This window comes from Rhizobium ruizarguesonis, assembly GCF_012349115.1.
Lineage (GTDB): Bacteria > Pseudomonadota > Alphaproteobacteria > Rhizobiales > Rhizobiaceae > Rhizobium > Rhizobium ruizarguesonis.
Genome location: NZ_PQIG01000077.1, coordinates 55619 through 99139 on the forward strand (window position 1 = coordinate 55619; position 43521 = coordinate 99139).

The 43521-nt window shown below is 61.4% G+C and carries 44 protein-coding genes (1 of these 44 running past the window's edge); 7 read left to right on the plus strand and 37 right to left on the minus strand.

What is annotated here, in order from left to right:
• A protein-coding gene (locus C3Y91_RS15920) for a two-component system sensor histidine kinase NtrB (RefSeq protein WP_168575564.1) crosses the window boundary here: on the minus strand, nucleotides 1-328 show its 5' end (the start). 827 nt of this gene lie to the left of the window's left edge; only the first 328 of its 1155 coding nucleotides appear in the window; the start codon lies at nucleotides 326-328; the stop codon falls past the left edge of the window.
• On the minus strand, nucleotides 325-1341 hold the full coding sequence (gene dusB, locus C3Y91_RS15925; protein WP_018073486.1) for a tRNA dihydrouridine synthase DusB: 1017 nt from the start codon (nucleotides 1339-1341) through the stop codon (nucleotides 325-327). Before dusB ends, C3Y91_RS15920 begins: the two co-directional genes overlap by 4 nt.
• 145 nt (nucleotides 1342-1486) lie before the next feature.
• On the opposite strand from dusB, the gene C3Y91_RS15930 reads away from it, so the two are divergent.
• Nucleotides 1487-2704, plus strand: a complete 1218-nt coding sequence (locus C3Y91_RS15930) for a bifunctional 2-C-methyl-D-erythritol 4-phosphate cytidylyltransferase/2-C-methyl-D-erythritol 2,4-cyclodiphosphate synthase (protein ID WP_130691683.1) — start codon at nucleotides 1487-1489, stop codon at nucleotides 2702-2704.
• On the plus strand, nucleotides 2701-3204 hold the full coding sequence (locus tag C3Y91_RS15935) for a CinA family protein (RefSeq protein WP_174827043.1): 504 nt from the start codon (nucleotides 2701-2703) through the stop codon (nucleotides 3202-3204). The genes C3Y91_RS15930 and C3Y91_RS15935 overlap by 4 nt, the downstream gene beginning before the upstream one ends.
• 14 nt (nucleotides 3205-3218) lie before the next feature.
• On the opposite strand, the gene C3Y91_RS15940 is transcribed toward C3Y91_RS15935, so the two are convergent.
• The 16 genes from C3Y91_RS15940 to C3Y91_RS16015 all read right to left on the minus strand — a co-directional run bounded on the left by C3Y91_RS15940 (nucleotide 3219) and on the right by C3Y91_RS16015 (nucleotide 17112).
• The gene (locus tag C3Y91_RS15940; protein ID WP_018484720.1) at nucleotides 3219-3671 is read right to left on the minus strand and encodes a type II toxin-antitoxin system RatA family toxin; all 453 of its coding nucleotides are present in this window, start codon (nucleotides 3669-3671) and stop codon (nucleotides 3219-3221) included.
• A gap of 9 nt (nucleotides 3672-3680) precedes the next feature.
• A complete protein-coding gene (locus tag C3Y91_RS15945) occupies nucleotides 3681-4277 on the minus strand; it encodes a P-loop NTPase family protein (protein WP_164597969.1) in 597 nt (198 codons plus the stop codon).
• A 40-nt stretch (nucleotides 4278-4317) separates the two neighbouring features.
• Nucleotides 4318-4857, minus strand: a complete 540-nt coding sequence (locus C3Y91_RS15950) for a P-loop NTPase family protein (protein ID WP_168575565.1) — start codon at nucleotides 4855-4857, stop codon at nucleotides 4318-4320.
• A gap of 228 nt (nucleotides 4858-5085) precedes the next feature.
• Nucleotides 5086-6057 (minus strand): lipoyl synthase, encoded by a 972-nt coding sequence (lipA, locus tag C3Y91_RS15955; RefSeq protein WP_164597972.1) that lies wholly within the window; start codon nucleotides 6055-6057, stop codon nucleotides 5086-5088.
• A 143-nt stretch (nucleotides 6058-6200) separates the two neighbouring features.
• Nucleotides 6201-6449: a GlsB/YeaQ/YmgE family stress response membrane protein gene (locus tag C3Y91_RS15960; RefSeq protein WP_012757333.1), complete on the minus strand. Its 249-nt coding sequence runs from the start codon at nucleotides 6447-6449 to the stop codon at nucleotides 6201-6203.
• A 25-nt stretch (nucleotides 6450-6474) separates the two neighbouring features.
• On the minus strand, nucleotides 6475-6729 hold the full coding sequence (locus tag C3Y91_RS15965; protein WP_003539329.1) for a GlsB/YeaQ/YmgE family stress response membrane protein: 255 nt from the start codon (nucleotides 6727-6729) through the stop codon (nucleotides 6475-6477).
• A gap of 78 nt (nucleotides 6730-6807) precedes the next feature.
• Nucleotides 6808-8274, minus strand: coding sequence for a dihydrolipoyl dehydrogenase (gene lpdA / locus C3Y91_RS15970; protein ID WP_168575566.1), 1467 nt, complete (start codon nucleotides 8272-8274; stop codon nucleotides 6808-6810).
• Nucleotides 8275-8290: 16 nt separating this feature from the next.
• The gene (locus C3Y91_RS15975; protein ID WP_168575567.1) at nucleotides 8291-8872 is read right to left on the minus strand and encodes a GNAT family N-acetyltransferase; all 582 of its coding nucleotides are present in this window, start codon (nucleotides 8870-8872) and stop codon (nucleotides 8291-8293) included.
• Between the two features lie 2 nt (nucleotides 8873-8874).
• A complete protein-coding gene (locus tag C3Y91_RS15980; RefSeq protein ID WP_012757330.1) occupies nucleotides 8875-9516 on the minus strand; it encodes an SGNH/GDSL hydrolase family protein in 642 nt (213 codons plus the stop codon).
• Nucleotides 9517-9535: 19 nt separating this feature from the next.
• Complete coding sequence (locus C3Y91_RS15985; RefSeq protein ID WP_168575568.1) at nucleotides 9536-10885, minus strand: pyruvate dehydrogenase complex dihydrolipoamide acetyltransferase; 1350 nt, start codon at nucleotides 10883-10885, stop codon at nucleotides 9536-9538.
• A gap of 15 nt (nucleotides 10886-10900) precedes the next feature.
• Nucleotides 10901-12292 (minus strand): pyruvate dehydrogenase complex E1 component subunit beta, encoded by a 1392-nt coding sequence (locus tag C3Y91_RS15990; RefSeq protein ID WP_130664531.1) that lies wholly within the window; start codon nucleotides 12290-12292, stop codon nucleotides 10901-10903.
• Between the two features lie 15 nt (nucleotides 12293-12307).
• Nucleotides 12308-13354 (minus strand): pyruvate dehydrogenase (acetyl-transferring) E1 component subunit alpha, encoded by a 1047-nt coding sequence (pdhA, locus tag C3Y91_RS15995; RefSeq protein ID WP_062943634.1) that lies wholly within the window; start codon nucleotides 13352-13354, stop codon nucleotides 12308-12310.
• 145 nt (nucleotides 13355-13499) lie between these two features.
• On the minus strand, nucleotides 13500-13820 hold the full coding sequence (locus tag C3Y91_RS16000) for an FtsB family cell division protein (RefSeq protein WP_018073475.1): 321 nt from the start codon (nucleotides 13818-13820) through the stop codon (nucleotides 13500-13502).
• Between the two features lie 137 nt (nucleotides 13821-13957).
• Nucleotides 13958-15232, minus strand: coding sequence for a phosphopyruvate hydratase (gene eno / locus C3Y91_RS16005; protein WP_003559096.1), 1275 nt, complete (start codon nucleotides 15230-15232; stop codon nucleotides 13958-13960).
• Between the two features lie 141 nt (nucleotides 15233-15373).
• A complete protein-coding gene (gene kdsA / locus C3Y91_RS16010) occupies nucleotides 15374-16219 on the minus strand; it encodes a 3-deoxy-8-phosphooctulonate synthase (RefSeq protein ID WP_024320710.1) in 846 nt (281 codons plus the stop codon).
• On the minus strand, nucleotides 16216-17112 hold the full coding sequence (locus tag C3Y91_RS16015; protein WP_024320709.1) for a VOC family protein: 897 nt from the start codon (nucleotides 17110-17112) through the stop codon (nucleotides 16216-16218). The genes kdsA and C3Y91_RS16015 overlap by 4 nt, the downstream gene beginning before the upstream one ends.
• A 199-nt stretch (nucleotides 17113-17311) precedes the next feature.
• Between C3Y91_RS16015 and lexA the strand changes: the two genes are divergently transcribed.
• On the plus strand, nucleotides 17312-18031 hold the full coding sequence (gene lexA, locus C3Y91_RS16020) for a transcriptional repressor LexA (protein WP_018484707.1): 720 nt from the start codon (nucleotides 17312-17314) through the stop codon (nucleotides 18029-18031).
• Here lexA and C3Y91_RS16025 read toward each other — a convergent pair.
• Nucleotides 18012-20444, minus strand: coding sequence for a ComEC/Rec2 family competence protein (locus tag C3Y91_RS16025; RefSeq protein ID WP_168575570.1), 2433 nt, complete (start codon nucleotides 20442-20444; stop codon nucleotides 18012-18014). The two genes, lexA and C3Y91_RS16025, sit on opposite strands and share 20 nt — an antisense overlap.
• Before the next feature lie 289 nt (nucleotides 20445-20733).
• On the opposite strand from C3Y91_RS16025, the gene gltA reads away from it, so the two are divergent.
• Nucleotides 20734-22023, plus strand: a complete 1290-nt coding sequence (gene gltA / locus C3Y91_RS16030) for a citrate synthase (RefSeq protein ID WP_018073470.1) — start codon at nucleotides 20734-20736, stop codon at nucleotides 22021-22023.
• A 31-nt stretch (nucleotides 22024-22054) separates the two neighbouring features.
• Here gltA and lpxB read toward each other — a convergent pair whose 3' ends face one another.
• The 18 genes from lpxB to C3Y91_RS16120 form a co-directional block, all read right to left on the minus strand.
• On the minus strand, nucleotides 22055-23233 hold the full coding sequence (lpxB, locus tag C3Y91_RS16035; RefSeq protein WP_024320707.1) for a lipid-A-disaccharide synthase: 1179 nt from the start codon (nucleotides 23231-23233) through the stop codon (nucleotides 22055-22057).
• A complete protein-coding gene (locus C3Y91_RS16040; protein ID WP_164021954.1) occupies nucleotides 23230-24111 on the minus strand; it encodes an LpxI family protein in 882 nt (293 codons plus the stop codon). The genes lpxB and C3Y91_RS16040 overlap by 4 nt, the downstream gene beginning before the upstream one ends.
• Before the next feature lie 3 nt (nucleotides 24112-24114).
• Nucleotides 24115-24933: an acyl-ACP--UDP-N-acetylglucosamine O-acyltransferase gene (gene lpxA, locus C3Y91_RS16045; RefSeq protein WP_018073467.1), complete on the minus strand. Its 819-nt coding sequence runs from the start codon at nucleotides 24931-24933 to the stop codon at nucleotides 24115-24117.
• On the minus strand, nucleotides 24930-25397 hold the full coding sequence (gene fabZ / locus C3Y91_RS16050) for a 3-hydroxyacyl-ACP dehydratase FabZ (RefSeq protein ID WP_018484702.1): 468 nt from the start codon (nucleotides 25395-25397) through the stop codon (nucleotides 24930-24932). The genes lpxA and fabZ overlap by 4 nt, the downstream gene beginning before the upstream one ends.
• Nucleotides 25390-26454 (minus strand): UDP-3-O-(3-hydroxymyristoyl)glucosamine N-acyltransferase, encoded by a 1065-nt coding sequence (gene lpxD / locus C3Y91_RS16055; protein WP_024320705.1) that lies wholly within the window; start codon nucleotides 26452-26454, stop codon nucleotides 25390-25392. The genes fabZ and lpxD overlap by 8 nt, the downstream gene beginning before the upstream one ends.
• A gap of 50 nt (nucleotides 26455-26504) precedes the next feature.
• Nucleotides 26505-28838: an outer membrane protein assembly factor BamA gene (gene bamA, locus C3Y91_RS16060; RefSeq protein ID WP_027689778.1), complete on the minus strand. Its 2334-nt coding sequence runs from the start codon at nucleotides 28836-28838 to the stop codon at nucleotides 26505-26507.
• Between the two features lie 198 nt (nucleotides 28839-29036).
• On the minus strand, nucleotides 29037-30170 hold the full coding sequence (gene rseP, locus C3Y91_RS16065) for an RIP metalloprotease RseP (RefSeq protein WP_018073463.1): 1134 nt from the start codon (nucleotides 30168-30170) through the stop codon (nucleotides 29037-29039).
• Between the two features lie 28 nt (nucleotides 30171-30198).
• Nucleotides 30199-31029, minus strand: a complete 831-nt coding sequence (locus C3Y91_RS16070; protein ID WP_018073462.1) for a phosphatidate cytidylyltransferase — start codon at nucleotides 31027-31029, stop codon at nucleotides 30199-30201.
• Nucleotides 31029-31772 (minus strand): isoprenyl transferase, encoded by a 744-nt coding sequence (locus C3Y91_RS16075; protein ID WP_018484698.1) that lies wholly within the window; start codon nucleotides 31770-31772, stop codon nucleotides 31029-31031. The genes C3Y91_RS16070 and C3Y91_RS16075 overlap by 1 nt, the downstream gene beginning before the upstream one ends.
• Nucleotides 31773-31809: 37 nt before the next feature.
• The gene (gene frr, locus C3Y91_RS16080; RefSeq protein WP_017964143.1) at nucleotides 31810-32370 is read right to left on the minus strand and encodes a ribosome recycling factor; all 561 of its coding nucleotides are present in this window, start codon (nucleotides 32368-32370) and stop codon (nucleotides 31810-31812) included.
• A 52-nt stretch (nucleotides 32371-32422) separates the two neighbouring features.
• On the minus strand, nucleotides 32423-33145 hold the full coding sequence (gene pyrH / locus C3Y91_RS16085) for a UMP kinase (RefSeq protein WP_003539289.1): 723 nt from the start codon (nucleotides 33143-33145) through the stop codon (nucleotides 32423-32425).
• A gap of 96 nt (nucleotides 33146-33241) precedes the next feature.
• Nucleotides 33242-34168: a translation elongation factor Ts gene (tsf, locus tag C3Y91_RS16090; protein WP_018073460.1), complete on the minus strand. Its 927-nt coding sequence runs from the start codon at nucleotides 34166-34168 to the stop codon at nucleotides 33242-33244.
• 255 nt (nucleotides 34169-34423) lie between these two features.
• Nucleotides 34424-35191, minus strand: coding sequence for a 30S ribosomal protein S2 (gene rpsB, locus C3Y91_RS16095; RefSeq protein ID WP_018073459.1), 768 nt, complete (start codon nucleotides 35189-35191; stop codon nucleotides 34424-34426).
• 181 nt (nucleotides 35192-35372) lie between these two features.
• Complete coding sequence (locus C3Y91_RS16100; protein WP_018073458.1) at nucleotides 35373-36479, minus strand: type 2 periplasmic-binding domain-containing protein; 1107 nt, start codon at nucleotides 36477-36479, stop codon at nucleotides 35373-35375.
• Complete coding sequence (locus tag C3Y91_RS16105; protein ID WP_018073457.1) at nucleotides 36479-37096, minus strand: 5-bromo-4-chloroindolyl phosphate hydrolysis family protein; 618 nt, start codon at nucleotides 37094-37096, stop codon at nucleotides 36479-36481. Before C3Y91_RS16105 ends, C3Y91_RS16100 begins: the two co-directional genes overlap by 1 nt.
• A gap of 7 nt (nucleotides 37097-37103) precedes the next feature.
• A complete protein-coding gene (locus tag C3Y91_RS16110; protein ID WP_168575571.1) occupies nucleotides 37104-38672 on the minus strand; it encodes a substrate-binding domain-containing protein in 1569 nt (522 codons plus the stop codon).
• 14 nt (nucleotides 38673-38686) lie between these two features.
• On the minus strand, nucleotides 38687-39763 hold the full coding sequence (locus C3Y91_RS16115) for a toxic anion resistance protein (protein WP_024320703.1): 1077 nt from the start codon (nucleotides 39761-39763) through the stop codon (nucleotides 38687-38689).
• Nucleotides 39764-39954: 191 nt separating this feature from the next.
• Entirely contained in the window at nucleotides 39955-40791 is an 837-nt protein-coding gene (locus C3Y91_RS16120) for a cell envelope integrity EipB family protein (protein WP_018073454.1), read from the minus strand.
• 136 nt (nucleotides 40792-40927) lie between these two features.
• On the opposite strand from C3Y91_RS16120, the gene C3Y91_RS16125 reads away from it, so the two are divergent.
• From C3Y91_RS16125 to C3Y91_RS16135, 3 genes are all read left to right on the plus strand, one after another.
• Nucleotides 40928-41398: a RidA family protein gene (locus tag C3Y91_RS16125; RefSeq protein ID WP_024320702.1), complete on the plus strand. Its 471-nt coding sequence runs from the start codon at nucleotides 40928-40930 to the stop codon at nucleotides 41396-41398.
• A complete protein-coding gene (locus C3Y91_RS16130; protein WP_024320701.1) occupies nucleotides 41395-42114 on the plus strand; it encodes a glycerophosphodiester phosphodiesterase in 720 nt (239 codons plus the stop codon). The genes C3Y91_RS16125 and C3Y91_RS16130 overlap by 4 nt, the downstream gene beginning before the upstream one ends.
• A gap of 78 nt (nucleotides 42115-42192) precedes the next feature.
• The gene (locus C3Y91_RS16135) at nucleotides 42193-43383 is read left to right on the plus strand and encodes a GNAT family N-acetyltransferase (protein WP_024320700.1); all 1191 of its coding nucleotides are present in this window, start codon (nucleotides 42193-42195) and stop codon (nucleotides 43381-43383) included.
• Nucleotides 43384-43521 lie beyond the last annotated feature (138 nt).

Below are 43521 nucleotides of genomic sequence, written 5' to 3' on the forward strand. Positions count from 1 at the left end.
GCACCGGGGCGACGTAGAGATCGACGAGCTTATCCTGGCCGAGGCGGGGTGAACTCAGGTCGACGCGATATTCGTTGACCGGCGCCTTGCGCTCGCGCACCTGGTCGATCAGGGCGAGCAGCGGGCTGCCGAAAGGAATGAAGGTCGAGATGCGGTAACGCGCCAGATGCGAGGCGCTGGCGCCGAAGAAGGCCTCCGCCTCCCAATTGGCGAAAACGACGAAGCCGGATTCGTCGACCATGATGACGGGGTTCTGGATGGCGTTCAGCACGGCCATGGCGACGGTCCCGCCGCCGTGATCGGACGGAGATGTCATATCCTTCATCATGCCGCCTCCCGGCTGTCGACAACACTGGCCGCAAGCGCATCGTAAAGGCGCGCGGCCACCTCGTGCGGATCGCGCGAGGTCATGATCGCAGCCTTTTCGCCACCGGCGAGATCAGGAGAAAAACGCTGGAGATACCAGCCAAGGTGCTTGCGGGCATGGCGGATCGCCACCGCTTCGCCATAGAAATCCAGCATCATCCGATAGTGCTCGACGGCGATATCGGCGATCTCCAGGGATTGCGGTGCGGGCGTACCTGATATGACGCCGGCATGCCACGGCCTGCCCTGGCAGCCCCTGCCGATCATGACGGCATCGGCGCCGGAGCGGCGCAATATTTCCTGTGCGTCGCCTGCAGTTTCGACATCGCCATTGGCGATCAGCGGAATGGAGATCACCTCGCGGACGGCACGGATCGCGTCCCAATCGGCGCGGCCTTCATAGAATTGCATACGGGTGCGCCCATGAATGGTCACAAGCTGGATGCCGGCGGCTTCGGCGCGGCGCGCGATGTCAGGCGCATTCATCGAATTCTCGTCCCAGCCGAGGCGCATCTTCAGCGTCACCGGAATGTCGACAGCCTTGACCGTCGCCTCAATGAGGCCGAGCGCGTGATCGGGATCGCGCATCAGCGCCGAGCCGGAGTAACCGCCGATTACCTTCTTTGCCGGGCAGCCCATGTTGATGTCGATGATATCGGCGCCATGATCGGCGGCGATCTTGGCCGCCTCGGCCATCCAGTGCGCCTCGCGGCCGGCAAGCTGCACCATATGCGGCCGGAAGCCCGCAGCGCTGAGCCGCGACCAGGATTCGGCCGTGTCGTTGACCAGTTCGCGGCTCGCCACCATTTCGGTGACGACGAGGCCGGCACCGAAGCGCCACGCCAACTCGCGGAAGGGCATATCGGTGACGCCGGACATCGGCGCCAGCACAACGCGGTTCCGCACGGACACGGGTCCGATTCGGAAAGGCGCTGCGAGGTCCTTGGAAATCAAATGATTATCTTTCGGGCACACAATAGAACTGCATTATTTTTAGCCATTATTCCCGGCCTTGCCAAGGGGGCTGGGATCGGAATTGATATTTTTCGGGCAGATGCTGGAAAAGGCCCAAGCAAGACGTTAGAGCACTCCGGTCAATTCCGCATATTTTAGGGGATTTATGCTGCAAATGCCTTCTAAGCAACCGATATCGGCTGGAATTGTCATCGTTGCCGCCGGCCGCGGCGAGCGCGCAGGATCCTCCAAGGAGGGGCCCAAGCAGTATCGCATGATCGGCGGCAAGCCGGTTATCGTGCATACGCTTGAAAACTTCATGACATGGGAAGCGGCAACTGAGATCGTTGTCGTCATTCATCCCGATGACGAGGCGCTGTTTGCGAGAGCCTTCCGCCACATCATCTCGGCAACGCCGATCGAAACGGTGCATGGCGGCGCCAGCCGGCAACAATCCGTGCTTGCGGGCCTCAGATACCTCAAGGACAAGCAAATCAGCCATGTGCTGATCCACGATGCCGTGCGGCCGTTCTTCGATCATGATCTTCTTGATCGCATTGCCGAGAGCCTTGACGCCGGCGCGCAGGCGGTTCTGCCGGCGATCCCGGTCACCGATACGCTGAAACGCGCCGACAGCGCCGGCACCGTGCTGGCGACGGTTTCACGCGAGCATCTCTACGCCGCGCAGACGCCGCAATCCTTCGCCTTCGAAACGATCCTCGAGGCGCATGAGAAGGCGGCGGCGAGCGGACGAAGTGATTTCACCGACGACGCCTCGATCGCCGAATGGCTGGGCATTCCGGTGACGATCGTCGAGGGCACGGCCGACAACGTCAAGCTGACAGTCAAGAACGATATCGCCATGGCCGACGACAAGCTGTCGACGTCGCTGCTTCCAGACGTGCGCACCGGCAACGGCTACGACGTGCACCAACTCGTAGCCGGCGATGGTGTGACACTCTGCGGCGTGTTCATTCCACATGACCAGAAGCTGAAAGGACACTCGGATGCCGACGTTGCGCTGCATGCGCTGACCGACGCGCTGCTCGCCACCTGCGGCGCCGGCGATATCGGCGATCATTTCCCACCATCCGACCCGCAATGGAAGGGGGCGCCTTCGCGGATCTTCATCGAACATGCCGCCCGGATCGTGCGCGAGCGCGGCGGCACGATCATGAATGCCGACGTCTCGCTGATCGCCGAGGCGCCGAAGGTCGGCCCGCATCGCCAAGCCATGCGGACAAAACTGGCGGATTATCTCGGCATCGATATCGAGCGTTGTTCTGTCAAGGCGACGACCAACGAGACGATCGGCTTCGTTGGCCGGCGCGAAGGCATCGCGGCGATCGCCACGGCGACCGTCGTCTATCGCGGGAGGAAATGATGAGCCTTTTTCCTCAGGATATCGTTTCGACGGCGGAGACGATCATCCGTGACTTCACGGCTGCAGGGCTGATGATCTCGACCGCCGAATCCTGCACCGGCGGGCTGATCGCCGGGGCGCTGACGGAGATTTCGGGTTCGTCCGCTGTCGTCGACCGAGGCTTCGTCACCTATACGAATAGCGCAAAGATCGAGATGCTCGGCGTGCAGGCGGAAACGCTGCTGCGCTTCGGGGCGGTCTCCGAGGAAACGGCGCGGCAGATGGTGCATGGCGCCCTCTTCCGCTCACGCGCCGAGATCGCCGTTGCCGTCACCGGCATTGCCGGTCCTGGCGGCGGATCGGCGGAAAAACCGGTCGGCCTCGTGCATCTCGCCGCCAAATCGCGCGCCGGCGCGATCATCCATCGAAAGATGTTCTATGGCGATATCGGCCGCAGCGAGGTCCGGCTGGCGACGATCAGGACGGCGCTGGAGATGGTGCGCTCGCTCTATGCGGCCTGACGCGGGTTCGCTCATCAGGCCGGCGTGTAGATCCTGTTTGCGCGCGTCTCGAAGGCTTCGGTGAACATGCGGAAGGCGCGATCGAACATCGAGCCCATCAACGCGCCCAGGATGCGGCTCTTGAATTCGTAATCGATGAAGAAATCGACGGTGCAGCCGCCGGATGGCGTCTCGGCAAAGTGCCAGCGATTGTCGAGATATTTGAACGGGCCATCGATATATTTGACCTCGATGACGTGCTCGGCCCGGTTCAGCAGCACCTGTGTTGTGAAGGTCTCGCGGATCGCCTTATAGCCGACCGTCATGTCGGCGACGAGCAGGATCTTGCCGTCGCGCTCCTTGCGGCTCCTGATGGCGAGCGCTTCGCAAAGCGGCAGGAATTCCGGATAGCGCTCGACATCGGCGACGAGGTCGAACATCTGCTGGGGCGAATGCGGGACGGGACGGTGCGTTTCGAATTGCGGCATAGTCGGCAATTAAGCGGGCCGGCCGAGAAGATCAAGAAGCTCGCGCACCTGATGACGGGATTTTAGCTGAAGAACCGGCACGTCAGGGCCGTGCTCGGCGATACCGGCAACCAAGCGCGGCGCAAATTTCTCCTCGAAGGTCCAGATGAAGCGGAGGAATTCCAAATCGATCTTCTCGATACAGCCCGGCGCCATTTCGGGACGAGTTCGGCCGATCCATTTCGCCGACCGGCTGATTGCGCCCCAGATACAGAGAAGCCGTGGCATGCGGACCCAGACGACGAAATCGGTGCGCGGCAGCCGAATGTCCAGGGAAGACGGGTTCGTGCCGTCCATGATCCAACGTTCTTCGACGATCCGGCTGGCGATGATATTTCTCTGCTCGGCCCTCGCGCGCACCACCCAGCCGGGAAGCCAGAATACGTCGCGATCAAGCGAAATGTAGGAAAGCCCAAAGCGCTTGGCGATCTTCAGCGACAGCGTCGATTTACCGCCGCCCGAGCAGCCCATGACGAGGATGCGGCGGGCTGTCCGGATATACTCTGCCGCCTGTTCGAGATCGGTGATCTGCTGACGCGGCGGCAAGTCTACTCTCTGATCCATCATGCAACTCCCTCGAGCCAGACGTGCGTTTCGCCGGCGCGACTCAAGCGCTAAGAGCGGCGAACCGGTTAGCCGCCTTGCGCGATCTTATGATGACGGTAGAACTTGCAAGCCCGTGATCCTGAAGCGCTGCTTCGATCAGAGGTGCGGCATCGCGCTCGAAATTCCAGATATAGGCAAGCGCGTCCAGCGAAAGGCGTTCGGGGCAGCCGGCAGGCAGTTCTGGGCGGTTGCGCCCAAAATAACGGAACGCTCTCGAGGTGGCGCCGTACAGGCATGCATATCTGGGCAGCCGAAGCCAAATGACGGCGTCGGCGCGCGGCAGGCGAAGATGGAAGGAGCTGAGGCCGGTTCCATCCATGATCCAGCGCTCTTCCGCCACGACCTCCGATATCAGCCGATCGATGTCGCTGCGATCCCGCTTCCTCCAGCCGGGAAGCCAATAGAAATCGCGATCCATCGGGATATAGGGAAGATCGAGCGAGGTCGACAGCGCCCGTCCGAGCACGCTCTTTCCACCACCGGGACAGCCAATCACCAGAATGCGTTTGGCATGCCGGAGAATTGCTCCGTCGACGGGCATGGCCGCAACTCCCATGAAAAGCCGCTGCGAAAATCCCCGCGGCTCAGACCGCTGATAAAATCGGCCATTCCTCTTTCGTCATGCTCGGGCTTGTCCCGAGCATCTGCAACCGGCGCAGCCGATCCTCGGCACAAGGCCGAGGATGACGTCGAGTCAAGATCGAGGTTTGTCAACAAACTGAACCGCGGCGAAAATCGCCGCGGTCGACACAAAAAGCAAGGCCGGCTCTTACTCGGCAGCCATCAACAGCTTCTTCTCGCGCGCAGCTCGCAGCCGGGCAAAGTCGTCACCGGCATGGTGGGAGGAGCGGGTCAGCGGGCTGGAGGCGACCATCAGGAAGCCCTTGCTGTAGGCGACCGTCTCGTAGGACATGAACTCGTCGGGGGTGACGAAGCTTTCGACCTTGTGGTGCTTGCGGGTCGGCTGCAGATACTGGCCGATCGTCAGGAAGTCGACATCGGCTGTGCGTAGATCGTCCATCAGCTGAAGGACTTCGTTTCGCTCTTCGCCGAGACCGACCATGATGCCCGATTTGGTGAACATGGTGGGATCGAGTTCCTTCACCCGCTGCAGCAGGCGGACGGAATGGAAGTAGCGGGCGCCAGGGCGAACCGTCAGATAGTTGCCGGGCACCGTTTCCATATTATGGTTGAAGACGTCCGGCTTGGCGGCGACGACGCGTTCCAGCGCACCTGGTTTCTTCAGGAAGTCAGGCGTCAGGATCTCGATCGTCGTCATGGGCGAAGCGGCACGGATTGCCCAGATCACCTTTTCGAAGTGCTCGGCGCCGCCGTCCTCCAGGTCGTCACGGTCAACCGAGGTGATGACGACGTGGCTAAGGCCCATCTCCTTGACCGCCTTGGCGACGTTCTCGGGCTCAGCCATATCGAGCGCATTCGGCTTGCCGGTGGCGACGTTGCAGAAAGCGCAGGCGCGGGTACAGATCTCGCCCATGATCATGAACGTCGCGTGCTTCTTGTCCCAGCACTCGCCGATATTCGGGCAGCCGGCCTCCTCGCAGACGGTGACGAGCTTGTGCTCCTTCACGATCGCGCGCGTCTCGGCATAACCCTTGGAGGTCGGCGCCTTGACGCGAATCCAGTCCGGCTTGCGCATGACTTCCGTGTCCGGCCGATGCGCCTTCTCCGGATGCCGCACGCGCTTGGCGTCGGGATTGATCGTATCGAGGATCGTCACCATTGCAGTTTCAGCTTTCTACCGCCCCTATGCGGCAAATCATCTAAAGAGCATCGCGTCAAACCGGAGTCATGCGACGCTCTTTAAGTCTTTGTTTTATGCAAGTCGTTATCCCAAAACCGCTGCGCACTTTTGGGCGACATGCATTAGCGCCGCACCAGCCGCGCAAGGAATATCAACAAGCAGGCGCCGAGGAAACCCGTCACGAAGTAACCGAGCCGTCCGCCGACCACCTCAACGTGGAACTGTGCAAGGACGGCGCTTGCGACGACCGAGCCGACAATGCCGAGCACGATATTCAGGAAAATCCCGTATCGCGCTTCCATCAGCTTGCCGGCGAGCCAGCCCGCAAGCCCGCCGATGATGATTGCCGAAATCCAGCCGACGCTTTCCATGTCTTCCCCTACCCTCAGTTACGCCTCAAGCGACCGCCCTTGCGATCAGAACCACGATGATGGCGCCGACCGTCGCGTGGATGATCTGCACGACCAGCGCATTTTCAATGCCCAGCGAAATGCCGAGTGCACTGAACAGATAGCCGCCGACGAAGGCGCCGATGATGCCGCTCAGCAGGCATCTTATCAGCCCGCCGCCACCGACGACCAGGCTTGCGAGGAAGCCTGCAACCAGGCCGATCAGCAAAAATACCAGCAACGCCTGCGTCTCCATAGACATGATGATTTCCTTTCGTTTTTTCCACCCCTGGTGGGGATGGCTTTGCCACCCCGACATAAAGGGCGGCGGGGGAAATTATCAAGCGTTCAGGACACGGCCATAAGCATCGAGAACCGCTTCCTTCATCGTTTCGGACACGGTCGGATGTGGGAAGATCGTGTGCATCAGTTCTTCCTCGGTCGTCTCGAGATTCATCGCGACGACGAAGCCCTGGATGAGCTCGGTGACTTCGGCGCCGACCATGTGGGCGCCAAGCAGCTCGCCGGTCTTCTTGTCGAAGATCACCTTCACCATGCCCTGGTCTTCGCCGAGCGCGATCGCCTTGCCGTTCGCTGCGAAGGAGAAGCGGCCGACGCGGATGTCGCGGCCCTGCTCCTTGGCTTTGGCTTCTGTGATGCCGACGGAGGCGACCTGCGGATTGCAATAGGTGCAGCCCGGCACCTTGCCCTTGTCTGTGGGATGAACGTTCGGGAGGCCGGCGATCTTTTCAACGCAGACGACGCCCTCATGTTCTGCCTTGTGCGCCAGCATCGGTGGGCCGGCGACATCGCCGATCGCATAGATGCCGGCGACATTGGTCTTGCCGTAGCCATCGATGACGACGCAGCCGCGGTCTGTCTTGACGCCGAGCGCCTCGAGACCGAGGTTTTCGATATTGCCCTGAACGCCGACGGCCGAGATCAGCCGGTCCGCGGTGATCTGCTGCACCTTGCCATCTGCCGTCTCGACATGGGCGGTGACGCTGCCGGCGCCCTTCTCGACCTTCGAGACCTTGGCGCTGGTGAAGATCTTGAGGCCGCGCTTTTCAAGCTGCTTGCGGGCGATCGCCGTTATCTCGGCATCCTCGACCGGCATGATGGTCGGCATGACTTCGACGACCGTCACGTCGACGCCCATCGAGCGATAGAAGCTGGCGAATTCGATGCCGATCGCGCCCGAGCCCATGACGATCAGCGACTTCGGCAGCACATCCGGTTTCAGCGCCTCGAAATAGGTCCAGATCAGCTTGCCATCCGGCTCGATGCCGGGCAGCGCGCGCGGACGGGCGCCGGTGGCGATGATAATGTGCTTGGCGGTATAGGTGCCCTCGCCGCTCTTGACGTTCTTCGGCAGCGGATGCTGCGGCTCGACGACCGGCTTCGACGACTTGCCGACGACGATCTCGCCCGCCTGGGTCCCGGTCGAAGCCTTGGTGATCTTCGCTTCGCCCCAGATGATGTCGATCTTGTTCTTCTTCATCAGGAAGCCGACGCCGGCATTCAGACGAGCGGAGACGGCGCGCGAGCGGCCGACGACGGCATTGGCATCCGGCTTGACCGTGCCTTCGAGAACGAGGCCGTAATCCTTGAAGTGATTGGCATGGTCGAGCACCTCGGCCGAGCGCAGCAGCGCCTTGGTCGGGATGCAGCCCCAGTTCAGGCAGATGCCGCCCATATGCTCGCGCTCGACAATCGCGGTCTTGAGGCCAAGCTGGCTCGCACGGATGGCGGCGACATAGCCGCCGGGACCCGAGCCGATGATGATGACGTCGTAGGATTCAGCCATGTGTTTCCTGCCTTTGTTACGCTGCGCTGCGGGTCATGAGCACCCACGCGTGTCTCTTGCTGTTTTCGAAGAGCGGCACGGCCTCGGCGCGCGCAGCCTCCAGGAATCCGTTTTTTCCATAAAGCGACAAAGCCGCTTCGTTGTCGCTTGCGGTGATCAGGCTGACGGGCCGCCGATCCGCCCTTTCGATCTGATCGTCCAGCAGCCTGCGTCCGATGCCGATGCCGCGCAGATGGCGATAGACGCCGAGACTGCCGATGAACCAGCTTCCCACAACCGTTTTCTGCAAGGCGAGCATCGGTGCGGTCGCCGGAATCGTCGCTTCGATATCGCCTATCCCCTCATCCAGCGCATGGCCGATCGCCACACCCGCGACCTCGCCATAGGCCTCGGCAATGACGGCATTCCGCCAGCTGCCGACAGCTTCGTCCTCGCTCATCTTCAGCCGGCCCCGCTCCAGCGGCGTGTCGCTGACGCCGTTTTCCACATCGGCAAACCAGAGCCAGGTGGCAAAACCGCGCGACGCGATATCCGCCAGAATCGCCAGCTCCGAGGCATCCCGCCGTGAGGCCTGCCGGAGGGCGATGAAGGAGGTCATGGTCAGATCCCCAGCATCATCCGCACGATCGATTCCAGCCCGCGGCCGAGCGCACGCGTATTCTCCGCATCGAGGTGAATGCCATCGATCGGTGTGGTCTTGGCGACGGAATTGCCGTCGAAGAAGCCACAACCGAGTTCGTCGGCAAGATCACGATAAAGCGTTGCAAGCTTTGCCGATTCCTCGATGCCGCCGGGAAACGACGCGGCGAAGGGCACATTGCCCGTCGCGCGGATCGCCGGCGGCGCCACGATCAGAATCTCCGGCCCATCGAATTCGAAGGGCCAGGCGTGATTGCGGATCAGCCGCACGAGCCGGCTGATGCCCTGGCATGCGGCAAAGGCCGAACCCGCCACAACCGGCTTCATGTCGTTGGTGCCGAGCAGAAGGACAACGAGGTCGAGCGGCGCATGCGTCTGCAGGATCGTCGGCAGGATGCGCGCACCGTTGCGGTCGCAATCGGCGAGGTGGTCGTCGAAAGCGGTGGTGCGACCGTTCAGGCCTTCGGCGATGACGCGCGCCTCACTGCCGAGCGCGGCTTGAAGCACGCTCGGCCAGCGATTCTTGTAGTCATGACGGCCGATCGTCTCGGCGTCATAACCCCAGGTCAGCGAGTCGCCATAGCAAAGAACGGTCTTGGTCATTTCCGCCTCCGCGCCGCTATCAGACAAGCATGCCCATCGGGTTCTCGATGTAGCCCTTGAAGGCCTGGAGCAGCTCGGCGCCGAGCGCGCCGTCGACGCAGCGATGGTCGGTCGAGAGCGTGACTGACATCACGGTGGCGATTGCCATTTCGCCCTTCTTGACGACAACCCGCTGTTCGCCGGCACCGACCGCGAGGATCGTCGCATGCGGCGGGTTGACGACGGCTGCGAAGTTCTTCACGCCCATCATGCCCATGTTGGAGACCGAGCTGGTGCCGCCCTGATATTCCTCAGGCTTCAGCTTGCGATCCTTGGCCCGCTTGCCGAGATCGCGCATCTCGTTGGAGATCGTCGACAGGGTCTTTTCCTCGGCCTTGCGGATGATCGGCGTGATCAGGCCGCCGGGGATCGAGACAGCAACGCCGACATCGGCGTGCTTGTGCTTGACCATGTTGCTGTCGGTCCAGGAGACATTGGCATCCGGAACGTCGCGCAGCGCCAGCGCCATGGCCTTGATGACCATGTCGTTGACCGAGAGCTTGTAGGCCGGAGCGTTGTCCTTGCGCGGAGCCGCATCGTTCAGCTGGGCGCGCAGCGCCAGCAGCGCATCGAGTTCGCAATCGACGCTGACGTAGAAATGCGGGATCGTCTGCTTGGATTCGACCAGGCGCCTGGCGATCGTCTTGCGCATGCCGTCATGCGGCACGAGCTCGTAGGAACCAGGTTCGAAGAGCTTAAGCACGGCTTCTTCGGACGCGCCCTTCGGTGCAGCGGCGGCCGGAGCCGGCGCGGCGGCCGCAGATACGGGCGCAGCAGCAGCCTTGGCGCCACCGCCGGCAACGGCGGCTTCGATGTCGCTCTTGACGACGCGGCCGTGCGGGCCGGAGCCTGCAACTGCCGAAAGGTCGATACCGGCTTCCTTGGCCAGCCTGCGAGCGAGCGGCGAAGAGAAGGTGCGGTTGCCATCAGATGAAACCGAGGCGGCTGCGGCGGTGGTTACAGGTGCCGCAGCCGGAGTAGACTGGGCCGGAGCCGGTGCAGCCTGGGCCTTCGGCGCGGCTGCACCGTCAGCCTTCGGTGCTGGAGCGGCGGAACCCGCACTGCTTGCGGCAGCGGAGACATCCTCGCCATCGGCGGCGAGAACCGCTATCAGCGCATTGACCTTGACGCCTTCGGTGCCGGCGGCAACGACGAGCTTGGCGACAGTGCCTTCATCGACGGCTTCGACTTCCATCGTCGCCTTGTCGGTTTCGATCTCGGCGATCACATCGCCGGACTTGACCTTGTCGCCTTCCTTGACCAGCCATTTGGAAAGATTGCCTTCCTCCATGGTCGGAGAGAGGGCGGGCATCGTGATATTGATTGGCATCGAAACACCCTCCCCTTATTTGTAGCAAACAGCCTTCACCGCATCGACCACTTCGCCGACGTTCGGAAGGGCGAGCTTTTCGAGATTGGCGGCGTAAGGCATCGGAACGTCCTTGCCTGCGATCGTCAGGATCGGCGCATCGAGATAATCGAAGGCCTGCTGCATGACGCGGGTGGCGATCTCGGTGCCGACTGATGATTGCGGATAACCTTCCTCGACGGTCACCAGACGGCCGGTCTTCTTCACCGATTCAATCACGGTCGGCAGGTCCATCGGGCGGATAGTGCGAAGGTCGATCAGTTCGACATCGATGCCGAGCTTTTCGAGTTCGGCGACAGCCTTGATCGCATAGGTCATGCCGATGCCGAAGGAGACCACGGTGACGTCCTTGCCCGGACGATGGATGCGCGCCTTGCCGATCGGCAGGACGAAATTGTCGAGCTTCGGCACATCGAAATGCTGGCCGTAGAGAATTTCGTTTTCGAGGAAGATGACCGGGTTCGGATCGCGGATCGCAGCCTTCAGCAGGCCCTTGGCATCGGATGCCGTGTAGGGCATGACGACCTTCAGGCCGGGAATGGCGCTGTACCAGGCTGCATAATCCTGGCTGTGCTGGGCGCCGACACGGGCCGCTGCACCATTCGGGCCGCGGAAGACGATCGGAGCGCCCATCTGGCCGCCTGACATATAAAGCGTCTTGGCAGCGGAGTTGATGATCTGGTCGATTGCCTGCATGGCGAAGTTGAAGGTCATGAATTCGACGATCGGCCGAAGGCCGGCCATGGCGGCACCGACGCCGACGCCGGCAAAGCCATGCTCGGTGATCGGCGTATCGACGACGCGGCGGGGGCCGAATTCCTGCAGCAGCCCCTGCGTGACCTTGTAGGCGCCCTGATATTCGGCGACTTCCTCGCCCATGACGAAGACGTTTTCGTCGGCGCGCATTTCCTCGGCCATGGCGTCACGAAGCGCTTCGCGCACGGTCGTCGACACCATTTCGGTGCCGGCCGGGATTTCGGGGTCGTTCTGCACCTGGGCTTTCGGCTCGGCCGGAACGGCTGCGGATGCCGGAGTTGCGGCAGCCGGTTTTTCCTCCTGCGCGGCCTGCGGTGCAGCAGCCGGCGCTGCTGCCGGAGCGGACGCAGACATGTCGGATGCGGATTCACCGTCCTGCAGGAGAACGGCGATCTTGGCGTTCACCTTGACGCCTTCGGTTCCGGCAGGAACCAGAAGCTTGCCGATGACGCCTTCGTCGACGGCTTCGACTTCCATCGTCGCCTTGTCGGTTTCGATTTCGGCGATCACGTCGCCTGAGGTGACCTTGTCACCTTCCTGCTTCAGCCATTTGGACAGTGTGCCTTCTTCCATGGTCGGAGAGAGGGCGGGCATGAGGATATCGATAGGCATGGGTTCCCTCCCCGATTAGAGCAGAATGTCGGTATAGAGCTCGGATACATCCGGCTCCGGATCGGCCTGGGCGAAGTCGGCGCTGTCGGCGACGATGTCGCGGACATCCTTGTCGATCGCCTTCAGATCGTCTTCGGAAGCCCAGCCCTTTTCGACGAGGCGTGCCTTCACCTGTTCGATCGGGTCGTGCTCGGAGCGCATCTTCTGCACCTCGTCCTTGGAGCGATACTTCGCCGGGTCGGACATGGAGTGACCGCGATAACGATAGGTCAGCATTTCGAGAATGATCGGACCCTTGCCGGAACGGCAATGTTCGAGCGCCTCGTCGGCCGCCGCCTTGACGGCGCGGACGTCCATGCCATCGACCTGAATGCCGGGGATGCCGAAGCCGGATCCACGCAGCGAGTAATTCGACTGCGCGGTGGCGCGGGCGGTCGAGGTGCCCATGGCGTAACGGTTGTTCTCGACGATATAGACGATCGGCAGCTTCCAGAGAGCAGCCATGTTGAAGCTCTCGTAGACCTGGCCCTGGTTGGCAGCGCCGTCGCCGAAATAGGCGATGGAGACATTGTCGTTGCCGCGGTAGCGGTTTGCGAAGGCAAGACCCGTTCCGAGCGAGACCTGGGCGCCGACGATGCCGTGACCGCCGTAGAAATGCTTCTCTTTCGAGAACATGTGCATCGAGCCGCCCTTGCCGTGGGAATAGCCGCTGCGACGCCCGGTCAGTTCCGCCATGACGCCGCGCGCTTCCATGCCGGTTGCCAGCATATGGCCGTGGTCGCGATAGGCGGTGATGACCTGGTCGCCATCCTTCTGCGCCATCTGCATGCCGACGACGACAGCTTCCTGACCGATGTAGAGGTGACAAAAGCCGCCGATGAAGCCCATGCCGTAAAGCTGACCGGCCTTCTCCTCGAAGCGGCGGATCAACAGCATCTCGCGATAGGCCTTCAGCTCTTCATTGCGATCGAAGTCGGCTACCGGGCCGCCATTCGATGCTTTGGCTGCCGGTTTTGCTGCAGTTTTGCGGCTGGAAACGGTCGCGGTCTTTCGCGGCGCCATTCAACCCTCCCTATGGGTTTGTCGTTTCTTGGTGGCGCGTACCATAGGGAAGAAATATGACCACAGCAATGCCATAATTGCATGGCTCGTATTCGGCACTAAATTATTGATAAATATACAGAAATAGCAATTAACCAATTTCAAGTTAATTGGAATAGTGATTGAATACGACGATCTCGTCCGCGCGCGACATATTGAGCTGATAGCGCGCTTTTTCGTCCAGCATATCCTTGTCGAGCGAGCCGTCACTCAGGAGCGCGACCTGATTTTCCAGATGTTCGCGCTTCGCCTTCAAGATCGCAAGCTCTTTGTCGCGCGCGACACGCTGATGCTCGAACGCCTCCGTCGCGCGCAGGCCGTAATCGCCATGGATGCAATGATAACCGAAATAGGAGAGGAAGGCGACCGTCATGGCCGGAATGACGAAGCGGCCGATCTTTCTCTTCTTATGATGCTTTGTCCACATACACGCATGCTCTTGAACGCATTACCAATTGGTTCAATCTAGCGCGCAGAGATTAACCGTTCGTTGACTCTAAAAACCGCGCAATAAAAAACCCGCGCCGGGAAGGCGCGGGTCAAGCCATTGGAAATCAGATCCGATCAGCCGCGAATGATCGAGCGGCCGGCATACTGGGCCTGCGGGCCGAGGCCTTCCTCGATGCGGATCAGCTGGTTGTACTTGGCAAGACGGTCGGAGCGCGACAGCGAGCCGGTCTTGATCTGGCCGCAGTTGGTGGCGACCGCGAGATCGGCGATGGTCGAATCTTCGGTCTCGCCGGAGCGGTGGGACATGACGGCAGTATAGGCCGCCTTGTGCGCCGTGTTGACGGCATCGAGCGTTTCCGTCAGCGAGCCGATCTGGTTGACCTTGACGAGGATCGAGTTGGCAACACCCATGCGGATGCCGTCGCGAAGACGGGCGGAGTTGGTGACGAAGAGATCGTCGCCGACGAGCTGGGTCTTCTTGCCGGCCAGGTCGGTCAGCGTCTTCCAGCCGTCCCAATCGTCTTCGGCCATGCCGTCCTCGATCGAGATGATCGGATACTTGGCGGCGAGTTCGGCCAGATATTCGGCCATGGCGCCCGATTCCAGCGTGCGGCCTTCCCCTTCGAGAACGTATTTGCCGTCCTTGAAGAATTCCGTCGAGGCGCAATCGAGGCCGAGGTAGATGTCCTCGCCCGGCTTGTAGCCGGCTTTCTCGACCGACTTCATGATGAAGTCGAGAGCTTCCGGCGCGCTCTTCAGGCCCGGTGCGAAACCGCCTTCGTCGCCGACATTGGTGTTGTGGCCCTGTGCGGCAAGTTCCTTGCGCAGCGTATGGAAGACTTCCGAACCCATGCGCACGGCTTCGGCGATCGTATCGGCGCCGACCGGCAGGATCATGAACTCCTGGAAATCGATCGGGTTGTCGGCGTGGGCGCCGCCGTTGATGATGTTCATCATCGGCACCGGCAGCAGGCTGGCGGAAGCGCCGCCGACATAACGGTAGAGCGGCAGGCCGGAAGCCTGGGCGGCAGCCTTGGCAACGGCGAGCGAGACGCCGAGGATGGCGTTGGCGCCGAGGCGCGACTTGTTCGGCGTGCCGTCCAGCTCGATCATGATGTTGTCGATCTGGATCTGGTTTTCGGCGTCAATGCCGCCGATCGCGTCGAAGATCTCGGTGTTGGCGGCGTCGACCGCCTTTTGGACGCCCTTGCCGAGGTAGCGCTTGCCGCCGTCGCGCAGTTCGACCGCCTCATGCGCGCCCGTCGAGGCGCCCGAGGGAACGGCCGCGCGGCCCATGCTGCCATCTTCGAGATAGACATCGACTTCGACGGTGGGGTTGCCACGGCTATCGAGAATCTCGCGGGCGATGATATCGGTGATTGCAGTCATGGGTTCTTCCTGCTCGGTGGGTGATAAGTCGGTTCGAAAACTGTCTTAGTCGAAGGCGTGCAAATTACAATGCTGCAATTTCCAGCCTTCGAACCGTGTTCGGATCTCGCCTATAGCACGATCATGTCAGGCTGTTGAACGTCAAGCCTTGGCGACAGCATCGAAGGCGAGCAGCTTTTCAAGCAGCCGCGGCATGTCCTTGAGATAGACCATGTTGGGGCCGTCGGAAGGTGCATTGTCGGGGTCCTGATGGGTTTCGATGAAGACCCCGGCGATACCGGCAGCCACCGCTGCGCGCGCCAGCGTTTCCACGAATTCCCGCTGACCGCCGGAAGAATCGCCCTGCCCGCCCGGCTGCGCCACAGAATGGGTCGCATCGAAGATAACAGGGGCGCCCATCGCCGCCATGATCGGCAGCGAGCGCATGTCGGAGACCAGCGTATTGTAGCCGAAGGAGGCGCCGCGCTCACACAGCAGCACGTTCGGATTGCCGCTGGCATTGAGCTTCTTCAGGACGTTCTTCATATCCCAGGGAGCGAGAAACTGGCCCTTCTTGACATTGACGACGCGGCCGGTCTTGGCGGCGGCGATGAGAAGGTCGGTCTGGCGGCAAAGGAACGCCGGGATCTGTAGGACGTCGACGACCCTTGCCACCTCCGCGCATTGCTCTGCGGTATGAACGTCGGTCAGGACAGGAAAGCCGAATTCCTTTTTCAGGTCGGCAAAGACCTCCATGCCCTTTTCGATCCCGATACCGCGTTCAGCCGAGAGCGAGGTGCGGTTCGCCTTGTCGAAGGAGCTCTTGTAAACGAGGCCGATGCCGAGCTTGCCGCAAAGCTCTTTCAGCGTGCCGGCAACCATGAAGGCGTGATCGCGGCTCTCCATCTGGCAGGGGCCGGCAATCAGCGACAGGCGGCCGGTATTGGAAAAGCTGACCTGGCCTTGGTCCTCGCCGATCCTGACTTCGGAATTCGTATCAGTGCTCATCGTGTTTCCTCGAAGGCGAAGAGCGCGCCCTGCCCGGGCGCAGGCTTCACCACAATGCGATTGTTCTTGCGCGTGTATGTCACCCCGTTAGCAGCCAAATGCGCTTCTGTCACGGCAAGATCGGCGACGGCAAAGAGGATTGCCCTGCCGCGCAGGCCGCGATCGCCGGATGAGACGGCGATGTCAAAATAGGCTTCCAGCCCTTCCGGCGTCATCAGGCTGATTTTCGCGTTCGACGCTGCGATATTGACGCCAAAACTCGTTTTCTCGACTGCCGCTTGCGCCACGGCAAGGCTGACGAAGGCAGCAAAGGCAGCGGCGGCGGGTGCGCAAAGCGCTATCTCGGTTATGCCGATGACGCCATTGGCATGCGTCTCCAGCGCGCCGCGGTCGGCCGGCAGCGGATTGACGCGCTCGACGGTGAAGAGAAAGAGGTCAGGCGCGCGCAGGTCGCCGGCGAAAGCCAGTTTGAAGCCGGCAATCGTCTGCGCACCGTCCGGCATCGTCATCGGCCGGGTGAACTGCAGCACTTCGCCAGCGCTCGATCCGTTGCCGACGAAGTTCTGATGATCGAGGCTGGCATCCTCACTGCCGAAAGCCAGCCCCGAAAGCCCTTCCTCGCCGCAGCGGAAGCGGAAGGCACGGTTGCGGGCGGTGAAGACATTGCCTTGCCGCGCCGAAGCCTCGCTCTCCTCGGCGCTCGCAATCCCGAGCGGCTCCAGATAGGTCTTGTCGGCAAAAAAGACGCAGGCATTCTCCGTTCCGAAGGGATGGCGCGCATCGGCGGCAACGGTGAAGCCGAGCTTGCCGATCCTTTCGCGCGCCACATCAATATTGACGACGGGCAGCACGACATGATCCAGCGGATGCGGTTTGGCGGAATGCGTGTTCATCATAATCCCTCCTCAAAACGGCAAGAGATTTGCGACAGCGCCACCCTCAATGCAAGACTTGTGTCCCAATCCGGCGAATGAAAATAAAAATCTCGACGAGTTGGCGCGAAGTTTTACGGAAATTTAGCTACTTGCGGAACACATATGGAACATATAGTGTCTGTTCTGGATTTGTTTCAATCACGAGGTCACAACGTCGATGCTCACGCGCAAACAACAGGAGCTTCTCCTTTTCATTCACGAGCGCATGAAAGAATCCGGCGTTCCGCCGTCTTTCGACGAAATGAAGGATGCGCTGGACCTCGCCTCGAAGTCCGGGATTCACCGGCTGATCACGGCGCTCGAGGAACGTGGCTTCATTCGCCGCCTACCGAACCGTGCTCGTGCGCTTGAGGTCATCAAGCTTCCGGAGGCCTACAGCCCCAGCATTCAGCCCCGGCGCGGCTTTTCGCCGAGCGTCATCGAGGGCAGCCTCGGCAAGCCCCAGCCGGTCGCCGCCCCCGCTGCCGCAAAACCCGTTGCCGACAACGGCAACTCGGTTTCCGTGCCGGTCATGGGCCGTATCGCCGCCGGCGTTCCGATCTCGGCGATCCAGAACAATACCCACGACATCGTCGTTCCGGCCGACATGCTCGGTTCCGGTGAACATTATGCGCTGGAGGTCAAGGGCGATTCGATGATCGACGCCGGCATCTTCGACGGCGACACGGTGATCATTCGCAACGGCAGCACCGCAAGTCCCGGTGACATCGTCGTGGCTCTCGTCGACGACGAGGAAGCAACACTCAAACGCTTCCGCCGCAAGGGCGCCTCGATCGCGCTCGAAGCCGCCAACCCGGCTTACGAGACCCGAATCTTCGGGCCGGACCGCGTCAAGGTGCAAGGCAAACTCGTCGGTCTCATTCGCCGCTATCACTGACACTGGGCGGGCCGGATTCGGCAAAACTGTTGCTGCGCCAGTCATAGGCGCGATGGCGCATCCATGGCCGCGACAGATCATCGAATGCGGCTGTGACGTCCAGGCCGGCATCGGCGAAGCGTAATTCGACGGAACCGGTCCTGCGCAGCGTCTCACCGGTGAAGAGCGTCGCACCTGAGCGGCAGCTGTTGAAGCGCAGGCGCACCGACGTCACGACGATATCGGCCGCATCGCAGGCCGGACCGAGATAGGCGGCATTGTCGATGACAGCAACCACGCGACCATTGCCAAGCCTTGATGTGCACCAGGCCTTCTTGACGCAAGAAAAGCGGTTTGCGTCAGCGCTCGTTGCAGCCGCCCGCATCGCCGACCTTGCTTCGTTCTGCTGATCGCGGGAAAGCCTGACGCGGCGGTCTTCTCCCTCCGGCGGGATAGCAGGCCCCTCCAGCATCTTCGGCGGGTGATGCGTCGGCAGGACCAGCGCTCTCCGCCACTGGTCGAAGATGAAATCCGGCGGTCTTTCGCGGTTGGAAGCCATGGCCGCCGTCTCGACGACCGCGACGAGACCACCATCCTCCGAAATTACCAGATCCGGCGGCCGGGGAACTGGCAGAAGCAACAGGATGAGTGTTGCGACCGCGATGATTGATGTGCCGATATGGCGCAGCCGGGTGCGGAGCAGCGTCAACAGCAGAAAGCCGGCGACGGCGACCGCGAAATACCAGGCGGGCAAGCGGCCGACGTCGATATTGCCACCCCAGCCGGACACGGTCTTTGCGACCGCGATCACCAGATCGAGGCCGAATCCGACGACCTTCCAGGGCAAAACGTCCAGACCGAAAGGCATGAGCAGCATCGCCAGCAGGCCGGCCGGCATGATGATGAAGGAGATGATCGGCATCGTCGCGAGGTTTGCCGGCAGGCCGTAGGCGGTCAAGCGATGAAAATGCTCGATCGAAAACAGCGCGGTGGAAAACCCACCGATCAGCGAGGTCAGGAAGACGCCGCCGAAGAAGCCCGCAACCGTAACGATGGGCCGAAACACCGGCAGCTTCAGGAAGGCGTTTTCGCGGATGCCCCGGTCCTTCCACAGCTGATAACCCGATACCAACGCCAACGTCGCGGCAAAGGACATCTGGAAGCTCGGACCCAAGACCTCGGACGGTGAAATGGCGATGATGACAAGCGCGGAGAGCGCGACGTTGCGCAGGCTGATCGACGGCCGGTCGAAGAAGACCGCAATCAACATGATGGCCATCATGATGAAGGCGCGTTCGGCGGAGACCGCAAAGCCCGAGATCAGGAAATAGGCCGTGACGGCAAGCAGCGCGCCGGCGGCGGCGATCTTCTTGGTCGGATAGGCCTGGGCGACGCCGGGAAAGAGGCTGAGCAGCATCCGGAAACCGACGAAGAAGATGCCGGCCGACAGCGCCATGTTGAGGCCCGAGATGGCGATGATATGAGCCAGGCCGGACTGGCGCAGCGCCTCCGTCGTTTCATTCGAGATGGCACGCCGCTCGTCCGTCACGAGAGCAGCGGCGAAAGCGCCGGTGTCGCCGGGTAGGATCGACCTTATGCGGTCGCCAATGCCGCTGCGCAGCCGATAGAGCCCTTCGAGCAGAGCTTCCCACGTCGATCTTGCAGCCTGCGGACCTGCCTGCAAGTCGACCTTCTCCGGCGCGCCGTAGAAGAAGCCGTTGGCGCCGATGCCATCGAAATAGGCACCGAAGGAGAAGTCGTTGAGCTCAGGAAGTGCCGGGCCTGCCGGTGGTGTCAGCCGCGCCCTGCCGGTGATGATGTCACCGATCTCGAAAGGCGCCTCCGCGCCGCGGGCGATCGCGGTTATGCGTTCCGGTGGCCGCTTCACCTCCGGCGCCTCCGTGCCGGTGACGGCAAGAATATAGCGCCACCGGCCGCGACCGTCGCCTTCGCGCCGTTCGACACGGCCGGTCACCGTCGTCGTGACGGCGGAATCGAGGATCACGGTCGAAGCCCGCCGGCTCTCGAGCTGCGCCGAAACCACGCCGCAGGCCACAAGTGCAAGCGCCAGCAGCGTTGCCCGCAACGCCGCCCGGCTGCGGCTGGCGATGAGAACCGCGACGGTCAGCACCAACAGGCAGAGCAGCGATGCAACGAGCGGAAAGTCCGATGCGGCCAGAAACCAGAAGGCTGCCCCGGCGCCGAGGAAGACCGGCGAGACCAGCAGCAGACGGCCATGGTCCGCCTCTTCGCCCAGCAAGCGCATGCCGATACGCAGCGATTGCGAGGCCGCTGCCGGCAGCCGGTGCCGCAAGGGGCTCGTCGACTGCGTCCTTGCCGGCTGCGTCACCACGACAGGCGGAGAAAAACCGGCAGTGTCGGCAAGGCCGGCGCCTGCTTCCGGCCGCAATTCGACTGTCGTCAACTCCTGCATGTGCCGCCCAAGATCACCCGCCCAGGCAGCCAGAATGCAACCGCCAATCAAATCCGGCAAGAATAATCGATTGAAAAGCGAGGGAAAATTGAAGGAGCCAAAAGAGCAGTCGAATCATCGGCTTCGATATGCGTATAGCTCATCGCTGCACTGCCTAAAAGATGATGCCGCAATGCACAAAATGCCGCCACGGTAACTTGGCATTAGCCTCGCGATCATATAGCTATCGATGAGGACGCTTAACCCCTATGGCGCTTTTATGGCGCCACCGCCATTTCGGAGGATCAGCATGACGGATCAAAGCGCTACAATAAAAATCGGTGACAAGTCTGTCGACCTTGCTGTCAAAAGCGGCACGATCGGCCCGAGCGTCATCGATATCGGTGCCCTCTACAAGAACACGGCTTCCTTCACCTACGATCCGGGTTTCACCTCGACTGCATCCTGTGAATCGAAGATCACCTACATCGACGGCGACGAAGGTGTCCTGTTGCATCGCGGCTATCCGATCGAGCAGCTCGCCGAGCATGGCGACTTCCTCGAGGTCTGCTACCTGCTGCTTTACGGCGAACTGCCGACCACCGTGCAGAAGAAGGATTTCGATTACCGCGTCACGCACCACACCATGGTGCACGAGCAGATGAGCCGCTTCTTCACCGGCTTCCGCCGCGATGCGCATCCGATGGCCGTCATGTGCGGCTGCGTCGGCGCGCTGTCGGCCTTCTATCACGACTCCACAGACATCACCGATCCGCACCAGCGCATGGTCGCCAGCCTGCGTATGATCGCCAAGATGCCGACACTTGCCGCCATGGCCTACAAATACCATATCGGCCAGCCCTTCGTTTATCCGAAGAACGACCTCGACTACGCCTCGAACTTCCTGCGCATGTGCTTTGCCGTGCCTTGCGAGGAATATGTGGTCAATCCGGTGCTTGCCCGCGCCATGGACCGCATCTTCATCCTGCATGCCGATCACGAGCAGAACGCTTCGACCTCGACCGTCCGTCTCGCCGGTTCGTCGGGCGCCAACCCGTTCGCCTGCATCGCCGCCGGTATCGCCTGCCTCTGGGGCCCCGCCCACGGCGGCGCCAACGAAGCAGCGCTCAACATGCTGCACGAAATCGGCACGGTCGACCACATTCCGGAATATATCGCTCGCGCCAAGGACAAGAACGATCCGTTCCGCCTGATGGGCTTCGGTCACCGCGTCTACAAGAACTATGATCCGCGCGCCAAGATCATGCAGAAGACGACGCATGAAGTGCTCGGCGAACTCGGCATCAAGGACGATCCGTTGCTTGAAGTGGCGATGGAGCTGGAGCGCATCGCGCTCACCGATGAATATTTCATCGAGAAGAAGCTCTATCCGAACATCGACTTCTATTCCGGAATCACCCTGAAGGCGCTGGGCTTCCCCACGACCATGTTCACTGTGCTCTTCGCGCTCGCCCGCACCGTCGGCTGGATCGCGCAGTGGAACGAGATGATCGAGGATCCGGAACAGCGTATCGGCCGTCCGCGCCAGCTCTATGTCGGCGAACCGAAGCGCGATTACATCCCGGTTTCGAAGCGCTGATCGCTTCAAAAGAACCCAAAAGAAAACCCGGTCAGAAACGACCGGGTTTTTTCTTTTTCAAGACGTCGAGAAGGATCTCGGCAGCGTGCTCGCCGGGCGGCGTTTCGGTCTGCATGCGTTGCCAGACGAGATCGTAACCCTCGTTCATCGCCTTCAGTTGGAACGTGTCGGCCGACAGCCGCTCCATCCAGCGCGCCAGGCTGGCGCCGCGAACGATCTCGTTCAGATATTCCGGCACGACGGCATAATCGGCGATGATATTGGGCAATGCGCCCGTCCACACCTTGATGCGCGGGGCGAGCAGGCGGATGATCCAATCCGTCTTGTAGACGGACACTGTTGGCACGCCGGCAAGGGCGAGTTCGAGGATCACCGTGCCGGAGGCTGCCATCGCCGCATCCGCTTCGGCAAAGGCCTTCCATTTCTGCGCCGGCCCGACCGCCACTTCCGGCGGCGTGGCCCAGCCGGCAACCAGACCCTTCACCAGCGCTTCGTTGTGCGGCACGGTCGGCAGCAGGAATCGCATCGGGCCGTTGCGGGCGACGAGTTCCTTGGCCGCGTCCTCGAAGAACGGCAGGAGCTTGGCGATTTCGGAGGATCTTGATCCCGGGAGCATCAGGATCGCCCTGCCCGCTTCGCCGGCGAGTGCACGCGCGGCACGCAGCCGCCGCGCTTCGAGCAGCGCTGGGTCGGCGGTCAGACGATGGCCGACATAAGTGGTCTCAGGCCCGCCGAGCGCACGCATCGTCGCCGGCTCGAAGGGCAGGACGGCGAGCACGTGATCGACATAGGGCAGCATGCGCGTCGCGCGATATTCCTTCCAGGCCCAGACGCTCGGACAGACATAATTGACGACAGGCAGATCGGGCAGTGCGGTACGGACACGCTTAGCGACTCGGTGGGTGAAATCCGGGCTGTCGATGATGAGCAGGATATCCGGCCTGGCGGCGATGATGGCCGCTGTCGTCTGGCGGATCAGGGTATAGAGCCTTGGCAGCCGGCTCAGCACCTGGGTGATGCCCATGATCGACAGCTCGGAAAAATCGAACAGCGATTTCAAACCTTGGGCCTGAAGCCCCTCACCGCCGACACCGACGAGTTCGATCGGTCCGGCATGGATCCGCTTCAGGGCCGCGACCAGATCGGCGCCGAGCAGGTCACCCGACACCTCGCCGGCGATGACGGCGATCTTCAGCGGCGCCCCGGTCATTCAAGCCCCCATGCCGGCAGCTCGCGATCGATGCCGCAGACGAAAAGCCCGGCCTCATCGGCGGCCTTGAGGACGGCGGCGCGATCGAGCACGAGCGAACGGCCCGCCTCGACCGCAACGCCGGCAAGGCCCGCCTTCTTTGCATTCAGGACCGTGGAAACGCCGATCGCCGGCAGGTCTGCGCGAATATCCTGCTGAGGCTTGCAGAGCTTGACGAGCGCGCCGCGACGGCGTGGAGAGATGCGTCCGGCGGCTCTGAGACCGGCGACACGCTCCAGCATCTCGTCCGTGCCTTCCGGCCCCTCCAGCGCGACGATGCGCCCGCCGATGGCCACGGCGCCCTGGCCGACATCCAGCCGGCCGAGCATTTCGGCGGCTTCCGCCGCGCGGTTGATATCGCGCCGGTCTTCTTCGCCCGGTATCGCCGTGCCGAGCGGGCCGACGGCCGCAAGAAGGTCGGGGGCGATCTCATGGGCGCCGACGACACGCCGGCCGTTTCCCTCGATCAGCCGGATCACCATCTGCAGCACCGTATCGTCGCCGCCGGACAGCAAGGTGCGGATCGCGGCCGGCATCTTCATGAGAGTGCGCAGCGTCGGCCGCACCTCGCGCCATTCCGGCCGGCGGCGCACGCTGCCGGACATGACGACACGGCCGATGCCATAGCGGTTGAGCACCCCCTCAAGGGCTGCAAAATCGCCGATGGCGATGACGGCGTGGTCATAACCGTCCCAGCGCCGGTCGCTTTCATCCTTCAGCGCGACGATGACGGGATTTTCGCCCGCCGCGCGCGCGGCTTCGGCGACATAGGAAGGCAGAAGACCGCCGCCGGCGATGATCGCCAGCCGGCCCGCAGCGGTGTCGCCTGATAAAGCCACGGACTAACCCTTCTGCCCCCGGGTCGGCGAGGACAAGGCGCGGTCGCTGTCGGCGGCGATGAAGTCGAGGATGTGGACCACCGGCTCGCAATCGGCATATTCTTCGCGGATGGCGGCAGCGTTTTCACGGACGGAGCCCGTTCCTTCGAAGATCGACTTATAGGCGCGACGTACCCTGTGAATGACGGCGCGGTCGACGCCGGCGCGCGTCATGCCGACGACGTTGAGGCCGCTCAGCAGCCCGGGATTGCCGTTCAGCATGCCGTAGGGAATGACGTCGTAACTCACTGCCGAGAGCCCGCCGACGAAGGCGTGACGGCCGACGCGGGTGAACTGGTGAACGGCCGAACCGCCGCCCAGGATGACGCGATCCTCGATGACGACATGGCCGGCGAGCATGACGTTGTTCGACATGATCACATGATTGCCGACCCGGCAGTCGTGCGCGACATGCGAATTGGCAAGGAAGAGGTTATTATCGCCGACGATTGTCTGGCCACCAAAATCGGCCGTGCCGGTGTTCATCGTCACGCCTTCGCGGATCGTGCAGTTGGCGCCGACCGTCAGCGTCGTCTCCTCGCCGCCGTGATGCACGCTCTGCGGATCGCCGCCGACGACCGCCATCGGGAAGATGCGCGTGCCCTTGCCGATCACGGTGCGGCCGGTCACGACCGCATGCGACAAAAGCTCGACATTCGCATGCAGGATGACGTGCGAGCCTACATGGCAGAACGGACCGATCTTGACGCCCTCACCGATGGTCGCGCCGTCTTCAACGACAGCCATCGGATGAATGCGGGCGCTTTCGGCGATAGTACTCATGCCTGATCCTTACGAACGATCATCGCGCCGATATCGGCCTCGGCAACAAGCGCGCCGTCGACCTTGGCATCGCAATGGAATTTCCAAATATTGCCACGCTGCTTCTGCTTCCTGACATGGAATTCAACACGATCGCCGGGTAAGACGGGCTTGCGGAAGCGCGCATTCTCGATGGTCATGAAATAGACGAGGTTGCCGGGCTGGCCATCCTTCTTGGCACAGATCGCACCCGCGGTCTGAGCCATGCCCTCGATCAAGAGAACGCCGGGCATGATCGGAGATTCCGGAAAATGGCCGGTGAAATGTGGTTCGTTCACTGTGACGTTCTTGATGCCGATCGCCGTGTTATCGCCGTCGATCTCGATGATCTTGTCGACCATGAGAAACGGGTAACGATGCGGCAGCAGCTTCATGATCTCGATGATGTCAGCCGAAGAAAGCGTTGTCGTGGCTTCCTCAGTCATTTTGCTCGCCTCCAGGTTTCTTCCCGCGCAACTTCGTCTTGGACATTTGTTGCGCGACATCTCTCAGATAGTCATTCAGCGGACGCGCAGGTGTACCACCATATTGTCCGCCGGCGGCAAGATCGGTCATGATACCGCTTTGGGCGGCGATCTGCACGCCGTCGCCGATCGTCACATGCCCCTTGATGCCGACCTGGCCGCCGATCTGCACGCCATTGCCGATCTTCGCGCTGCCGGCAATGCCGACCTGCGCGACGATGGCGCAATGGCGGCCGATCTGAACGTTGTGGCCGATCTGTACCTGGTTGTCGATCTTGGTGCCTTCACCGATCACCGTATCGTCCATGGCGCCACGGTCGATCGTGGTGTTGGCGCCGATCTCGACATTATCCTGGATGATCACCCGGCCAATCTGGACGATCTTGATCATGCCGCGCGGACCCGGCGCATAACCGAAACCATCCTGGCCAATGCGGGCGCCGTTGTGGATAATGACGCCGTTGCCGAGCAGAGCGCAGAGAATGCTCGCGCCGGCCGCAATCGAACAATCCCGGCCAATCTTGACATTCGGGCCGATGATGCTCTGCGCGCCAATACGCGTCCCTTCGCCGATCTCGGCATGCGCACCGATGACGGCCATCGGCTCGACGATCACACCTTTTTCAAGCTTGGCGCTCGGATCGATCACCGCGCTTGGCGCGATCTCACTTTCACCGGAAATGGCGACCGGGCGCAGTGCCGCGGGATAGAATAGGCCGCCAGCCATCGCGAAGGCCGCATGCGGATTAGACGACAGCATGACCGGGAGATGTTGGGGGACGAGATCGGCGAGCGCCTTGTCGCAGATCACCGCCGAGGCTTCGCATGTCGCCAGCTCATCGCGGCTGCGGCGCGACAGGATATAACAGATATCGCCTGCCCGTGCCCGACTGATGGGGGCAACGGACTTGACGATAACATCGGCATGGTCGGAATTGACAAGCTCCGCCCCAAGAAACTCTGCCAGCTCAGCGAGCCTCAGACCTTCATGGGGCAGAAAAAAAACGTTTTGCTCCATCGGCAATGCTCCAGAACGGAATTGAGTCTTACAGTTCCGGACTGCCGATATCAGAATTGGTTGTTGATGCCAAACTTGAAGTTCTGCGTCTTGTCGAAGTCTTCCTTGAGGACCGGGATCGCGTAATCCAGACGCAATGCACCGAAGGGAGACTGCCAGACAACACCGACACCGACGGAAGCACGCAGCGAAGCGCTGGTGCCCTCGGCCTGGTCGGACCCGAGAAGCTCGACATCATTGCCAAACAGCGTGCCGGCATCGGCAAAGACTGCGCCGCGCAGATTGAAGTCACGCGGGAAGCCCGGCATTGGGAAGGTCGCTTCAGCAGACGCCGTGAAATAGGTCGTGCCACCGAGCGGATCGTCGTGGTCCCCGGTGATGCGCGGGCCGATACCCTTGTTCTCGAAACCGCGAATATCGCCGTTGGTCAGCGTGAACTGGTCGAAGACGTTCAGATGGTCTCCGAAAGGAACGACATAACCAGCCGAACCCGAGACCGAGCCGATGATATCAGCATCGTCGGCAAGCAGATGGTAATAGCGGGCCTTGCCGTAGATCTTGTAGAACTGCGAGTCGCCGCCGAGGCCGGCAATTTCCTGCGTCGCCGTCGCATAGATGCCTTCACGCGGCAGGACGGTGTCGTCAAGCGTGTTGTAGGTCAGCGTCTGCGAGACGGAAGAGCGTGTCCACGGGCTCTCGTCGACCAGATTGGCGTAGGTCGCCGACAGGTCAGAGGTATCGCCGTCGTATTTCATCTGCTTGTAGTTATAACGGAAGGTCGTCGCCAGATCTTCGGTAATCGGCGCGGTGACGCGCAGGACGACACTGGTTTCCTCGTAATCGTAGTCGTCATTGCTCGACGTTTCGCTGCGATTGACGTCGAAGCCTGCCGCCAGACGGTAGCCGAGGAAATAGGGTTCGGTGAAGCTGACGCCGTAAGCGCGCGAGCCTTCCTGGCCGCCGCCGGCCGAGATGCGGATGTATTGGCCGCGGCCGAGGAAGTTCTTTTCCTCGATCGATGCTTCGAGCAGCAAGCCGTCGCCGCCGGCGGCATAACCCGCGCCGATACCGAACGAACCGGTCGACTGATCCTGCACGTCGACGACCACCACGACACGGTCCGGGGAACTGCCCGGCTGGGTGGAGATGTTGACCGAGGAGAAATAACCGAGCGCTTCGAGACGACGCTTGGCCTTGGTGATCATCTGCTGGTTGAAGGCGTCGCCTTCGCTCATGTCGAATTCGCGGCGGATGACGTAGTCGCGCGTGCGGCTGTTGCCGCGGATCTCGATGCGCTCGACATAGGCGCGCTCGCCCTGGTCGACGAGATATTCAACACCGATCGTGTTGTTGTTGAGGTCGCGGTTACCGCGCGGCGTGACGCGTGCAAAGGGATAACCGGCAGACGCCACCTGATCGGAGATCGCCTCGATCGACTTCTGCACTTCCTTGGCGCTGTAGACCTGGCCTTCGCGGGTGCGCACGAGCGGCTGCAACTGGTCTGAGCCGACGCCTTCGACGGTCGACTGGACGGTCACCGGTCCGAAGTCGTAACGCTGGCCTTCCTCGATGTTGAAGGTCAGCGTATATTTGTTGGTCGCATCGTCGAAGGTGGCATCGGAAGAGACGATGCGCATGTCGGCGTAGCCGCGATTGTAATAGAACTGGCGCAGCGCTTCTTCGTCGGCGTGGAGCTTGTCTTCGTTGTAGACGTCCTTGCGGGTCAGGAACGACAGGAAGTTCGAACGCTTGGTGGCGATCACGGCAGCCAGGCGGCCGGCGCTATAGGCATTATTGCCGACGAAGTTGATCGAATCGATCTTGGTGCGGTCACCCTCGTTGATGACGAAGGCAAGGTTGACGCGGCCTTCGCCGAGCGGCACCACCTGCGTCGTGACTTCGACCTCGCTGCGACCGGTGGCCGCGTAGGCGTCCTTGATCGACTGGATGTCAGCCTGAATCTGGGTGTCGCTATAAGGGCCGGCAGCATGGGTCTGGACGACAGTCGCGAGCTTGTCGTCCTTGATCTTGCGGTTGCCGTTGAAGACAACCTGATTGACGAGCTGGGCTTCCTGGACGTTGACGACGAGCGTGCTTCCGGAGACCGAGATCTTGACGTCGGAGAAGTAACCCGTCCCGTAGAGCTGCTTGACCGAGGCATCGATATCGCTGTTGGAAAAACTCTTGCCGGGAGCGATGGTAAGGTTCGACCGTACGGCTTCCGCGCCGACGCGGCTTGCGCCGCGCACATCGATGCGCTGGATAACCGCGGCCTCAGCGGCCGTAGCGGAAACGAACGTCAAAGCACCTGCGCCCGAAGCAACAACACTAGCAGACAGCGCAACCGCCGATACTGCGTTCAAAAACTTTGAACCAGCCTTCATTTCACCCATTACCTTTGTTTCCCTCGTCCCCGGTTCCGGGAGAACCCGATTCCGGTCACGTGTGTCGTTTTACCCGCTTTTGACATACAAGCAAGGCAGGTCGTTAATTTCTGTTTACTTCATTTGCAAGCGTGACCCATTCGCCACTACAGCCTTGAAACATCGTAAATAAATAGTAATTAGCCTCGCCCTGCGCGTTTACCCTATCCACGACCCGATGTCATTCCAAGTCGTGAAAACCATCAACGTCAGGATCATCGCCAGGCCGATGCGAAATGCAATTTCCTGGGCTGTGGAACCCAGCGGCTTCCCCCTCACCGCTTCCACCGCATAGAACATCAAGTGGCCGCCATCAAGTACCGGAACCGGCATCAGGTTAAGCAATCCTATCGAAACAGAAAGCACCGCCGCAAGCTGCAACACTGCGCCTATCCCAAGCGACGCCATCTGGCCCGAGGCTTGCGCGACGCGGATCGGCCCACCCAATTGATCGGCGCGCATCGTTCCGCTGAAGATGTTACCGATATATTTGAAGGTGCCGGTGACGATATCCCGGGTCTGGAGCACAGACTCACGCAGCGCCTGGAGCGGCGTATAAGTCTGCAGGCGGAAATTGCCGGCCTGCTGGTTGGTGACGATGCCGATCTGGCCGACCTCAGCCTTGTTACCGAACTGGTCAGTCGTGTCGGTGCGTTGCGGCACCATCGGCACGTCGAGCTTCTGGCCGGCGCGCTCGATCGTCACGACGATCTGCTGGCTCGGCCGGATGCTGACATAGCGGCGCACGTCGTCGAAGGTCTCGACCTTGCCGCCATCGATGGCGACCAATAGATCGCCTGGAAGGATGCCGGCGGCAGCAGCAGCGCCATCAGGCTTGACCTCGGCAACGACAGGATCGGCGATCATGCGGCCGTAGACCGAGAAAAGAATGGTGAAGATGGCGATCGCCAGCAGAAAATTGGCAATCGGGCCAGCCGCGACGGTTGCAGCGCGTTTCCACAGCTTGGCGCCGGCAAAGGAGCGCGCCCTGTCCTCTTCGGACATGGCGGCGATCTTGTCGGTGTCGGGCTTGCTCGAAGCATCCTCGTCGCCGAAGAACCGGACGTAGCCGCCAAGCGGGATCACCGAGATCTTCCAGCGGGTTCCGTGGCGGTCGGTGAAGCCGAATATCTCCGGACCGAAACCGACGGAAAAGGCAAGGATGCGAATGCCGCTCCAACGCCCGACGAGGTAATGGCCCATCTCATGCACGAAGACGAGCAGTGACAGCACGAGGATGAAGGTAACGATATTCCCCATCAAAAATGCGTATATGCCGCTCAGCGTTTCCATGAGTGCCTTCCGTCAGACTGCCTCGTTGTCAGAGTCCGAACAATGCCGCGCCAAGCGACGTCATTCCGGTCCCCTTTATCAGGGAAAAAAGCCATGCAAGCAAGAACGCCGAAAAACAGGCAAAAATCAGTCCGTCGACACGGTCCATGACGCCGCCATGGCCCGGAATGAGACGGCTGGAATCCTTGACGCCGAATTTCCGCTTGATGAACGATTCGAAAAGATCGCCGGACTGGCTGCTAACCGACAGAACAAGCGCCACGAAGGCGGCGATGATTTCAGCGCCCGGAAGGAGAAAATGGACGAGAACGACGCCGGCTGCGACCGCCGAAACGGCGCCGCCGATTGCACCAGACCAGGTCTTTCCAGGCGAGATCGAAGGGGCAAGCTTCGGTCCGCCGAGCGCCCTGCCGACGAAATAGGCAAGGATATCGGTTGCCCAGACGACCGCAAAGACGAAGAGCATGGCGTAAAGGCCGGGCCGGTCATCGCTTCTGATCGCGGCAAGCGCCAGGCCGGTAGCGCCGGCATAAAACAGGCCAGCCGGAAACCAGCGGCTCGTGCCCTGCAAGATGATGAGGGCGATGCCGACGGCGGTGACGCCGGCCAGCATGCCGGCGGCGAATTCGAAATTGCCGACAAGCACGAGGAAGGCGATCGCCGCCTCGCCGATCCAGCCGACGGCATTGGCAACCCAATCGCGGGCGATACCGGTGATCTTCGACCATTCATAGTAGATCAGCAAGCCAATGACGACCGCCAGGATGCGGAAGGCAAGGCCGCCATACCAGGTGGCGGCGAGAACGATGGCCGCAAGAATCAGTCCTGAAACAATGCGGAGCTTCAATTCCCTCTGCATCAGGTGCCGACCGCGGCTGCCTGCGACGAGAGGCCGCCGAAGCGCCGGTCGCGAGAGGCGAATGTCTCGAGCGCCGAACGGAAGATCTCGGGGGTGAAATCCGGCCAGTATTCCGGAAGGAAGATGAATTCCGAATAGGCGGCCTGCCAGAGGAGGAAGTTGGAAAGCCGCTCCTCGCCGCTGGTGCGGATGATGAGATCCGGATCGGGGATACCTGCCGTGTCGAGACGGGCGTTGATCAGCGCCGGGGTGATGTCCTGCGCCCTCAGGCGGCCAGCCTCGACATCCCTGGCGAGGCTCACCGCGGCGCGGGCGATCTCGTCACGAGAGCCATAGTTGAAGGCGATGACCAGCGTCAGCGCCGTGTTGTCCTTGGTCGTTTCCTCGGCTTCGAGCAGCAGGCCGAGAATGTCGCTGCGCAGGCTGTGGCGGTCGCCGATCACCTTGATCCGCACGTTCTGGCGATGGAGCTCGGCGAGGTCACGGCGGATGAAAGCCTTGAGCAGACCGAGCAGATCAGAGACCTCGGCTTCGGGCCGACGCCAGTTCTCCGAGGAGAAGGCAAAGAGGGTCAGATATTTTATGCCGACGGCGCCGGCGGCGCGTACTGTCTCGCGTACCGCCTCCACACCCTTGCGATGGCCCATCGTGCGCGGCAGACCACGCTGCTTGGCCCAACGGCCATTGCCGTCCATGATGATGGCAACATGCTCTGGCACAGTCACAAATACAGATTCCGACATTTCCCGTCCGGTCTTTCCAGGCAAAGGCACAGATCCACTAGACCTGCATGATTTCCTTTTCCTTCTCGCCAAGCAAGCGGTCGACTTCGGAAATCGTCTCGTCCGTCATCTTCTGTACACGTTCCGACTGCGCCCGGCTCTCGTCCTGGCCGATGACGCCGTCCTTTTCGGCCTTCTTGAGGCCGTCCATGCCATCGCGGCGGACATGGCGAATCGCCACCTTGCTCTTTTCTGCATAGTCGTGCGCTACCTTGACGAGCGACTTGCGGCGCTCCTCGTTCAGTTCCGGCAGCGGAATGCGCAGGTTCTGGCCGTCGATGATCGGGTTGAGGCCGAGATTGGATTCGCGGATGCCGCGCTCGACGGCGCTGACCATCGACTTGTCCCAGACGGAAACCGACAGCATGCGCGGCTCAGGCACGGTGATGTTGGCGACCTGGTTCAGCGGCATGCGCGAACCATAGGCCTCGACCGTGACCGGGTCGAGGATGTTGGCCGAAGCACGGCCGGTGCGCAGCGATGCGATGTCGCCCTTGAATGCGGAAATCGCGCCATCCATGCGGCGCTTCAGTTCCTTGATGTCGATACCTTCACTCATGTCGATGCTCCCGTCTGGCGAGGGCTGCGCCGAAACCGCGGCGCAGCTTATATCAGTTGTCGGAGACGATGGTCTTGAGGCCACCGCCCGTCAAGATTTCAGCAAAACCGCCTTTCTCGTGGATCGAGAAGACGATGATCGGAATGGAATTTTCTCTGGCGAGCGCCACGGCGGCAACGTCCATCACCGCCAGCCCCCTGTCCAGCACTTCCTGGTGCGTCAGCCGGTCGAGGCGGGTCGCATCGGGATATTTCTTTGGGTCGGCGGTGTAGATGCCGTCGACCTGCGTGCCCTTGAAGATCGCTTCCGCACCCATTTCGGCGGCGCGCAGTGCCGCAGCGGAATCGGTGGTGAAGAAGGGATTGCCGGTGCCGCCGGCAAAAATCACCACGCGTCCCATCGACAGATGGTAAAGGGTCGCGCGCTGCGAGAAACTTTCACAGATCTCCGGCATGGAGATGGCCGAAAGCACCACCGTATCGATGTTCAGCTTGCGCAGCGAGGTCGCCAGCGCCAGCGCGTTGATGATAGTGCCGAGCATGCCCATATGGTCGCCGGTGACCCGGTCGCCGCCCTTGGACGCTACCGCCACACCGCGGAAGATATTGCCGCCACCGACGACGACGCCGACTTCCACGCCCATATGCCTTGCCTCGGCGATATCGGATGCAATGCGGTCCGCCACCGTCACATCGATCCCGAAACCCTGGCCACCCATGAGCGCTTCGCCGGAAGCCTTGAGTAGAACACGTTTATAGACAGGCTCTAAAGACATCTTGGCTCCTCGTAAATTGCCGTGAATGCCCGATACACGAAGGGCACCGCGTTGTCACGCGATGCCCTTCGTGTTTTCCCAATTATGGCTGGAAGATCAACCCTTGACGGCAGCAGCGACTTCGGCTGCGAAGTCGGTTTCTTCCTTCTCGACGCCTTCGCCGAGCAGCAGACGGGCCATGCCGGCAACTTCGATCGGCGCGCCGACGGCCTTTTCAGCTTCCTTGATGGCGGCTGCGACGGTCAGATCCGGATTGATGACGAAAGCCTGCGAGAGAAGGGCGACTTCCTCGAAGAACTTGCGCATGCGGCCTTCGACCATCTTCTCGATGATGTTGTCAGGCTTGCCGGAAGCGCGCGACTGCTCGATGAAGACGTTGCGCTCGCGCTCGGCGACGGCGGCATCGACTTCTTCCGGGCGGATCGCCAGCGGCGCGGTCGCGGCGATGTGCATGGCGACCTGACGGCCGATGGCGTTCAGGGCTTCCTTGTCGCCGGTCGACTTCAGCGCGACGAGAACGCCGAGCTTGCCGAGGCCGTCGGAAACAGCATTGTGGATATAGGTGGCGACGACGCCGTCCTCGACCGAGAGAGCGGTCGAACGACGCAGGTTCATGTTCTCGCCGATCGTTGCGATCGCATCCTTGATCGTGTCGGAAACCGACTTGCCGGATGCCGGGTAGTTCGCAGCGGCAACGGCCTCGACGGTGCCGTCGGTCGAGACAGCGACCTTGGCGATGCCGCGGACGAGTTCCTGGAAGGCATCGTTACGGGCAACGAAGTCGGTTTCGGAATTGACTTCGACGACGACGGCCTTGGTGCCCTGGCTCGAAACGCCGATGAGGCCTTCGGCGGCGGTGCGGCCGGACTTCTTGTCGGCCTTGGCGATACCCTTGGCGCGCAGCCAGTCGATCGCCGCTTCCATGTCGCCACCGGTTTCAGCAAGAGCCTTCTTGCAGTCCATCATGCCTGCGCCGGTCTTTTCGCGCAGTTCCTTCACCATTGCAGCCGTAATCTCGCTCATTAGCTTCCTCTTGTCGGTTCATACGGTGGAGCGCAAAGCGCGGCTCGGCACCGGATTGAGGCACGAAATGTACCTGTATGTATGACAGCGTGATGAAGACGCGTCATAACGAAACTTCTCGGGCGGAGAGCCTGACGCCCTCCCCTTGAAACAGGCAAGGCCGCCGAACTTCGATGAGTCGCGAGCGGCCTTTCCCAGTCTCTGCAAGCCCAGTCTCTGCAAGCATTGGCGGATCTTTCGATCCGCCCGCTTTCATCAGCCTTCGGCTGCTTCCTCGAGAGCCGGCTCGACCGGAACTTCGAAGGATGCGCCGAGATCGCGGCCGGAAGAGCCCTGCTGACGCGCGATGCCGTCGATGGCGGCGCGGGAAATCAGCTCGCAATAAAGGGCGATTGCGCGCGATGCGTCGTCGTTACCCGGGATCGGATAGTCGATCAGGTCCGGATCGCAGTTCGAATCGATGATGGCGACAACCGGGATGCCGAGGCGCTTGGCTTCGTCGATCGCGATCTTTTCCTTGTTGGTGTCGATGATGAACATCAGATCGGGCGTGCCGCCCATATCGCGGATACCGCCGAGAGCCTTGTCGAGCTTTTCACGCTCGCGCTCAAGGTTCAGGCGTTCCTTCTTGGTGAAGCCCTGGGCTTCGCCGTTCAGGATCTCGTCGAGCTTGCGCAGGCGCTGGATCGAGTTGGAGATCGTCTTCCAGTTCGTCATCATGCCGCCGAGCCAGCGCGAGTTGACGTAGTACTGGGCCGAGCGCTTGGCGCTGTCGGCAATGATCTCAGACGCCTGGCGCTTGGTGCCGACGAAGAGAACACGGCCGCCGCGGGCAACGGTGTCGCTGACGACCTGAAGGGCGCGCGACAGCATCGGAACGGTCTGGGCCAGGTCGATGATGTGGATGTTATTACGATCGCCGAAGATGTACGGCTTCATCTTCGGGTTCCAGCGATGGGTCTGGTGGCCGAAGTGGACGCCTGCCTCAAGCAGCTGGCGCATAGAAAAATCAGGCAATGCCATGCCTTGTTACTCCTTTTCCGGTTGAACCTCCGCAAGGCGAACAGCATCCTCTTCGAGAATGCCACCGGGCGGAACAGCCCGGATTTCTCCCGGACGATCCCATGCCTTACGTGTGGAATGCCGGTGCCCATACATTCGATTTGGCACAAAAGCAAGGCTTATGCGGAAAAAACCTGGCCGCTTAGCTTACCAGTGTCGGCAGCAGCGACAGCAAGACGCCTGCATCCGGCATCGGCAGGATGGCATCGACCTCGGCCGGCAGCAGAGAGCCGATCGCGCTGTCGGCATTGCCGGTGGCAGTCCCCAGCGGACCACGGAAGCCGTGTCTCGTCCAGGCAAGTTCCTGGAGCTTCGGGCTCACCAGTGCTTCGATCAGCCGGTTGGCGTTCTCGTCGACGACGATCAGCGGATGTGCTGAATAAACGGTCGGGCGCGGATAGAGCACCACGGGCTTTGCGCCGGCGCTCGCCTTGATCCGCTCCCATCGCGCGGGATCGGCGAGGATCCATTCGACCAGCTGGTTTTCATAGCCGACGATCATCGGCTCGCCGCCGAGGCCGCCTGCCAGATACTGATCGAAAAGCTTGCCTGAGGATGGCGACTTGAAGCCCATGTTGCGGAAGATCGCCTGCACTTTGCCGCCAAACGTAGCAAGGTCACCTGATGTCGCGACATTGCCGCTGAAAAGGCTGAGCACCAGGCCTGCGAACATGAAGCCGGAATTGGAGCGGTTCGGATCGGTCGAGACGATGCGGGCGCGGCCATAGAGCGAATTGACGCCGAGCTTCGACCAGTCGGATCCGGCAAGAATCGCATCAAGCAACGCCTTGAGGTCGAGCTGATGATGACCTTCGTTCGTCACCGTCACCAATCCCGCTTTCATCAGTCCGTCGACAACGGGCTGCCAGGAATAGACCACGATCGGTGTGTTCAGCACGACGCGGTCGTTGCGGATATTGATGCCGTTTTGCCTGGCGATATCGACCATGATCGAGGAGGACGGCCAGAGGAATTGCGGACGCTGCGACAGCAGCGCCTGTTCGCGGACCATCTCGACGGAGCCGGCGACGCGGCTGTCCACCGTCAACCCGTATCCGCCGAGCGCCCTGATGACGTCAGGATCGGCCAGGAAGGCCTCCTTTTCGCCGCCGACGAAGCCGAACAGCGTCGTGCGGCTGCCGAGCAGGCCCTGCAATTCCGGCCGATCCCGGACGGCGAAATAACCGCCGGTGCCCGCGACGCCGGCTCCGAGCAGTCCCACTCCAAAGGCGCGACGAGAAAGGGCCATCAGCGTCCGATATCCTCTTTGAGCGATGCCTGGATGAGGCGCAGATCAGTGTCGAGCGTGCCGAGTTCCTCATCAACCAGGCTGTCGGCATAATGGACGAAGGCCTCTTCGAGCTTCACCAGCACGCCGCGCACTTCCTCCAGCTGCTTGGGGTCGGGAACTCGCTTGGCCTCGATGACGGCAAAACCTTCCGCCACCTCGGCAGAACGCGGCAGATAATAGGAGAGGAACCGCCGCACGGCATTGGCACTTTCGGGCTTGGCTTCGACCTTGCGAAAGACATCGGCGGCGATTTCAGCGAGATGCCGGACTGCGGCCGCCATCTGTTTGTCGCCGATCACATCCGCGGCAGTCTCCAGGCGTTCGGCAAAGGGAACGGCGGCCACCAGCAGCTCACGGGCAAAGGCGACGCGTCCGCTGCCGATGCTCTTGATATCGAGGCCTTCGAACAGCCGGCGCGGCGCAAGCAGAATGACGAGGCCGGCAAAGACCAGGAGGGCGATGATGGCAGCGATCCAGAACGGCATGCCGGCGGCAAAGCTCAAGAGCGGCACGGTGATTGCCGCCGCCAGTCCCGCTACGATCCAGTTGCCGTCATTGCCGAGCCAGTTGCGCATGCCTGTCCTAATTATAGCCTCGCGCCGTACGAAAGGCGGTGGCGAGATCCGAACCGCCGTCGAACACGCGCGCTGAGGTCAGCTTGGCGAGGCTGTCGAGCTGGGTCTTGTCGGCATCGCCGAATGTGATGCCGAAGATCGGCACATGTGGCTCCATCGCGTTCCATGAACGCATGAAAGCCTGGCTTTGATCATCGGACTTGCCGTCGGTCATGATGACGATGGCAGGCAGATAAGTCGAGAGCCTGTCAGTTCGGGTAATCTGCTGCAGAGCCTGTTCAGCGCAGGCATACATATTCGTGCCGCCATCGGCCTTCTGCCGGGAAATCTCGTTCAGCAGCCCTTCCTGCTCCAGCGGGTTTCCACTGGCCATGAAAGTGTTGCGCACGCTGCCGTCGAAGGGAATGACGATAATCTGGTCGGCGGGCGACCATTGCACCAGCACCTTGCTCGCCTCGTCGGGCGTCAACAGGAAACGCATCGCCTTCTGCAGCTGGTCTTCGCCGTCACCCTGCATCGAGCCGGAAAAATCGAGGCAGAGCGCGGTCAGCGACGGTTTGCGCAGCGCCGCCTGATAAAGGTTGAGCGCCTGGCGGATGACGCCGGCCTCCGGCATGCGGATCGCCGTCACCAGCCGGGCGGGGTCGAAATTCCAGCTTGGGTCCGGTTTTGCGGCAACGCCGGTCAGCGGAATGCGCCGGCCGGTATCGGCGATGCGCTGCTGCACGGGGGCAGAGCTCAGATAGGCGAGCAGATCGTTGAAGAAGGTCTGGACTTCTGGCCCGCGGCCATGATCGACGAAACCGATCGGTGAATCCGCCATGGCCACACCATCGGCCGGATAGATCGCGTAAAGCGGTTCCTGCGACAGGGCGACAAGCTTGTCGTTGGTTTCCTTCAGCACCGCCTCGTAATTCCACATCGCGTCGTAGACCGTGCCCTTGCCGGCGGATTCGACATAGAGATCGGCAAGCCAGCCGGAAGAACCGGAAGAGCGCACGACACCTGACAGCAGCGACCGGACGCTCTCTTGGACGTGTTTGTCGTCGAGATCGCCGGGTTCGATCACCGGTTTGTTACCGAGCGCGCTCGACAGCATGGCAAGATAGGCGCTGGCGCCCGAATTGGATTGCGTCGCCGAGGTCATCAGGAACTTCAGGGATCCGCTCTCGACGGCAGCGAGAATGTCCTTCATGAAGACATCCTTGTCGATCCAGCCGAGCTGCTGCGCTTTCGACCTGCGCACACCCAATACCACCGGCGTCTGGGCGATCGAGGTCAGGTTCTTGACGCGGCGCCTGGTGTCGAACATGTCGACCCAGACGCTGGAGGCCGGCCAGACTGCATCCTGCGCGACGCCCTCGTCGCTCTGCAGCGCCAGGCCGATATCGAGCGTGCCTTCATATTTGAAGGTGCAGGCGGCGTTCTTCTGCTTGCAGAATTCCTCGACGATCGGCTGCAGAACGGTATTCTCCGATCCCGATAGGATCGAAAACTCCGGCCCCTGGCCGAAGGGATTGCAGCCGGACAGGGACAGAAGGGCAAGAAGTGCCAGGCCTGAAAGCAGTGCTCGCATCGTCATCTTGCCGATCACGCCTGGGTCATCGCCTTCTTGAGTTCGATCGTCATCTGCTCCATCTGCTGCTCGGCGAGCGCCCGTTTCCGACGCCCCTCCTCCTGAACCTGCAGCACGCCTGATATGGTATCGATCAGATCCCTGTTCGCCTTGGCGAGCGTGTCGATATCGACGATGCCGCGCTGCGACTGCTGCTCGATGGCGATCGCCTGGTCCTTCATCATCTCGGATGCCTGGCGGATCATGTCGTTGGTGGCGTCGGTCACCGCCTTCTGCAGATCGAGCGCCGATTTCTGCCGCGTCAGGCCGAGCAGGATCACCATCTTCTGCTTCCAGGCCGGCACCGTCAGCGCCGAAGTCGCCTGCAGATTCTCGATCAGCGTTTCGTCGCCCGCCTGAACGATGCGGATCTGCGGCAACTGCTGAATGCCGAGCTGGCGGGCCTGCTGCAGGTAGAAGACCCGCTTTTCCAACCGGTCGAGCGCCTGCAGGCTGTCCTGATAGGTCTGCGCCTCGAGCATGCCGCCGCCGGGGCCGGTCGCCGCCGCCTCGGCTTGCGCCTTCAGCCTCGGCAGATCGACACCGCGGAAACGCTCGGCGAAAGTCTTGCCGGCCTGAACATAGGCCTCGAGCCGCATGATCGATTGCCTGGTTTCCTCATGCAGGTCGTCGAACAGCGCGATGTCGCGCCTCAGCGTATCCTTATGGCGGTCGAGCTCCAGGCCGATCCGGTCGATCTGGCCGGCCACGTCTTCGAACTCCGCCTTGAAGCGTTCGAGCCGGGCCTTGGCCGAGAGAAACATGCGGCTGAGGAAACCCTTATCCTTCAGCGATGCCGGATCGAGGCTTTTCGATTTGAGGATGATGTCGGTCAGCAGGCGGCCGACATCGCCGAGATCCTTGTTGCGGACTTCGCGCAGGATCCTGTCGGCATAATCGCTGACCGCCTGCTGGGCGCGGTCGCCATAGACCGAGATGCCGGCGCGGTCGGTGATATTGATGCTATCGGAAATGCGGGCAATTTCCGCCGGATCGGCGACGACAACCGGCAGGGCGGCATTCTGAACAGTCGCGAGATCGGTATCGGCCATGGCTCGGGCTTTCAAGCTTGCGGTGCGTAATGGTCTACGCAGTCTGACGGAGAGACGTCATCGCAATGGCTTGGCCGCTGGGATCGCACCGACCCGAAAAGCAGGACGACAGACGGCGACTCAGTCATCGCTGATCGCCGAACCATAGTGAATTTTATGATACAGTTTTATGACAGGCGTGCTCTCGCCGCCTATTTGCAAACCTCGGCCTTGCGGTCGAGCAGCTCCAGCTTGGCGAGCTTGCCGGTCAGGACGAAATCGCCGTAATCCATCGTCAGGTCGCGGGTGATGCCGTTCTCATAGAGCTTGAACGACATGCGGTAGACCGGCAAAGCATCGGATTTCGCATTCTCGTTGAAATAGGCGATCGTTACCGGCCAGAAGGCAGTCTTGGAGAAGGCGCCGGCATTACCGGCATCGGTTTCCTCGGCGATCGGGGTCTCCTGCTTGCCGACGATCGTCGTCGTCGCAAGCGACTTGTCGCCGTCATCGGAACCGTCGAAGACACGCGCCTCGAAGAAGCGCTTGCCGTCCTTGGCGTGCTGGATGACGTCGAGCATATGTTCCGTGGGAAAACGGCTTTCTAAAAGCTGGAGCTCGCGGCTCGCCGGCTGCGTCAGATCGACCTTGACACCATCCGGCTGATCCTGAGCCGCACCGTTGACCTCCTTGTCGAGCTGGTCGTCAGTGAAGGACTTGGTGTCGAAGGTGAACTTGCCGTCCTTCAGGTTCTCGAAGGTCTTCGTCTGCTGGTCGCTGACGCGTACGCTGTCGCCGGTGTCGATCTGCGTCACGAAGCGGAAATTGGTGGTGAAGCCCTGGCAATAGCTGCCATCGAACTCATAAACCATGCGACCATACATGGCGGCGATGCCAGAGCGGTCCGAGGCGTCCTTCAATTCCAGATCGTAGACCGCACGATGTGCAACGAGGCCGGTCGCGATCGCAGCGCTTACCGCGGGCGCAGCCGCCCATGCATTGGCGGAAACACTGGCGAGAAGCAGAGCGACAAGACTCGATCGGAACATTCATTAACTCCTGTTGGACTCGGTCGCGATGTTATAAGAACGCTTTCGGCCAAATCGAGGCTCGAAACTGTCATATTAAAGATTCTAGTCTTGATGCATAATTTTAGAAGAATTGACAACAAAAGCGGAGACGAAAATGTCCGATGAAATAGCAGCGCGCCTGATTGAGATGGGGATAACCCTGCCCGAAGCCGCAGCACCTGCTGCAAATTACGTTCCCTATGTCATCAGCGGCAATCTCCTCTACATCTCCGGCCAGCTGCCTCTCGAAGGCGGCAAGGTCGCCGTATCGGGCCATCTCGGCAAGACCGTCGACGTTGCAGCAGGCCAGCGCGGCGCCGAACTCTGCGCCATCAACATCCTTGCCCAGGCGAAGGCGGCACTTGGCGGTGATCTCGGCCGTATCCGGCGCGTCGTCAAGCTGAACGGCTTCGTTGCCTCGGCGCCCGACTTCATTGAGCAGCATCTCGTCATCAACGGCGCTTCGAACCTGATTGCCGGCGTGCTCGGCGAAGCCGGCAAACATGCGCGTGCTGCTGTCGGCATGGCCGCCCTGCCGTTGAACGCCGCCGTCGAGATAGACGCTATCATGGAAATCGCCGAATGACCAATGCTGCCTGGATCAGGGACCTGCCGGTCGCCCATCGCGGCTATCACGATCTCAACACCCATATCTGGGAAAATACGCTTTCGGCATTCTCGCGCGCCGTCGAAGCGGGCTTTGCGATCGAATGCGACCTGCATTACGCCTCCGATGGCGTGCCGGTCATCTTTCACGACGAGGACTTGCAGCGCCTGTGCAATCTCAATGGCGACATCCGCGAGCGCACCTCCAGGGAACTCGGACTGATCGCCGTCGGCGGCACCAGCGACAAGGTGCCGACGCTGCGCCAGCTCCTCGACCTCGTCAAGGGCAAGGTGCCGCTGGTGCTGGAGCTCAAGGGACGCGAGGCCGATGACGAGGGTTTTGCCGAAGCCGTGCTCGAGGTGCTCGAAGGCTATCAGGGCAAGGTGGCGCTAATGAGCTTCGACCACTGGCTGCTGCGCGATCTGAAGACGCTTGGCTCGCCCTACCCTCTCGGGCTGACCGCCAACGGCAACACGCCGGACGCATTCAAGACACATGCGAAGGCGATGGAGATCGGCCTCGATTTCATCTCCTACCATTATGGCGATCTGCCGAACGCCTTTATCACCAGCGAACACGAAAAGGGCATTCCTGTCATCACCTGGACGGTGCGTGACGAAGAGGCGCGCCGGCTTACATTCGCAAACGCAGACCAGATGACCTTCGAAGGCTTCGATCCGCGTGTGGCTGCTTGACGCTCGCTTTTTGGCCAAGATCATGCGCAGACTGAGACAGAGCCGAAACCATCCTCCCACAGGCTTCGCATTTGTCCCATGACTGACGAACTATCCATTCGCGTCGAACGCTCCTTCACCGCGATTTCCCCGGAGAGCTGGTCCAAGCTTTCCGGAGCGTCGAAGACCTGCGCTACGATTGCCTACAACCCTTTCGTTTCACACGCTTTTCTATCGTCGCTTGAGGAATCCGGCTCGGCCGACGCAGAGACGGGATGGCTCGGCCACCATCTGCTGCTCGAGACCGATCGCGGCGAGTTGATCGGTGCCCTGCCCGGCTATCTCAAGAACCACAGCCAGGGCGAATATGTCTTCGACCATGGCTGGGCCGACGCCTTCGAGCGGGCCGGCGGGCGTTATTATCCCAAACTTCAGTGCTCGATCCCGTTCACCCCGGCGACAGGCCCGCGTCTTCTTGTCGCCGAGGGGCTGCAGCGGCTACCGATCCAGAGCGCGATCGCCGAAAGCCTGAAGGAGGTCGTGCGCCGGCTCGGTATCTCCTCGGCCCATATCACCTTCGTGCCGGACGAAGAGATCGGCGTCTTCGAGATGGACGGCTATCTGCACCGCACCGACCAGCAGTTCCATTTCATCAATGACGGCTATGCCAATCACGAGGAATTTCTCGAAACGCTTGCCTCGCGCAAACGCAAGGCATTGCGCAAGGAGCGCCGCGCCGCTCTCGAAAACGGTATCAGCATCGACTGGCTGACCGGCCGCGACCTGACCGAACGCATCTGGGACCAGTTCTTCAAGTTTTACATGGATACTGGCGGGCGCAAGTGGGGCCGGCCCTACCTCACCCGCAAGTTCTACTCGTTGATCGGCGAGCGCATGGCCGACGATATCCTGCTCGTCATGGCCAAGCGCGACGGGCGCTATATCGCCGGCGCGATCAACTTCATCGGCGGCGATACACTCTACGGCCGTCACTGGGGCTGCATCGAGGATCATCCCTTCCTGCATTTCGAGGTCTGCTATCACCAGGCGATCGACTTCGCCCTTTCGAAAGGGCTGAAACGTGTCGAGGCCGGCGCCCAGGGCGAACACAAGCTCGCCCGCGGCTATCTGCCGGTGACGACGCATTCCGCCCACTATGTCGCTCATGCCGGCCTTCGCCGGGCGATCGGCGACTATCTCGCGCGAGAGCGCGCCGATGTCGAACAGATGAGCGAGCTGTTGACCGAACACAGTCCTTTCCGCAAGGGCGAGCGTCTGCAGGAGGATTGACGCCGCCGCACCGGTCGCGCTACCCGATCAACGACGCATATTCCTTAAATCGGAATCGATTTAAGGATAAAATTATGCAGCAATTCAAAGCGCTACAGCGTCCTTTGCGCGTTTGAAAAGACGCGCGGCGCTGTGAAA

Bases quoted from the DNA above. Each gene is read 5' to 3' on its own strand.
- C3Y91_RS16130 (WP_024320701.1), top strand. From the start codon at position 41,395: ATGACCAATGCTGCCTGGATCAGGGACCTGCCGGTCGCCCATCGCGGC.
- frr (WP_017964143.1), bottom strand. From the start codon at position 32,370: ATGAGTGAAGGTATCGACATCAAGGAACTGAAGCGCCGCATGGATGGC.
- bamA (WP_027689778.1), bottom strand. From the start codon at position 28,838: ATGAAGGCTGGTTCAAAGTTTTTGAACGCAGTATCGGCGGTTGCGCTG.
- lpdA (WP_168575566.1), bottom strand. From the start codon at position 8,274: ATGGCTGAATCCTACGACGTCATCATCATCGGCTCGGGTCCCGGCGGC.
- C3Y91_RS15940 (WP_018484720.1), bottom strand. From the start codon at position 3,671: ATGCCGCAATTCGAAACGCACCGTCCCGTCCCGCATTCGCCCCAGCAG.
- kdsA (WP_024320710.1), bottom strand. From the start codon at position 16,219: ATGAGCACTGATACGAATTCCGAAGTCAGGATCGGCGAGGACCAAGGC.
- lexA (WP_018484707.1), top strand. From the start codon at position 17,312: ATGCTCACGCGCAAACAACAGGAGCTTCTCCTTTTCATTCACGAGCGC.
- tsf (WP_018073460.1), bottom strand. From the start codon at position 34,168: ATGAGCGAGATTACGGCTGCAATGGTGAAGGAACTGCGCGAAAAGACC.
- C3Y91_RS15975 (WP_168575567.1), bottom strand. From the start codon at position 8,872: ATGACCTCCTTCATCGCCCTCCGGCAGGCCTCACGGCGGGATGCCTCG.
- C3Y91_RS15980 (WP_012757330.1), bottom strand. From the start codon at position 9,516: ATGACCAAGACCGTTCTTTGCTATGGCGACTCGCTGACCTGGGGTTAT.
- C3Y91_RS15945 (WP_164597969.1), bottom strand. From the start codon at position 4,277: ATGATGGATCAGAGAGTAGACTTGCCGCCGCGTCAGCAGATCACCGAT.
- pyrH (WP_003539289.1), bottom strand. From the start codon at position 33,145: ATGTCTTTAGAGCCTGTCTATAAACGTGTTCTACTCAAGGCTTCCGGC.
- C3Y91_RS16015 (WP_024320709.1), bottom strand. From the start codon at position 17,112: ATGAACACGCATTCCGCCAAACCGCATCCGCTGGATCATGTCGTGCTG.
- C3Y91_RS15960 (WP_012757333.1), bottom strand. From the start codon at position 6,449: ATGGAAAGCGTCGGCTGGATTTCGGCAATCATCATCGGCGGGCTTGCG.
- lpxA (WP_018073467.1), bottom strand. From the start codon at position 24,933: ATGAGTACTATCGCCGAAAGCGCCCGCATTCATCCGATGGCTGTCGTT.
- pdhA (WP_062943634.1), bottom strand. From the start codon at position 13,354: ATGGCGCCGCGAAAGACCGCGACCGTTTCCAGCCGCAAAACTGCAGCA.
- C3Y91_RS16110 (WP_168575571.1), bottom strand. From the start codon at position 38,672: ATGCGAGCACTGCTTTCAGGCCTGGCACTTCTTGCCCTTCTGTCCCTG.
- C3Y91_RS16000 (WP_018073475.1), bottom strand. From the start codon at position 13,820: ATGTGGACAAAGCATCATAAGAAGAGAAAGATCGGCCGCTTCGTCATT.
- lpxD (WP_024320705.1), bottom strand. From the start codon at position 26,454: ATGGAGCAAAACGTTTTTTTTCTGCCCCATGAAGGTCTGAGGCTCGCT.
- C3Y91_RS15990 (WP_130664531.1), bottom strand. From the start codon at position 12,292: ATGCCTATCGATATCCTCATGCCCGCCCTCTCTCCGACCATGGAAGAA.
- C3Y91_RS16115 (WP_024320703.1), bottom strand. From the start codon at position 39,763: ATGGCCGATACCGATCTCGCGACTGTTCAGAATGCCGCCCTGCCGGTT.
- C3Y91_RS15965 (WP_003539329.1), bottom strand. From the start codon at position 6,729: ATGTCTATGGAGACGCAGGCGTTGCTGGTATTTTTGCTGATCGGCCTG.
- C3Y91_RS15985 (WP_168575568.1), bottom strand. From the start codon at position 10,885: ATGCCAATCAATATCACGATGCCCGCCCTCTCTCCGACCATGGAGGAA.
- eno (WP_003559096.1), bottom strand. From the start codon at position 15,232: ATGACTGCAATCACCGATATCATCGCCCGCGAGATTCTCGATAGCCGT.
- gltA (WP_018073470.1), top strand. From the start codon at position 20,734: ATGACGGATCAAAGCGCTACAATAAAAATCGGTGACAAGTCTGTCGAC.
- C3Y91_RS16135 (WP_024320700.1), top strand. From the start codon at position 42,193: ATGACTGACGAACTATCCATTCGCGTCGAACGCTCCTTCACCGCGATT.
- C3Y91_RS16125 (WP_024320702.1), top strand. From the start codon at position 40,928: ATGTCCGATGAAATAGCAGCGCGCCTGATTGAGATGGGGATAACCCTG.
- rpsB (WP_018073459.1), bottom strand. From the start codon at position 35,191: ATGGCATTGCCTGATTTTTCTATGCGCCAGCTGCTTGAGGCAGGCGTC.
- C3Y91_RS16075 (WP_018484698.1), bottom strand. From the start codon at position 31,772: ATGTCGGAATCTGTATTTGTGACTGTGCCAGAGCATGTTGCCATCATC.
- C3Y91_RS16100 (WP_018073458.1), bottom strand. From the start codon at position 36,479: ATGGCCCTTTCTCGTCGCGCCTTTGGAGTGGGACTGCTCGGAGCCGGC.
- lpxB (WP_024320707.1), bottom strand. From the start codon at position 23,233: ATGACCGGGGCGCCGCTGAAGATCGCCGTCATCGCCGGCGAGGTGTCG.
- C3Y91_RS16025 (WP_168575570.1), bottom strand. From the start codon at position 20,444: ATGCAGGAGTTGACGACAGTCGAATTGCGGCCGGAAGCAGGCGCCGGC.
- lipA (WP_164597972.1), bottom strand. From the start codon at position 6,057: ATGGTGACGATCCTCGATACGATCAATCCCGACGCCAAGCGCGTGCGG.
- C3Y91_RS15930 (WP_130691683.1), top strand. From the start codon at position 1,487: ATGCTGCAAATGCCTTCTAAGCAACCGATATCGGCTGGAATTGTCATC.
- C3Y91_RS16070 (WP_018073462.1), bottom strand. From the start codon at position 31,029: ATGCAGAGGGAATTGAAGCTCCGCATTGTTTCAGGACTGATTCTTGCG.
- rseP (WP_018073463.1), bottom strand. From the start codon at position 30,170: ATGGAAACGCTGAGCGGCATATACGCATTTTTGATGGGGAATATCGTT.
- C3Y91_RS16120 (WP_018073454.1), bottom strand. From the start codon at position 40,791: ATGTTCCGATCGAGTCTTGTCGCTCTGCTTCTCGCCAGTGTTTCCGCC.
- C3Y91_RS15950 (WP_168575565.1), bottom strand. From the start codon at position 4,857: ATGCCCGTCGACGGAGCAATTCTCCGGCATGCCAAACGCATTCTGGTG.
- fabZ (WP_018484702.1), bottom strand. From the start codon at position 25,397: ATGACTGAGGAAGCCACGACAACGCTTTCTTCGGCTGACATCATCGAG.
- C3Y91_RS16105 (WP_018073457.1), bottom strand. From the start codon at position 37,096: ATGCGCAACTGGCTCGGCAATGACGGCAACTGGATCGTAGCGGGACTG.
- C3Y91_RS15935 (WP_174827043.1), top strand. From the start codon at position 2,701: ATGATGAGCCTTTTTCCTCAGGATATCGTTTCGACGGCGGAGACGATC.